At 28.4% G+C, this 57,671-nt stretch carries 52 protein-coding genes (2 of these 52 cut by a window edge); 38 read left to right on the top strand and 14 right to left on the bottom strand.

The window, feature by feature from the left end; genetic code table 11:
- Positions 1–329 carry the 3' portion of an NUDIX hydrolase gene (locus tag BUB83_RS02595; protein WP_073336720.1) on the top strand. It extends 277 nt beyond the left edge of the window, so the window shows 329 of its 606 coding nt (coding positions 278–606); the start codon falls outside the window, past its left edge; it ends in the stop codon at positions 327–329.
- A gap of 84 nt (positions 330–413) precedes the next feature.
- Complete coding sequence (locus BUB83_RS02590) at positions 414–1,646, top strand: serine hydrolase (protein WP_084133367.1); 1,233 nt, start codon at positions 414–416, stop codon at positions 1,644–1,646.
- A gap of 55 nt (positions 1,647–1,701) precedes the next feature.
- Here BUB83_RS02590 and BUB83_RS02585 read toward each other — a convergent pair whose 3' ends face one another.
- Positions 1,702–2,052, bottom strand: a complete 351-nt coding sequence (locus BUB83_RS02585) for a hypothetical protein (RefSeq protein ID WP_073336718.1) — start codon at positions 2,050–2,052, stop codon at positions 1,702–1,704.
- A gap of 151 nt (positions 2,053–2,203) precedes the next feature.
- On the opposite strand from BUB83_RS02585, the gene BUB83_RS02580 reads away from it, so the two are divergent.
- The gene (locus BUB83_RS02580) at positions 2,204–2,407 is read left to right on the top strand and encodes a hypothetical protein (RefSeq protein ID WP_073336716.1); all 204 of its coding nucleotides are present in this window, start codon (positions 2,204–2,206) and stop codon (positions 2,405–2,407) included.
- Between the two features lie 97 nt (positions 2,408–2,504).
- On the opposite strand, the gene BUB83_RS02575 is transcribed toward BUB83_RS02580, so the two are convergent.
- Entirely contained in the window at positions 2,505–3,983 is a 1,479-nt protein-coding gene (locus BUB83_RS02575; RefSeq protein ID WP_073336714.1) for a nicotinate phosphoribosyltransferase, read from the bottom strand.
- Positions 3,984–4,235: 252 nt separating this feature from the next.
- Here BUB83_RS02575 and BUB83_RS02570 point away from each other — a divergent pair, with 252 nt between their 5' ends.
- From BUB83_RS02570 to BUB83_RS02550, 5 genes are all read left to right on the top strand, one after another.
- Positions 4,236–6,434, top strand: a complete 2,199-nt coding sequence (locus tag BUB83_RS02570) for an ATP-dependent helicase (protein WP_073336712.1) — start codon at positions 4,236–4,238, stop codon at positions 6,432–6,434.
- A gap of 180 nt (positions 6,435–6,614) precedes the next feature.
- Positions 6,615–6,914 carry a hypothetical protein gene (locus BUB83_RS02565; protein ID WP_073336710.1) on the top strand — a complete coding sequence of 100 codons (300 nt, stop codon included), beginning with the start codon at positions 6,615–6,617 and terminating at the stop codon, positions 6,912–6,914.
- Between the two features lie 113 nt (positions 6,915–7,027).
- Entirely contained in the window at positions 7,028–8,206 is a 1,179-nt protein-coding gene (locus tag BUB83_RS02560; RefSeq protein ID WP_073336708.1) for a M20 metallopeptidase family protein, read from the top strand.
- A gap of 55 nt (positions 8,207–8,261) precedes the next feature.
- On the top strand, positions 8,262–9,224 hold the full coding sequence (locus BUB83_RS02555) for a pseudouridine synthase (RefSeq protein ID WP_073336706.1): 963 nt from the start codon (positions 8,262–8,264) through the stop codon (positions 9,222–9,224).
- Between the two features lie 12 nt (positions 9,225–9,236).
- Entirely contained in the window at positions 9,237–10,841 is a 1,605-nt protein-coding gene (locus BUB83_RS02550) for a putative polysaccharide biosynthesis protein (RefSeq protein ID WP_073336704.1), read from the top strand.
- 79 nt (positions 10,842–10,920) lie between these two features.
- Here the strand turns inward: BUB83_RS02550 and spoVB are convergent, their stop codons facing one another.
- From spoVB to BUB83_RS02535, 3 genes are all read right to left on the bottom strand, one after another.
- Positions 10,921–12,444 (bottom strand): stage V sporulation protein B, encoded by a 1,524-nt coding sequence (spoVB, locus tag BUB83_RS02545; RefSeq protein WP_073336702.1) that lies wholly within the window; start codon positions 12,442–12,444, stop codon positions 10,921–10,923.
- A 142-nt stretch (positions 12,445–12,586) separates the two neighbouring features.
- A complete protein-coding gene (locus BUB83_RS02540) occupies positions 12,587–13,828 on the bottom strand; it encodes a LysM peptidoglycan-binding domain-containing protein (protein WP_073336700.1) in 1,242 nt (413 codons plus the stop codon).
- 278 nt (positions 13,829–14,106) lie between these two features.
- On the bottom strand, positions 14,107–15,327 hold the full coding sequence (locus BUB83_RS02535) for a dicarboxylate/amino acid:cation symporter (protein ID WP_073336696.1): 1,221 nt from the start codon (positions 15,325–15,327) through the stop codon (positions 14,107–14,109).
- A gap of 315 nt (positions 15,328–15,642) precedes the next feature.
- Between BUB83_RS02535 and BUB83_RS02530 the strand changes: the two genes are divergently transcribed.
- The 14 genes from BUB83_RS02530 (at position 15,643) to def (ending at position 29,963) form a co-directional block, all read left to right on the top strand.
- Positions 15,643–16,971, top strand: a complete 1,329-nt coding sequence (locus tag BUB83_RS02530; RefSeq protein ID WP_073336687.1) for a PQQ-dependent sugar dehydrogenase family protein — start codon at positions 15,643–15,645, stop codon at positions 16,969–16,971.
- A gap of 30 nt (positions 16,972–17,001) precedes the next feature.
- Positions 17,002–17,709, top strand: a complete 708-nt coding sequence (locus BUB83_RS02525; RefSeq protein WP_073336685.1) for a zinc dependent phospholipase C family protein — start codon at positions 17,002–17,004, stop codon at positions 17,707–17,709.
- Between the two features lie 144 nt (positions 17,710–17,853).
- Positions 17,854–18,357 (top strand): hypothetical protein, encoded by a 504-nt coding sequence (locus BUB83_RS02520; protein WP_084133366.1) that lies wholly within the window; start codon positions 17,854–17,856, stop codon positions 18,355–18,357.
- A gap of 4 nt (positions 18,358–18,361) precedes the next feature.
- Positions 18,362–20,098, top strand: coding sequence for a B12-binding domain-containing radical SAM protein (locus tag BUB83_RS02515; RefSeq protein WP_073336683.1), 1,737 nt, complete (start codon positions 18,362–18,364; stop codon positions 20,096–20,098).
- Positions 20,099–20,392: 294 nt separating this feature from the next.
- A complete protein-coding gene (locus tag BUB83_RS02510; RefSeq protein WP_073336681.1) occupies positions 20,393–20,719 on the top strand; it encodes a hypothetical protein in 327 nt (108 codons plus the stop codon).
- Positions 20,706–22,667, top strand: a complete 1,962-nt coding sequence (locus tag BUB83_RS02505) for a V-type ATP synthase subunit I (protein WP_073336676.1) — start codon at positions 20,706–20,708, stop codon at positions 22,665–22,667. The genes BUB83_RS02510 and BUB83_RS02505 overlap by 14 nt, the downstream gene beginning before the upstream one ends.
- Positions 22,668–22,683: 16 nt before the next feature.
- Positions 22,684–23,175: a V-type ATP synthase subunit K gene (locus tag BUB83_RS02500; protein WP_073336675.1), complete on the top strand. Its 492-nt coding sequence runs from the start codon at positions 22,684–22,686 to the stop codon at positions 23,173–23,175.
- A gap of 49 nt (positions 23,176–23,224) precedes the next feature.
- The gene (locus BUB83_RS02495) at positions 23,225–23,821 is read left to right on the top strand and encodes a V-type ATP synthase subunit E (RefSeq protein WP_073336674.1); all 597 of its coding nucleotides are present in this window, start codon (positions 23,225–23,227) and stop codon (positions 23,819–23,821) included.
- Positions 23,822–23,834: 13 nt separating this feature from the next.
- Positions 23,835–24,836 (top strand): V-type ATP synthase subunit C, encoded by a 1,002-nt coding sequence (locus BUB83_RS02490; protein WP_073336672.1) that lies wholly within the window; start codon positions 23,835–23,837, stop codon positions 24,834–24,836.
- Positions 24,823–25,137, top strand: coding sequence for a V-type ATP synthase subunit F (locus BUB83_RS02485; protein WP_200801423.1), 315 nt, complete (start codon positions 24,823–24,825; stop codon positions 25,135–25,137). Before BUB83_RS02490 ends, BUB83_RS02485 begins: the two co-directional genes overlap by 14 nt.
- A gap of 18 nt (positions 25,138–25,155) precedes the next feature.
- Positions 25,156–26,931, top strand: a complete 1,776-nt coding sequence (locus BUB83_RS02480) for a V-type ATP synthase subunit A (protein WP_073336670.1) — start codon at positions 25,156–25,158, stop codon at positions 26,929–26,931.
- Positions 26,924–28,306: a V-type ATP synthase subunit B gene (locus BUB83_RS02475; RefSeq protein ID WP_073336666.1), complete on the top strand. Its 1,383-nt coding sequence runs from the start codon at positions 26,924–26,926 to the stop codon at positions 28,304–28,306. Before BUB83_RS02480 ends, BUB83_RS02475 begins: the two co-directional genes overlap by 8 nt.
- 2 nt (positions 28,307–28,308) lie before the next feature.
- The gene (locus BUB83_RS02470; protein WP_073336664.1) at positions 28,309–29,007 is read left to right on the top strand and encodes a V-type ATP synthase subunit D; all 699 of its coding nucleotides are present in this window, start codon (positions 28,309–28,311) and stop codon (positions 29,005–29,007) included.
- Positions 29,008–29,471: 464 nt separating this feature from the next.
- A complete protein-coding gene (gene def, locus BUB83_RS02465) occupies positions 29,472–29,963 on the top strand; it encodes a peptide deformylase (RefSeq protein WP_073336662.1) in 492 nt (163 codons plus the stop codon).
- A gap of 629 nt (positions 29,964–30,592) precedes the next feature.
- Here the strand turns inward: def and BUB83_RS02460 are convergent.
- A complete protein-coding gene (locus BUB83_RS02460) occupies positions 30,593–31,429 on the bottom strand; it encodes an SDR family oxidoreductase (RefSeq protein WP_073336659.1) in 837 nt (278 codons plus the stop codon).
- A 631-nt stretch (positions 31,430–32,060) separates the two neighbouring features.
- Between BUB83_RS02460 and hprK the strand changes: the two genes are divergently transcribed.
- From hprK to BUB83_RS02435, 5 genes are all read left to right on the top strand, one after another.
- Positions 32,061–32,978, top strand: coding sequence for an HPr(Ser) kinase/phosphatase (gene hprK / locus BUB83_RS02455; protein ID WP_073336658.1), 918 nt, complete (start codon positions 32,061–32,063; stop codon positions 32,976–32,978).
- Entirely contained in the window at positions 32,962–33,618 is a 657-nt protein-coding gene (locus BUB83_RS02450) for a 5-formyltetrahydrofolate cyclo-ligase (RefSeq protein WP_073336657.1), read from the top strand. The genes hprK and BUB83_RS02450 overlap by 17 nt, the downstream gene beginning before the upstream one ends.
- Positions 33,619–33,815: 197 nt before the next feature.
- Entirely contained in the window at positions 33,816–34,766 is a 951-nt protein-coding gene (locus tag BUB83_RS02445) for a magnesium transporter CorA family protein (RefSeq protein ID WP_073336655.1), read from the top strand.
- Between the two features lie 121 nt (positions 34,767–34,887).
- Positions 34,888–36,303, top strand: coding sequence for an aminopeptidase (locus BUB83_RS02440; RefSeq protein ID WP_143160458.1), 1,416 nt, complete (start codon positions 34,888–34,890; stop codon positions 36,301–36,303).
- Positions 36,304–36,712: 409 nt separating this feature from the next.
- Positions 36,713–37,702 (top strand): transposase, encoded by a 990-nt coding sequence (locus tag BUB83_RS02435; protein ID WP_073336654.1) that lies wholly within the window; start codon positions 36,713–36,715, stop codon positions 37,700–37,702.
- 616 nt (positions 37,703–38,318) lie between these two features.
- Here BUB83_RS02435 and BUB83_RS02430 read toward each other — a convergent pair.
- A complete protein-coding gene (locus BUB83_RS02430) occupies positions 38,319–39,257 on the bottom strand; it encodes a PHP domain-containing protein (RefSeq protein WP_073336653.1) in 939 nt (312 codons plus the stop codon).
- A gap of 261 nt (positions 39,258–39,518) precedes the next feature.
- Here BUB83_RS02430 and BUB83_RS02425 point away from each other — a divergent pair, with 261 nt between their 5' ends.
- Positions 39,519–41,885, top strand: a complete 2,367-nt coding sequence (locus BUB83_RS02425) for a Lon protease family protein (protein ID WP_242950619.1) — start codon at positions 39,519–39,521, stop codon at positions 41,883–41,885.
- Between the two features lie 132 nt (positions 41,886–42,017).
- Here the strand turns inward: BUB83_RS02425 and BUB83_RS02420 are convergent, their stop codons facing one another.
- The gene (locus BUB83_RS02420) at positions 42,018–42,800 is read right to left on the bottom strand and encodes a L,D-transpeptidase family protein (RefSeq protein WP_242950618.1); all 783 of its coding nucleotides are present in this window, start codon (positions 42,798–42,800) and stop codon (positions 42,018–42,020) included.
- A 180-nt stretch (positions 42,801–42,980) separates the two neighbouring features.
- On the opposite strand from BUB83_RS02420, the gene BUB83_RS02415 reads away from it, so the two are divergent.
- The 5 genes from BUB83_RS02415 (at position 42,981) to BUB83_RS02395 (ending at position 48,828) form a co-directional block, all read left to right on the top strand.
- Positions 42,981–43,688: a DUF4912 domain-containing protein gene (locus BUB83_RS02415; RefSeq protein WP_073336652.1), complete on the top strand. Its 708-nt coding sequence runs from the start codon at positions 42,981–42,983 to the stop codon at positions 43,686–43,688.
- Between the two features lie 91 nt (positions 43,689–43,779).
- Positions 43,780–45,381, top strand: coding sequence for a glycoside hydrolase family 57 protein (locus BUB83_RS02410; RefSeq protein ID WP_073336651.1), 1,602 nt, complete (start codon positions 43,780–43,782; stop codon positions 45,379–45,381).
- A gap of 124 nt (positions 45,382–45,505) precedes the next feature.
- Positions 45,506–46,750: a M16 family metallopeptidase gene (locus BUB83_RS02405; RefSeq protein WP_073336650.1), complete on the top strand. Its 1,245-nt coding sequence runs from the start codon at positions 45,506–45,508 to the stop codon at positions 46,748–46,750.
- 4 nt (positions 46,751–46,754) lie between these two features.
- Positions 46,755–47,639 carry a recombination regulator RecX gene (gene recX, locus BUB83_RS02400; RefSeq protein WP_073336649.1) on the top strand — a complete coding sequence of 295 codons (885 nt, stop codon included), beginning with the start codon at positions 46,755–46,757 and terminating at the stop codon, positions 47,637–47,639.
- Positions 47,632–48,828, top strand: a complete 1,197-nt coding sequence (locus tag BUB83_RS02395) for a transglutaminase-like domain-containing protein (protein ID WP_159434036.1) — start codon at positions 47,632–47,634, stop codon at positions 48,826–48,828. The genes recX and BUB83_RS02395 overlap by 8 nt, the downstream gene beginning before the upstream one ends.
- A gap of 11 nt (positions 48,829–48,839) precedes the next feature.
- Here BUB83_RS02395 and BUB83_RS02390 read toward each other — a convergent pair whose 3' ends face one another.
- From BUB83_RS02390 to BUB83_RS02365, 6 genes are all read right to left on the bottom strand, one after another.
- Positions 48,840–49,190, bottom strand: coding sequence for a tetratricopeptide repeat protein (locus BUB83_RS02390; RefSeq protein ID WP_073336647.1), 351 nt, complete (start codon positions 49,188–49,190; stop codon positions 48,840–48,842).
- Between the two features lie 118 nt (positions 49,191–49,308).
- Positions 49,309–50,106, bottom strand: a complete 798-nt coding sequence (locus BUB83_RS02385) for an ABC transporter permease (RefSeq protein ID WP_073336646.1) — start codon at positions 50,104–50,106, stop codon at positions 49,309–49,311.
- Positions 50,093–50,266 (bottom strand): hypothetical protein, encoded by a 174-nt coding sequence (locus BUB83_RS21815; protein ID WP_159434035.1) that lies wholly within the window; start codon positions 50,264–50,266, stop codon positions 50,093–50,095. Before BUB83_RS21815 ends, BUB83_RS02385 begins: the two co-directional genes overlap by 14 nt.
- Positions 50,267–50,328: 62 nt before the next feature.
- A complete protein-coding gene (locus BUB83_RS02375; RefSeq protein WP_073336643.1) occupies positions 50,329–51,930 on the bottom strand; it encodes a recombinase family protein in 1,602 nt (533 codons plus the stop codon).
- A gap of 236 nt (positions 51,931–52,166) precedes the next feature.
- Positions 52,167–52,613 (bottom strand): ImmA/IrrE family metallo-endopeptidase, encoded by a 447-nt coding sequence (locus BUB83_RS02370; protein ID WP_073336641.1) that lies wholly within the window; start codon positions 52,611–52,613, stop codon positions 52,167–52,169.
- A gap of 93 nt (positions 52,614–52,706) precedes the next feature.
- The gene (locus BUB83_RS02365) at positions 52,707–53,201 is read right to left on the bottom strand and encodes a helix-turn-helix domain-containing protein (protein ID WP_073336639.1); all 495 of its coding nucleotides are present in this window, start codon (positions 53,199–53,201) and stop codon (positions 52,707–52,709) included.
- 176 nt (positions 53,202–53,377) lie between these two features.
- On the opposite strand from BUB83_RS02365, the gene BUB83_RS02360 reads away from it, so the two are divergent.
- From BUB83_RS02360 to BUB83_RS02345, 5 genes are all read left to right on the top strand, one after another.
- On the top strand, positions 53,378–53,584 hold the full coding sequence (locus BUB83_RS02360; RefSeq protein WP_073336637.1) for a helix-turn-helix transcriptional regulator: 207 nt from the start codon (positions 53,378–53,380) through the stop codon (positions 53,582–53,584).
- A gap of 170 nt (positions 53,585–53,754) precedes the next feature.
- The gene (locus tag BUB83_RS02355; RefSeq protein WP_073336635.1) at positions 53,755–54,588 is read left to right on the top strand and encodes a BRO-N domain-containing protein; all 834 of its coding nucleotides are present in this window, start codon (positions 53,755–53,757) and stop codon (positions 54,586–54,588) included.
- A 77-nt stretch (positions 54,589–54,665) separates the two neighbouring features.
- Positions 54,666–54,836, top strand: coding sequence for a hypothetical protein (locus tag BUB83_RS21810; RefSeq protein ID WP_159434034.1), 171 nt, complete (start codon positions 54,666–54,668; stop codon positions 54,834–54,836).
- 131 nt (positions 54,837–54,967) lie between these two features.
- The gene (locus BUB83_RS02350; protein WP_073336633.1) at positions 54,968–56,698 is read left to right on the top strand and encodes an AAA family ATPase; all 1,731 of its coding nucleotides are present in this window, start codon (positions 54,968–54,970) and stop codon (positions 56,696–56,698) included.
- 9 nt (positions 56,699–56,707) lie between these two features.
- Positions 56,708–57,671 carry the 5' portion of a YqaJ viral recombinase family nuclease gene (locus BUB83_RS02345; RefSeq protein ID WP_073336631.1) on the top strand. It continues 86 nt past the right edge of the window, so only the first 964 of its 1,050 coding nucleotides appear in the window; its start codon is at positions 56,708–56,710; the stop codon falls past the right edge of the window.

Raw genomic sequence — 57,671 nt, 5'->3', positions numbered from 1 at the left:
ATTTTATAAGCCCATATAATAGTATAATTTATACTTTTGTAGCTGAATTAACAGAAAAAATAGACAAACCTAATAAAGATGAAGTAGATGAAGTATTTTATGTACCTTTAAAATTTTTATTAGAAAATTCGCCAGAAGAATATGAAATGGAATTGATACCTAAATTTGAAGAAGAATTTCCTTTTGAATTAATTAATGGAGGAAGGAAGTATAAGTTTAGGAAAAGAGTGCAAAATCAATATTTTTATAAATATAAGGGATATGTTATTTGGGGCTTTACAGCTTTAATTATTAAAAGATTTGTGGATTTAATTAATGAAAACAAATAGATAAATAAATATAATAAAATAGGTATAAAAGGGCATATTAACTATGTAAATAAATTATTACAAATGACTTAGGAAGGAATATTTATGAAAAAACATAGTTTGATTAAATTATGCTCTGTTTTTATTAGTTTGATTTTGATTTTTCAAATCACAGGCTCTAATAAAGTTTTAGCTAGAGATGCCAATGAAAAAGATTTATTGGAAAGATTGATAAATGAGCAAGGAGACAGTATTAAAAAAGTTTTTAAAGACACTGATAAATACCAGGTTCAGATTTTATACACTAGGGTAAGCAAAGATGAAAATGAGAAAAGTAATTTCACATCATTTTCTTATAATTTAGATGGTAAACAGTATTTTTATCCAGCTAGTGCAATTAAATTGTCAGCTTGTGTTTTAGCCCTTGAAAAGTTGAATAACTTGAATATTGATGGATTAAATAAGGATACTCCTCTTGTGATAAAAAAGGATAGAGGAAGCCAAAAATCTCAAAGCTGGGATAGTGGAACAAAAGATAGTAAACCTACCATAGCAAATTTTATAAAAAAAGTTTTAGTTGTTAGTGATAATAATAGTTTTGATAGATTGTATGAATTTTTAGGGCAAGAATACTATAATAAAACTATGTGGGAAAAAGGATATAAAAATTTTTTGGTTATGCATAGACTAGGAAATCCTATGTCATCAACTGAGAATAAATACACAAATTCTTTTGATTTTTATAAAGGAAATGAAGTTATTTATAGTCAACCTATGGTATATAATACAAGTTCTTATGAATTTAATAATATAAAAGATTTAACTAAAGGAGTGGGATATATAAGCAAAGGTAAATATATAGCTTCTCCAAAAGACTTTTCTAAGGCTAATTTTATGTCTATTCAATGTATGCAAGATTTATTGATGGCTATAGTATATCCTCAATATATTGAAGAAAACAAAAGATTTAATCTTACAGAAAAGGATTATGAATTTTTAAAAGAATATTTAAGTATGATTCCTAGGGAATGCGAAAATCCCAAGTATAATTATAATGATAGCTATGTTAAGTATTTTATGTTTGGAGACTCAAAAGAAAAAATTCCTGAAAATATAAAAATTTATAATAAAATTGGGTGTGCTTATGGATATTTAATTGATAATGCTTATATTGTAGATGAGAAAAACAATGTGGAATTTTTTTTGACAGCGGTGGTATATTGTAATGAAAATAATGTTTTCAATGATGGTAAGTATGAATATAACAAAATAGGTCTGCCATTTTTAGCTAAGTTAGGTAGGATTATTTATGGGTACGAACTTAATAGTAAAACATAAAGTTTGTTAAAATAAAGATTATAAAAAAAGAAGAAAAGCTGAAAACCTAGTAAGGTTATTTCTGCTTTACTTCTTTTTTTAGTTTACCAAGAAAAATAATTGACAGTGCAGCTAAAGCTACGTATGCAAAAACATAAATTATATTTATTAAACCTGCTTTATGAAAGAATTTTAAATAAACAAATACTGCTAAAGAAACAAATGCCCAAAACATGGATATATAAGCAGTTCTATTATTTCTACTTCTCCATGATATAGGGTCTTTCATAGAACCAATTATTTTATCTCTATGTGTATTCCCAGGATTTGTTCGTATAAATAAAATTTTAAAATAAAAAGAGAATATAATAGAAACAAAAAATAAACCTAGAAAGAAGTATGCTAATGATAGGCTAGTTACGTTCATAAAATCACCTCTGTAAATTTGTCAGTCAATATTAATATCTCCAAATTTAAAAAAAAAATCCTAAAAATTGAAAAAATTAAAAAAAAATATTCCCAAATACCATAAAATGTAATAAAATAGATATAAAGTCAAATGAGAGGGGGACATTAAAGTGAATGAATGTAGATTCTTAAGTACTTTTTCAGAGAAAGTATTATGTTTTGAAAGTTGTGCATTTTATAATTATGAGGGAATTAAAGGGGCATGCCCATTTAAAGAAGCATACTTTAATAGAGATAAGTATTATGAGTTACAAGATAGAGTTGAAGAAGACTATAGTTTATATTTTAATAAAGAAGAAGTTTATAACATTTAATTAGTACATTAGTAAAATCATAAAAATAGGGAAAGCTTTCATAGTTTTATGAAAGCTTTCCCTTAAAATTTATATTTTTAGTTATATTAGAAATGAATTAATTTTCATACATGGCTGAATATTTATTAAGTAAGGATTGTTTCAAATTCCATAAATCTTTCGATAAATCTATATAATAAGTATGAGGATTTTTAAGTCTCAGAACTTCTTCCCATAGTTTATCAACTTCTTCTTTTGAAAATTGTTGAATTTCAGAAACACTTGGGCTATCATAAACTACTTTACCTTTTTCAAATATAGGCACAAGAAGTTCTTTTGCATAGAAATTTGTTACTTTTTTCTTTTTCCAAGTATGTATTGGATTAAAGATTTCAAGTGGTTTTGATTCGTCAATAGTTTCAGTTCTTAGAGTTATTATGTCAGCAATGGCTTTATCTGTAGTTTTATCAAATAAACGATAAATCTTTTTAAAAGCTGGATTGGTGATTTTTTCCTCATTCTCGCTAATTTTTATTTTAGGAATAATTTCTCCATCTTTTTCAACAGCAACTAATTTGTATACGCCTCCAAAAACAGGTTCTGATTTTGCAGTAATAAGTCTTTCCCCAACTCCAAAAGCATTGATTTTAGCTCCATTAGATAAAACTTGGGAAATGATATGTTCATCTAAAGAATTTGAGATTACTATAGAACAATCTTCATAGCCAGCATCATCTAGCATTACTCTAACCTTTTTTGTTAGGTAAGTTATATCTCCACTATCTATTCTAACACCTTTTGGTCGAATGCCTCTTGGTTTTAAGAATTCATCAAATACTTTTATAGCATTTGGAATTCCAGATTTTAATACATTATAAGTATCAACTAACAATGTACAATTATTAGGATAAGATTCTGCCCAGGCTTTAAAAGAATCATATTCAGTATCAAATAGTTGAATCCAACTGTGAGCCATAGTTCCTACTGCAGGAACATCAAACATTTGCTCAGCGATTGTACAAGCGGTAGCTGAACATCCACCTATCATTGCAGCTCTAGCACCGTAAATAGCTCCATCATATCCTTGGGCCCTTCTAGAACCAAATTCCATTACAGGTCTTCCATTGGCAGCCTTACATATTCTATTAGCTTTAGTTGCTATCAATGTTTGATGATTAACAGTTAATAAAACCATTGTTTCAATAAATTGTGCTTGAATAACTGGACCTTTAACCATAACTAATGGCTCATTAGGAAATACAGGATTTCCTTCAGGTACAGCCCATACATCACATTCAAATTTGAAATCTTTTAAATATTGAATAAATTTACTTGAAAAAAGGTTCTTTCTTTCTAAATATTTTATATCATCTTCCGTAAATTTTAAGGAGGATAGATATTCTATTAATTGTTGAACACCTGCCATTACACAATAGCCGCCCCCGTCTGGTACTCTTCTAAAAAACATGTCGAAATAAGCAATTTTATCTCCAACATTACTGTCTAAATACCCATTTGCCATAGTTAACTCATAAAAGTCAACTAGCATAGTTAAGTTTCTTTCGTTTTTTAAGTTAAACGAATTAAAATTGTTCATAGCTACCCCTCTTATCATTTAAATTACGATGAATTTTAAATTCACGTTTTTCAATATTATTATTTTAATACCTGGAAGAGTATATTACAATAGATTTTTGAACTATAATAGGTATGATAGGAAACTGTTTCAAATTTATATGAAAAAAGTATAAATTTTATAGTGCAAAGTTACAAAATTTATGATAAAATTATTTCGTTGTCAAAAAATTGAAAAAAGATAAATTAAAGGAAAAAACAAAAAGGAGTACAAATGAATAATAATGATTTAACAAAAGAATATTGTGAATTAAGAGATAGAATAATTTCACAAAGATATAATTATCTAAATGATCATCAGAAAAAAGCTGTTTTTAGCAAGGAAAAAAATTTATGTGTGGTTGCATGCCCGGGTACAGGTAAGACAACTACTCTTATAGCTAAAATAGATTATCTTCTTATTTTTGGTAAAATCTATAATTCTAATGATGTACCTATTAATATAACTATAGAAGATATTGAATTTCTAAAGAAAATATATTTGAGAAACAATGTAGAAGAAAAAATAAAGCATAATAATTTCATTAGGCTTATGAGATTTAGTTGTGTTGATTCAAAGAATATCATAATAATAACTTTTACCAAAGCAGCTGCTAGCAATATGAAAGCAAGATTTACAGCACTCAATAAAGATATTTACCCGCCATTCTTTGGAACTTTTCATGCATTATTCTATAAAATACTGAGAAGATACTATGGTGAAATTAAAATAATTAACAGTGGAGAAGCTTTTAGATTAGTGAAGAATACATTATCAAAATATATGGAGGATGTAAATGACGACAAAGTTAATGAAGTTCTAAACACTATATCTAGAGTTAAAGTAACTGAAAAAGAAATGGATGAAATAAGTTTTAATATTAGTAAAGAAGTATTTTTAAATTGTTTTAATAATTATGAAGAATATAAGACTGTGGAGAATTTGTGGGATTTTGATGATTTGCAAATAAAAGCAAAAAAACTTTTTAAAGAAAAAAGCAATGTTTTAACTGGATACAAAAATCTTTTTAAACATATTCTTGTAGATGAATTTCAAGATTGTGATGATATTCAAATTGAAATTTTAAAACTCTTTATAGGAAAATCCAATAATTTATTCGCAGTTGGTGACGAAGACCAATGTATTTATAGTTTTAGGGGTTCTAAACCGGAATATATGGTGGATTTCAACTCTAGTTTTTATTTGGGAGAAAAATTGTATTTATCATTAAATTATAGATGTCCAGAGACTATCGTAGAAATATCTAAGAACCTCATTGGTAATAATAAGTTAAGAAATAATAAGGAAATAGAAGCTTTTAAGAAAGAGTATTCAAAAATAAAAGTGATCAATAGTTTTGATGAAAACAAACAGGGAAATATCATAGTTGATATAATTGCTAAATCAAAGGAAAAAGAAGAGGTTCAGTATAGTGATTTTGCTATACTTTATAGAACTAATATGGAAAGTAGAAGTATTATTGATTCTATGATAAGAAACAAAATTCCTTTTAAAATGTTAGATAAAGAGTATAATTTTTTTGAACATTTTATTTGTAAAGATATAATTGCTTATCTCAAGTTAAGTTTAAATCCATTTGATAAAATTAGTTTTATAAGAATAATTAATAAGCCTTTTAGGTATATTAGTAAAGAGATTGTTGAAAGTCTTAAAAATTCATATCTAGAGGAAGATTGTTTTGATTATATAACTAAATCTAAAAATCTTAAACTTTTTCAAGTAAATAATATAGAAAAATTACAGAAAAATATTTTTAGTTTGAAAAAAAAATCATTAGATAAAGCTATTAATTATGTTCAAAAGGAATTGGGATATAAAGATCATATTAAAGAATTTTGTGAGAAATATAAGATGGATATTCAAGATTACCTTGATATTATAGAAGAATTTAAAGCGGCTGCATCAGAATTTTCAACTATAGAAGATTTATTGGTTCATATTGAAGAAGTTAAGAATAAACTAAGTAAGGATAATGGTGATAATGAAAAAGACAAAGTTATTTTAAGTACAATTCACGGGGTTAAGGGTATGGAGTTTAAGAATGTTTTTGTTATCAATTGTAACGAAGATTATATTCCACACCGAAATGCTATTAATGAAAATCTTGAGGAAGAAAGAAGATTGTTTTATGTGGCTATTACTAGAAGTATAAATAATCTTTATCTCGCAGTAATTAATAGAAGTAAGGGAAAAAGTATAAAACCATCTATTTTTATAAAAGAATGTAAAATAGAAGTTGGTAAAATATCCGATTCATTTATTTTAGGAGAGGAAATAATCCATAGTTATTTTGGAGAAGGAGTTATTTCGAGAATAGATGAAAAAATTATTGAGATTATTTTTAATGATAAAAGCATAAAAGTGTTTGATAAAAGTACAATATATAATAATGGGCTAATTAATAGAAAATAATGTAAAATAGATGTCGAATAATGTCTAAAAAAGATGAATAGTATATACTATTGCAATTTATAAAAATATTATTAGCGGTTATTATAAAAATGTGATATACTAAAGGTAGGGGTATTGACAAATAGATATAGGAAATTTTAAAACATTAAAAAAATAACAAAGATTTTAGGAGGCATTATTATGATTTCGTTTAAAAAAATGTGGGATGATGTATGGGGTATGATTACAGAGGGTTCAATACAAAAATTAGATGTTGTAAAAGAATTTCAATATGGAATTATAATTCAAAATGAATCAGGAAAACAAGAATTCATAACAAAAGATGATTTTAGAGATTTTTGGTGCAAAATGCTATACTATAGTGAAGTAACTAAAGATCAAGCAATTGAAGAAGAAAAACAAGGATATGTTTATGAAGTAATAAAACAACTTCCATATATTGCGGAAGTTTCAAATAAACTTAGTGTAAGAGAATTATAAAAAGTTGATAAAAAAATACTGTTAATATATAATTTTATTAAGCTCATATCTTTAAGATATGAGCTTAATGTTTATTTAAAGCAATTTATTATAAAGATAAATGGGGGAAAAGTATGAATTTTTTAGAAAAAGCAAATAATATTAAAGATGAGTTAATAGATATAAGAAGAGATTTACATATGTATCCTGAACTAGATTTTCAATTATACAGAACTAGGGATAAAATTAAAGAGTTTTTAGAAAAAGAAGGTATAGAATATTATGAAACAGCTACCACTGGTATATGTGGAATTATAAGAGGTAATGGAGATAAAACAGTTGCTTTGAGAGGAGATATGGATGCACTGCCTATAAAAGAAACTAGAAAAACTTCTTACACTTCTACAACAGGGAATACAATGCATGCTTGTGGCCATGATGTACATACAACAATATTAATGGGTGCTGCAAAAATTTTGAATGAAATGAAGGATCAGTTAAAGGGAAATGTTAAATTATTATTTGAACCAGCAGAGGAAACTACTGGTGGAGCTCAAAAGATGATAGAGGATGGAGTGCTTAAAAATCCTGAAGTTCATGGTATTTTTGGTCTTCATGTGGAACCGGAAATAGAAGTTGGTAAAATAGGAATCAAAAGAGATGTAGTAAATGCGGCTTCTAATCCATTTTATATAAAAATAATTGGTAAAGGAGGACATGGTGCATACCCACATAGATCAATAGATCCTATTGTTATTGCATCAAATGTTGTAAGTTCTCTTCAAAACATAGTTTCAAGGGAAATCTCAGCAGTTTATCCTGCGGTAATATCTATTGGAAAAATTAATGGAGGAACAGCGCAAAATATTATACCAGAGTTTGTTGAAATAGAAGGTATGATGAGAACAATGACTTTAGAGCATAGACAATATGTTAAAGAAAGATTAGTTGAAATAACTGAGGGAATTTGCAGAGCTATGAGAGCTACTTGTGAAATTCATATAGATGAAAGTTATCCTTGCTTATATAATGATGATAAAGTGGTAGATATTCTTCAAAAATCTTCTGAAAATGTTATAGGAAAGGATAATATAATAGAACTTAGACATCCGGCCATGGGAGTAGAAAGTTTTGCTTATTTTTCTTTAGAAAAACCAGCGGCTTTTTATTTCCTAGGAACTAGAAATGAAGAAAAAGATATAGTATATCCTCTACACAATAGCAATTTTGATGTGGATGAAAAGTGTATTTCTGTAGGTGTAGCTATACAATGTAAATCAGCAGTAGATTTTTTGAATGATTATAGTATATAATGTAATGTACAACAAAATTTAGATTGATGAAATTAGATCAACAATGGAGGAAAATATGAAATTTGAAGTAGGAGCTAATGAAGCTGAACAGAGGATAGATAAATTTTTACGTAAGTGGTTAAAGGATGTACCTCTAGGAGCTATATTTAAAGCTATTAGAAAAGGCGATATAAGAGTTAATGGAAAAAAAATAAAACAAAACTATATACTTAATTTAGGAGATCAAATTGAAGCTAAGTATATTGTTAGTGAAAAGAAAAATACTGTAAGAGAATTTATAGAAGTAGATTTCTCAGCAATGAAAATATGTTATGAAGATGAGAATATATTAGTAGTAGAAAAATGGCCAGGAGTATTGGTTCATGCTAATAAAAAAGAAGGAGAAGCTACTTTAACAGATTATGTTTTATCTTATTTAGTTGAAACAGGAAAATTTGATCCTGAAGAAGAAACTACATATACACCGGCTTCTTGCAATAGATTAGATAGAAATACTTCGGGATTAGTTATTTTCGGAAAGAATTATCCTTCACAAAAAGCTATTAATGAAATGATAAGAGAAAGAAGTATCAAGAAAAATTATTATTCATTGGTTAAAGGAAGAATGAAAAGCAATTTATATAAAGCTTATTTGCTTAAGGATGAGGTTAATAACCTTTCTCAAATATCAAAGGATAATAGAGAAGGTTACAAGCCTATTGCAATGGATTTAGAGGTTATAGATTCCGTTGGATTATTTACTTTTGTTGATATAGAGTTAATTACAGGAAGAAGTCATCAATTAAGAGCTCATTTAGCTTCTTTAGGTAATCCTATAATTGGGGATAAAAAATATGGAAACAAAGAGTTAAATAATTACTTTGAGAATAAATTTGGCTTACAATTTCAGTTTCTTTATGCTTACAAATTAGAATTTAAAAATTGTCCAGAGCATTTAGCTTATTTAGAAAACAAAGTAATCACAGAAGCATTACCGCCTATATTTAAGAAGACAAAGAGGGATGCTCTTAGAATATAAAGGGGAATAATGATGAAAAAACAGTCTACTTCGAAAGGGTTTGCTATTCTTTCGGCAGCCACAATGATAGTTAAAGTACTATCCTTGCTATACATACCTTTTCTTAAAAACATTATAAGTCTAGGTGGGTATGGGGTATATGCAGCGGCTTATCAAATATTTGCGTGGATTTATGTGTTAGCAAATGCAGGTATACCTGTAGCAATATCTAAACTGGTTTCAGAGCAAATTGCACAAGGTAGGTATAGAGATGCTGTAAAAAGTTTTAAAATTGCAAGGTTAATGATGTTTGTTTTAGGTGTAGTTTTCAGTTTGATTTTGTTTTTCTTTGCAGGTTCACTTGCAGAGTTTACTGATTACCCAGAAGCAAGGTTATCCATTATGGCTTTAGCGCCAACTTTATTGTTCACTTCAATACTTTCCTCATATAGAGGATATTTTCAAGGTCGAGGAAATATGGGTCCCACAGCAATTTCACAAGTTATTGAGCAAGTAGCAAATACTATTTTCACTCTAGTTTTTGCTGCTACATTTATAAAATTTGGAGTAGATGCAGGAGCAGCGGGTGGTACATTAGGTACATCTATTGGAGCTTTTATTGCAGCAGTTTATATGATTGTAATGTATGAGAAAAATAAAATTATCAGAGTTCCTAAAGGGTATCAAGATAAAAGTTCTAATACAAATAAAGCTACTATCAAAAAGATACTTTATTATGGAATACCTTTAGTAGTATGTGTAGGACTTCAATACTCAGGCAATATAATTGATTTAAAAATTGTAAAATCAAGACTTTTAGATATAGGATTTACGACAACCTATGCTAATGAAAGATTTGCATTGCTAAATGTGTATAGAACATTACTAGGTGTTCCTATTGCATTGATTTCAGCATTTCAAGTATCTTTACTACCAGCTTTATCTGGTGCATCAGCATTGAAAGATAGAGAAGCAGTTCAGCATAAAATTAATTATGCTTTTAGATTTTGTTTTTTATTAGCTTTACCTTCAGCGGTTGGACTTGCTGTTTTAGGAAGACCAATCTTTATGTTGTTTACAGGAGCAGCGGAAGGCGCATTTTTATTATATTTTGGAGCAATAGTTTTAGTGCTTAATTCAGTAGTATTAATACAAACAACTATACTTCAAAGTATAGGTAAAATGTACTTATCAACTTTGTACATAGTATTGGGTATAGCAGGCAAAATAGTTGTAAACTATATATTGGTAGGTGTACCAGAACTTAATATTATAGGGGCTGTATTTGGTAATTACGTTATGTTTTTGATACCGCTTATTATGAACTATAGGCTTATCAAGAAAGAACTAAACATTAGAGTGAAGTTGATAGAGTATGCATGGAAACCATTTTTAGCATCATTATTTATGGGTTTCATTGTACTTGGAACTTTTACAGTTATTTATACTTTGGCCAAAGAATTAGTGCCTGAGAATTTAAATAATATAATTGCAAGTATATTTGCCATAGGTATGGGAGTAATTTCTTATGTATATGGATTGGTACTAACAAAAGGAATAACTAAAAAAGATATGGATGCTTTTCCAGAAAGATTCAAAAGGTTTATACCTAATGGAATTTTGAAAAGAATGGTATAGTGAAAGCGACTCAAGTATTTGAGTCGCTTTTTGTATAGAAGAAGGATGTGATAGAGAAAAAATGGGTACTAACTTAAATTTAAAAGTCACGGTTCACCATATTCTTTGTAAGTATTGTAGTCAAAGCGAAATACAAACCAAAACCAATAAAAATTAAAGAAATAATTTTTGTTTTGAAGTATAAATCAGGTATTATTATGCTAAAGATATTTGTGAATAGAAATATTATCATAGTTACTAACAAATAAATAAAAACCTCTTTAAAATTCATTTGAATATTACATTTCTTACGTATTTCTTTTAAATTCATTATATAAGCTGTTAAAGAAGTAACCATTAAGCTTATGCCATAACCCAGTATATTTACACTTGGGATTGAGGTTAATATGTATAGTAGAATTAATTCTTCAATGGACATGATTATTGAATTTTTTAATAAAACTCCTTGTTTACCTAGTCCATTTAATATACTAAAAGATGTAGCGGATAAATATGTGAAAGGAGCTGATAAAGCTGCGAAAACTATATAAGTTGCTAAATCTGTTCTTCCGTAGAAAAGATTTCCTAAATCTTTAGGCATACCTATACAAATGGCCATGGTAGACAAACCAAGTAACAAAGAAATTCTTAATACTCCATTTAATCTTTTTTCTAGAGTGTAGTAATCTTTATTAGCAATATTCTCCGAAATTTCAGGTATAAGAACTATGGCCATGGACATTACTACCACCAACGGAAAATAAATTATGGTTAAAGCCATTCCAGAAAATTTTCCTATTATAGCTAAAGCAGTTCCGTGATCAAAACCAGCCAGTACAAGTCGTCTAGGTAAAATCAAAGTAGAAACGGTGGAAATTCCGGTGGATAAAAAACCGTTAATACTTAAAGGGATAGACATTATTAAAATATTAAATAATAGTTGTGAATTACTTTCACTTGCATGAGTAGGAAATTTATTGATGTTATCTTTAATTTTTCTGTATTTATATGTAATGTAAAGAAGGATAAAACTTAATATTTCACCGCAAGCTAAAGCCATATAAACGGCTGTAACTGTGCTTTCAATGCCTTTCAAAGAGAAAAATTCTATTACAAATACAACAGCAGCAATTCTTAATGACTTCTCAAAAATATCTATTATTGCTGGAGTTTTTACATCGTAAGTTCCATAAAAATATCCTTTAATTATAGAAGATAAAGCAACAAATAATAAAGCCGGGCATATGTACCAAATACTTTGTAGACTTCTACTATCTTTTATAATCTTAAGAGAGATGTAATTTGAATTTAAAAATAGAAAAGCAATAATTATAAGTGACCAAAGGGAGTCAAAAAATAAGGTTACCTTAATTGTTCTATGAATATTTCGCATATCTTTTTTACTGTGAAACTCAGAGGTTTGTTTAGAAATAGAAGTCACCATTCCACCGCAAATCAAACAAGCGAAAAGATCATAAATTGGCATAATAAGAGAGAATAAACCCATACCCTCTGCACCAAGTTCTCTTGATAAAATTATTGAAAAAACAAATCTTAAAACTCCGGTAGTGGAGTTGGTTAAAGTTAGAACTATAGAGTTCTTAAGGAATTTATCTTTAATCATTTAAAAAACCTCTCAAATTTTATATATTTATGATTTGTTTAAAATAAAAAGTTATTTTAATAGCTTTTTAAACAAATCTAATATTAATAATTATGAGAGGTCTGGATATTTTATTACTTTTTATGTCAGTATATTAAGCTATTTATTGTCCATTAGCTATTAAAATATTATTTTGATGAGTAGTATTTATTGTGTTATTTACATGGCTTGTAGAATTATAAAAATACATATCTATGTGACCATCTAAACCGTTTGTAAATATATCTGTTGAGGAATGAGGCATGCCTGTAATACTTACTGCTAATTGATGATTTACACCATTTTGTGAGAAATAAAGTACCATTGGTTTCATGCTGCTCCAAGACCAAGAGGGAAACACTTTTTTTAATTTATCGGTATCCTGCTGAGTTAAAGTTACTATATCAGCATGATTTGAACCACCGTAATATTTTACGTTAAAAGTTATTCCAGAAGTTAAGTCTTTTAATGTAGCAGTTTGTCCAACAGTGAACAATCTTCTTCCGTTTTCCCAAGTGTAAAGATCACCATAATTGTCATTTGATCTTTTTCGTGTCATAGTTATTCCTACTGGAGCCACCGTTTCTTTAGAATTTACAGGAATAGTTATAATTTGCCCAGGCATTAAAATATCAGTGGCAAGTGAATTGCTGGATTTTATAGCATTCATGGTTGTACAATATTTTTGAGCTATGTTCCATAAATTATCTCCTGATGTAACTGTGTAATTTATAGTTTCAATTTTAGTGACAGGTTCTTCAATTATCGTTTCTTTTATTGGTGTATTTGAAGTAGAAGATGTTAATTTCAATACTTGTCCAATATATATTGATGAAGAGGTTAGATTATTTATTGTCATTAAATTTTCAGCGGTTGTATTAAAAGTTTGAGAAATTTTCCAAAGAGAATCCCCAGATTTTACTGTGTAAGTAGTGATTTTAGTTTCTACTGTATTGTTTGATGTACTAGATGTACTATTTGAAACATTAATTGATGATGAATTAAACGGAACATAAAGAACTTGTCCAATCTTTAGGGTTGTGGAGGTAGTATTGTTTAGTTGAAGTAATTTATCCACTGTTGTGTTAAACTTCTGAGAAATTTTCCAGTAAGAATCCCCTGAAACTACTTGATAATCTTCAATAGTAGAATCATTAACTTTTAAAATTTGTCCAATATAAATTGTATTTGAGGTTAGTTTATTTAAGTTCATTAATTCAGAAGAGGTCATATTATATGTTTGAGAAATTTTCCATATTGAATCACCACTAGTAACTTTATGATTAATAATACTTGCATTGGCAGTTACAGTGTTTCCAAATATAAGTAAGGTAGCGATAAAAGATGCAATTTTTTTATGATTCATGTAAATACCTCCTGTTTTTGTAAAGAATATAATGTAGGCTAATCAATATTTGTACTGGATACCTATAAAGAGTTTTTTAATTAAATATTTAATTTGATAAATGATTTAATTATAAAATCAGTACAAGCTACCTTTATATTATTACAAAAATCATTAAACATTTACATAGTAGATTGATGGAAATAAAGGAGTGACATGGTAAGGTAAAATTCTATATAAATGCAAATAAAAAAAACGCCATTCAGCGTTTTTTATTTGCATTGCTTTATAGATTTAAATTAAACTTCTCTTAATTGATCAACTATTACTGCACAAGAAGCATCTCCTGTTACATTAACAGCTGTTCTCATCATGTCAAAGATTCTATCAACTGCAAATAACAAAGGTAATCCTTGAAGTGGAATATTAGCAGCGATTAATACTGAAACCACTAGTAATGAAGGACCAGGAACCCCTGCTTGACCAATAGAACCAACAGTAGCTGTTATAATTATTGCAATATATTGAGCCATTCCTAATTCTATTCCAAATAATTGTGCAAAGAAACAAGCAGCAAGAGCATAGTATATTGCATTACCATCCATATTTATTGTTGCTCCTAATGGAAGTACGAAAGATGTAGTTTCTTTTGAAACTTCTAAAGATTCTTCGCAAACCTCCATGTTTACAGAAAGAGTTGCCATAGAAGAAGCTGTAGATAAAGCAACTAATTGAACAGGGTAAATCTTTTTTATAAAATCCATAGCTTTTGTTTTTGAAAATATTTGAACCATTAATGGATAGAAACCAAAAGTATGAAGTAAAAGTGCAAAAGTATAAACTATAAGTAACTTACCAACTAATTTTAATAAATCTAAGCCTAAAGTTCCTGTTGCATCTGCCATTAAAGCAAATACGCCGATAGGAGCTAAATACATAATTTTTAAAATAACAAAAATAAGAGCGTCTGTAACACCGTTAAAGAAAGTTAAAACAGTTTCTTTTTTATTTTTTTCTATAGTAGAAATACCAAAGCCAAAGAATAAACTAAAGAATAATATCTGTAAGATGTTTCCGTTAACTAATGATGCAATTGGATTTGTAGGAATAATTCCTTTAACAGTTTCCCAAAAACCAGGTATTCCACCTTTATCCGCATATTCAAGTGAGAATAAAGCTTGAACTTTTGATAACTCAAGACCAGTACCAGGTTTGAAAAGTTGTCCAAATAATAAACCTAAACATACAGCAAAAGCGGTTGTTCCTAAGTAATAAGCGAAAGTAGCAATTCCTATTTTACCAGCAGATTTTGAATTACCAATTGAAGCAGCACCAGTGATAATTGATACAGCCACCAATGGAATTACTACCATTTTAATTAATTGCATAAAAATATCCCCAAGTGGAGCAAACATTGATGCCTTTTCACCCATTATAACTCCTACGATTATACCTAAAACCATAGAAATTATAATCCAAAGGCCAAGATCCTTGATGAAACTTTTTCCAGTCTTTTTCATTTTAATCCCCCATTAAATTATTTTATCGACATGCATCGACATATACTATTATATAATAAAATAGCAAAAAAACAATAAAAAATTAAATAAGTAATAACATTTGCATAGAATGTTTAATATTTCAATATAAAAAAACACTAAAAAATCACAAAACAGTTCTTGGTTTTTTAAAAAACCAATTCATTTTATATAAAAATAGTATTATAATGGTAATGATAAGTTTGTTAAACTTAGGTGAATTTAAAATAATAAGTATTCATAAATTTCCTATTATAAAATATAAATTTAGTAGGAGACTAATGGGTAGGTGAATTTATGAAGGATTATATCAAAATAGTATTTAAATTTGGAATTGTTGTTTTGCTTAGTATTTTTAGTACTTTTATTTTAAATAAATATTTGTGGAAAGAATATTCAATAGATTTATTTGAAGAAAATATGAGTTATAATTTAAAGTATAAAGGAATCATTGATTCAACAGATTTTACTTTTGATGAAAATAATAATTGTTATATTTCATATAATAATAGAGTACAAGTGGTTGAAGAAAATGGTAAAAGTTATGATATTTTAAAAAATGAAAATTTAAATATATACTCAATGGAATATTATTGTGGAAGTTTATTTTTTGTATCAAACAACTATTTATATAAATTTGAGATTGATAATAAAGAATTAACAGAAATAATGAAAGATCTACCTAATTACGGAGATTATAATAAAAGTATTATTAAACAAAGTGAAGGTTTTTTATACATAACTATTGGAGCGGCAACAAATTCTGGGGTTGTAGGAAAAGATAATTTGTGGACGAGAGAGTATCCTTTTAACCATGATTTAACCCCCTATAAAATAAATTTAAGAGGAATAAATCATGGAGAATCAAAAACGGGTGCTTTTGTAAATGAGAATTCTAAGAGCGTTGAAGGACAGATAGTTCCAGCACATTTTCCAGGAAATGCTTCAGTAATTATTTATAATCTAGAAACGGGAGACAGAACAACATTTGCTTGGGGAATAAGAAATATTAAAGGACTAGATTTTAATAGTAGATCTCAATTATTAGCCTCAGTTGGTGGAATGGAGAATAGAGGGGAAAGGCCTATTAAAGGAGATTCTGATTATATTTATGAAATAAAATCTAAAAATTGGTACGGTTGGCCAGATTTCAGTGGAGGAGACCCTATTAGTTCTCCAAGATTTACTGACGGAGAAGGAAAAATGGTTTTTCCTGTTTTGGATAATCATCCTAATGAAAATCCACCGGCACCTATCTATCAAAGTGATAATATAAATGAAATAAATTGTTTAGCAATAGATAAATGGGGAACTTTGGGAGAAATAGATGGAATTTATTTTTATGATAATTGTAAAAAAAGCATATATCTTTTAAATTTTGATTTAGTTTTAAAAAAGATTGTTGAAATTAATAACAATGATAAAATTCAATCCATAAAGTTTTATAAAAATGGTTTATATGTAATGGATAGTAAGAATGGGATTTTATATAGTATTCATATTGTTGAAAAGGGGACTATTAATAGAATGAATTATAAAATGATTTTTTCTTTTATAGTTACTTTAGTTTTTATATTAATATTTTATCTTGCATGGACTTCAAGAAAATATAGAAAGCTTAAATAAAAAAACAAAACTAAGAATGGAGAAATGAACATGAAGAAAAAAATAGAGCATACCTTTGGTAAAACTATAAAAAGTGTTATGTTTGCTGTTAACCCTATTAAAAAATTGATTTTAAAAACACATTGTATTACCCACAAATATATTAATGATAAATCGGTTATTATATTGAAGAATGAAGGATACCAAAAGGAGTATGAATTTTTTAAAAGTCATCTTAAGTGTATAAATGAAGGAGTTACTTGGGCAGATCAAGATTTTAAAAGCTCAAATCATTTTTATCATTATGAAAAACAAAGGGGCTTATATGGATTTTCTAATGCTTTGGATGAGTGTCTTAAATATTATGATAAAGCTTTAGCATATATTGAAGCGGGAGATATGAATAAAGGAGTATTTTTTTTCGGGGCATCATGCCACTTGATTCAAGATGCTACAGTACCGCAACATGTTAGTAATCATTTGTTGAATAAGCATAGAAATTTTGAATTGTGGATAATAAGTAAAATTCTTAGTAATTATCCATATGGAGTTGAAAAAGGTATAAAAGATTATGAAAGTGTAGATATGTATGTAAAGAAAAATGCGGTTTTTGCTAACAAAATTGATATGAAATATGATTATATAAAAAATATAGAAATGCGATATAAGAAAATTTCTGAAGAAATTTTAAGGGAAGCACAAATTACAACAGCAGGCTTTATGTTGGATTTCTACAGAGTTATAAATAAAGAAAAGTAATATCTAAACGATGATTCTACCATTAAATGGAGGAATTATCGTTTTTTTGTAGAAATATTCTATAGGGAAGATATTTAAGTGGTTTGATTTTTAAAGTGATATAAAAAATTAAAGACGAATTTTGTGAAATTGAGGAGGAAAACAGTGAAAGGTGATATAATAGTTAATATGGAAAATATCAGATTTAATGGAGATGTTTTAGACATTGGATATGATAACTGGGGAATTATATATAATATTTGCAGAACTAGCAAGGAAACCATGGATGTAAAATACATAAAAGAAAGTAAATCTGCTCATAATGAAGGAAAAGATAATTACAATACTTGTGCTTCATTTTTAACTTTTGGAAGAATGCTTTCTAAAAAGGAGAAAAGTAAATTTATTCAAAGAATCTATGAGTATTTAGATAAAGATGGGTTTCTTTATATTTGGGATATTGATAAAAAGCGTGGAGAAACTATAGATGTAAGTATAAAAGTAATTCTTCCATATAGAAAAATTAAAAGTCTTCAGCATAAAGATTTTAATCTTTTAAAACAAAATAATTTAAATGAAATTAAAGAGTTGCTTAATAGTAAATTTGAAATACTTTACGAAAAAGATTCGAATGGTATGTTTTATATTAAAGCACAAAAGAAAGGGTAATTAAATGAAAGATTTAAAAGTTTTATTAGTAGGGATAAATGCAAAATTTATTCATTCTAATATCGCAATAAGGTATTTAGAAAAGTATACAAAGGATTTAAATTATCAATGTATTATTAAAGAATTTTCAATCAATGATAGAGAAGAAAGAATCTTAGAGGATTTATTAAAAGAAAAACCAGATATGATAGGCTTTTCTTGTTATATTTGGAATATTGATATGGTTAAACATTTAGCAAAACTAGTATGGTTAATTTCACCACAAACAGAAGTGTTTTTTGGAGGGCCAGAAGTTAGTTTTGATGGATTGAGGTTTTTAAGAGATAATAATGGAGATATAATTATTGAAGGAGAAGGGGAAGAAACTTATAAAGAACTTATAGAATATAAAATAGCAAATATTAATAATAAAAATAGAGATAATATATTAGATGGATTAAAGAAAATAAAAGGACTTTATTATAAAGTGGGAAATGAAGTGCTTTATTCAGGAAAGCGTTCTTTGATGGATATAAATAAAGTTAAATTTCCTTATACTGAGGATGATGAAGCTATGGATAATAAGATATTATATTATGAAGCTTCAAGAGGCTGTCCTTTTGGATGTAAATACTGTTTATCTGCCACTGATTTAAATGTTAGATTTAGAGATATAGAAACGGTTAAAAAAGAATTGGATTTTTTTTCAAGTAAAGGAGTAAAGTTAGTTAAGTTTGTAGATAGAACTTTTAATTGTAACGTAAAATTTGCAATGGAAATTTGGAGATTTTTAATAGAGTTAAATACAAATACCATGTTTCATTTTGAAATTTCAGCAGATTTATTAACCCCTGGAGAGGTTGAGTTATTATCAAGGGCACCTGAAGGAAGATTCCAATTTGAAGTAGGAGTTCAAACCACCAATGTAGAAATCTTAGAGAATATAAATAGAAAAGTTAATACAGAAAATATTAGTGAAAAAGTTAAACAGGTTAAAAACTTAAAAAATATAAAGCAACACTTGGATTTAATTGCAGGCTTGCCTGGGGAAGATTATAATTCTTGTAGAAATTCTTTTAATGATATTTATCAAATGGAACCAGAAGAAATACAATTAGGGTTTTTAAAGATTATTGATGGAACACCTATGAAAGCGGAAGTGGAAAAATGGGGCATGAAATATTCTCCGGTTCCCCCTTATGAAATATTAAAGACTAATACAATGGATTATTGGGAACTAATAAAATTAAAAAGAGTAGAGCATGTAGTAGATAAATACTATAATTCAAAAAAGTTTGAAAATATATTAAAATATTTTGTTGGTTCCTTTACCACACCATTTGATTTTTATAGTAGTTTAGGAGAATTTTTTGAAGAAAAAGGGTATTTGAGTAGAAATATTTCTAATGCAGATTATTACAAGATTTTTATAGAGTTTAATGAAGAAAAGTTAGGAAAAGATAGTAAAGTATTAAAGGAAATAATAAAGTTTGATTATTTGTTATATAATAAGAAAAGATGGTTGCCAGGATTTTTGGATAGATTATTAACAAATGAAGAGCTGAAAATAGTCAAAAATATTGTGTTAAAAGAATATTTAAATCTAGATAAGAATAAACTTCATATAGAAAAATATTCTATTAATCTAGAAAAATTTATTCAAGAAACATTGATAGTAAAGAAAAACTGTTATTATCTTTATGAAAGTGAAGGAATAAATGAAACTAAGGAAATTACAGAATGCGTACAAAACAATTTATAAAACACATTAAAGTTCGTTAAAAAAATAATAATGCTAGTAATTATTAGTATTTTGTAGTATAAAAGGAGTAATAGCGTTTTACAACCAAATATTAATATATAAGACATATTGATAAATTAATAGTAAAAGTAGTATAATAAAAAAAATAAGCTGTTATTAATACTACATAAAGCATTAGAGTTTAAATCATATCAAGTTAGTTATTATAGCTTAGTAAGTTTCATAGTATAACTTAGTGGGTTATATTTATCTATGAATAGAATATTCAGAATTATTTGTAAAGGTGGTGAGAACTTGGCAATAGAAGCATTAAATGAAATAAAAGCAGCAGAGGAAAAGGCCAATGAAATTGTAAAAAAAGCTTTAGCTGAAAAAACTCAAATAGTTAAAACAGCAGAAGTAAAGGCTTTGGAAGAGTATAAAACTCTTTTAGCTGAGAAAAGAACTATTGCAAATGGAATTATTACATCAGCTGTAGAAAAAGCAAAAGAAAACTCAAAACCTATCCTGGAAGAAGGAGAATCTGAAAAGAATACCATATTGAATGTTCCAAAGGAAAAAATTCAAGGAGCAGTTAAGTTAGTAATGGAGAGGATCGTGAATATCAATGGCAATAGTTAAAATGAACAAGTTTAATCTGTATGCTTTTGAATCACAAAAGGAAGAGCTTCTTCAAAATCTACAAAAATTTGAAGGAATACAATTTAAAAACCTTCATGAAAGTTTAAAGGAAGAAGATACTAGCTTTTTGAGTATTGCATCCAACAATGATGAGATTCATCAAATTGAGAACCAATTATCAAAAGTAAAGTTTTCTATTGATTTTTTAGACAAATATATTAAGAAAGAAAAAGGTCTAAAAGCTTTAAAAGAAGGAAAAAAGACCTTCACATTTGAAGAAGTAGAAGATTTTATGAAAAAATCTCAATGGGAATCAATTTATGAAGATTTGAAAAGTATGGATGAAAAGCTTAATCTTCTACATAACCAGGAAACAAAGCTTCAGGGTGAAGTAGAAGCATTGAAATCATGGGTAGAGTTTGATTCACCTTTTGATGATTTAAAAGATCTTTCATTAACATCAGCTTTTGTTGGAACTATGCCAACAAGTTTAATGGAATCATTTCAAAAAGAATTTTCACAAAAAAATGATTCTACTTATTTAGAAGTAATAAGTCAGGATAAAAATGATACTTATTTGTTTGTGGTAATCTTAAAAGAACTAGAAGATACTGCAAATGAAATTTTTAAGGAGCATGCTTTTAGTAAAGCTAGCTTTCAATATGATAAAAAACCTTTGGATGTAATTAAAAAGCACAAAGAAGAGATTTTGAAAATAGAAGAAGAAATAGAAAAAATTTCACAACAAGCTTCAGCTAAAAATAAGGAATATGAGCAATTAATAATAGCTTATGATCATATTGAAAGTTCATTAAATAGAGCTAAGATTTGTGATAATTTTGGTAAAAGTGAAAACATTATTCTTATCGAAGGTTGGAATAGTGTAGAAGAAAACGCTCAGCTTGAAGAAATAGTGGAAGATACTTTGAACTCAGAATATTTTTTGGAATTTATTGAAGCTAGTGAAGAAGATGTTGTGCCTATTAAATTAAAGAATAATGCTTTTGTTGAACCCTTTGAAAGTATAACAGAAATGTATTCTTTGCCTAATTATGGAGAAATAGACCCAACACCTATTTTATCAGTATTTTATCTTATATTCTTTGGCATGATGCTGTCAGATGCAGGCTATGGTATTATCATGGTATTAGGAACTTTTATTGCATTAAAAATCCTTCCACTTGAAAAAGCACAAAGAAGTTTTGCTAAGTTGATTTTCTACCTTGGAATTTCAACAACTGTTTGGGGTATTATCTATGGAGGATGGTTTGGAGATGCGCCAAGTTCACTTTTTGGAATAGATAATGTGCCATATTTATTGAATCCCGGCACAGAAATAAATAAAATACTTATTATTTCATTTGCTTTTGGTATAGTTCATATATTTGTTGGACTCGGAATAAAAGCTTATATTTTAATAAGACAAAACAAAATTAAGGATGCATTATATGATGTAGCTACATGGGCTATAACTGTTATAGGTGCACTTCTTATGGGTTTAGTTCCATCAAGTTCTATAGGAATGATATTATTAATATTTGGTTTAATTTCATTATTTCTAACTCAAGGAAGAGATGCAAAGAGTATTGGTGGAAAAATAGGTGGAGGTATTTTTGGAGTATACAATATAACAGGATATTTTGGAGATGTGGTTTCTTACTCTAGACTTATGGCTTTGGGGTTAGCTACTGGATTTATAGCATCGGCCTTTAATATGATTATTAAATTGATACCAGCACCATTTGTTTACATTTTAGGTCCAATTTTATTTGTTGCTTTACATGCATTTAATTTAGCAATAAATGCTTTGGGTTCATATGTACACACTGCAAGACTTCAATACCTAGAATTTTTCAACAAATTTTATGAGGGCGGAGGGAAAAAGTTTACCCCTTTCAAATCATCAAATAAATTTATAAATATCAAAAACAATAAAATTCAAAATTAAGTAGGAGGAAAGAATAATGGGTACTTTCATGGAATTTTTATTAAACAACAATGGTGGATTAATTTTATCTTTACTAGGAGCAGCTTTAGCGGCAGGTTTAAGTGGTATAGGGTCAGCAAAAGGTATTAGCCTTGTAGGGCAAGCAGCAGCAGGAGTTGTAACAGAAGATCCAGAAAAATTTGGTCAATCTATTATACTTGACGTTTTACCAGGTACTCAAGGTTTATATGGATTCGTTATTGCGTTAATTATTTTAATAAAAGTTGGTGTTTTAGGCGGAACTAACCCAACATTAGAGCAAGGATTCTTTATATTTATGGGTTCTCTTCCAATAGCTTTAGCAGGATGGAGTTCAGCTATTTCACAAGGTAAAACTGCAGCAGCAGCTATGTCAATTCTTGCAAAAAGACCTGAGCATGTAATGAAGGGTGTTATATACGCAGTTATGGTTGAAACATATGCATTACTTAACTTCGTTGTATCATTGTTCATAATCTTGAATGTATAATTTAAAATATCTAGTTTAAAATGTCTAATTTGATTTGGAGTGATATTTTGTGTCTAATTTAAATACTTTAACATCTAAGATCATAGAGGACGCTAATAAAAAAGCAGAACAGCTTTTAGCAGAGGCTAGATCTAATGAAAAAAATATAATTGATAAAAGCATAGCTCAAGCTGAAAAAGAAGGCGATTTTCTTATAGAAAAAGCTAAAGTTGAGTCAAAAACAAGAAGTGAAAGAGTTTTATCAAATGCACAGCTTACAGTAAGAAATATGAAACTTGAGGCAAAGCAACAAGTATTAAACAATACTTTTGCACTTGCAGTTGAAGAACTTTCTAAAATTTCTGCAGAAGATCATGCAAAATTTATTAAAGAAAGCATTTTATCTTTACCTATAGATGGTGATGAAGAAATTATAGTAGGAATGAATAATAGTGCTGTAACTCCTAATCTTATGCTGGAAATAAACACTGAATTAAAAAAGGCAGGTAAATTGGGAACATTAAAGCTAAGTTTGGAAAAAAGAGAAATGAAGGGTGGATTCGTTTTAGCTAAAGCTGGAATTGAAATCAATAATACTTTTGAAGCCTTAGTTAACTCTTTTAGAGATGAGCTTGAAGCTGAAGTTGCACGTGCTTTATTCAACTAAGGGAGGCTAGCTAATGAGTAATGTAGCTTATGCTCAAGCAGTAAGTAGGCTTAGAGCAATTGAAACAAAACTCCTTGATAGAGCAAAGCTTGATAGAATGATAGATAGTAGTACCACGGTTGAATCTTTTAAAATTTTAGGAGAAACAGAGTACGGGGCTCATATGCCAAAAGCTAAAAAGCCAGAGGATTACGAAATAGTTCTTTCAGAAGAACTTAAAAGTTTGTATTCACTTATGTATAATGTTTCACCTGAGAAAAAGATAATTGATTTAATGAGTGTTAGGTATGACTATCATAACATCAAAGTTCTAATAAAGGGTAATGCACTGGGTAAAGATTTGTCTTATTTGTTTATACCAGTGGGTACTATTGACACCAATGTGTTAAAAAACATAATTGAGCTAAAGGACTATTATGATCTTAATCCAATTATGAGAGAAGCTGTTGAGAAAGTAGAGGAATCTTATGAAAAAGAAAAAGATCCTCAAAAAATAGATATTATTTTGGATTCTTATATGTATAAGAATATGCTTTCTATTGCAACAGAACTTAATATTGATTATCTACTTAAATTTGTAAAAATAAATGTAGATTTATCAAATTTAAAAACTTTATTAAGAATAAAGAAACAAAAAAAAGATAGAGAATTCCTTCAACAAGCTTTACTTGAAGGAGGAACTATAGATATAGATACTTTAGTTCAATTGTTGAATGAATCCAATGAAAATATTATTTCTAAACTAGATTATACCAATTATAGTGAAGTTTTAAAATTTGGTATAGATGAATTTAGTAAAACGGGCAGATTGAATAAATTTGAAATGTTGTCTGATAATTTCATCATGAATTTCATTAAAGATGCTAAATATGTTAGTTTTGGAGCAGAACCTCTTTTGGCATACATTTATGCTAAGGAAAATGAAATAAAAATAGTTAGAATTATAATGGTTGGGAAATTAAACAACATAGCTGCAGATGTCATAAGAGAAAGGCTGCGTGATATTTATGTATAAGATTGGTGTAGTAGGAGATAAAGATTCTGTATTAGCTTTTAAAGCTATTGGAATTGATGTTTATCCTGTAATTGAAGCTGAGGAAGCTAAAAAAACTATAGACAAAATGGCCATGAACAATTACGCAGTTATTTTTGTTACTGAGCAGATTGCTAAAAATATTGATGAAACTATTGAGAGATATAACAGGCAAACAGTACCCGCTATTATATTAATTCCAAGCAATCAAGGATCACTTAATATTGGAATGCAAAGAATTAATGATAATGTGGAAAAAGCCGTTGGAGTTAATATTTTATAAGGAAGGTAGGTAAGTAACTTGAAAACTGGTAGAATAATTAAAGTATCCGGACCTCTAGTTGTTGCTGAGGAAATGGATGATGCTAATATATATGACGTTGTAAAAGTTGGTAATCAAGGTCTTATCGGTGAAATAATTGAAATGAGGGGCGATAAAGCTTCTATACAGGTTTATGAAGAAACTTCTGGTTTAGGACCAGGGGACCCTGTAATTTCATCCGGAGAACCTTTAAGTGTTGAATTGGGACCAGGTCTTTTAGAAGCTATATTTGATGGTATCCAAAGACCACTTGATAAATTAGCAGAAAAAGCTGGTAGCTTTTTAACAAAAGGGGTTGAAGTTTTACCTTTAAGTAGAGAAAGAAAATGGGTTTTTGAACCTAAGCTAGCTGTAGGAGATGAGGTTAAGCCTGGATATGTTATTGGTACAGTACAAGAAACTTCTGTTGTACTTCATAAAATAATGGTACCATATGGTATTGAAGGTAAGATTAAAAGCATTAAAGATGGAGAGTTTACAATAGAAGAAGTTGTTTGCCAAGTTGAAACAGCAAACGGTCTTAAAGAATTAACTATGATGCAAAAATGGCCTGTTAGAAAAGGTAGACCATATGCTCAAAAATTAAATCCTATTTCACCACTTGTTACAGGACAAAGAATTGTAGATACATTCTTCCCAGTAGCTAAAGGTGGAGCAGCATGTGTTCCAGGTCCTTTCGGTTCTGGTAAAACAGTTGTTCAACATCAATTGGCAAAATGGGGAGATGCTGAAATAGTTGTTTACATAGGTTGTGGAGAGCGTGGAAATGAAATGACAGACGTTCTTAATGAGTTCCCAGAATTAAAAGACCCTAAAACAGGATCTACATTAATGAAGAGAACTGTACTTATTGCAAACACATCTAATATGCCGGTTGCAGCTCGTGAAGCTTCAATTTATACAGGAATTACAATAGCAGAATATTTCAGAGACATGGGTTATTCAGTTGCTCTTATGGCTGACTCCACATCACGTTGGGCAGAGGCTTTAAGAGAAATGTCTGGTAGACTTGAAGAAATGCCTGGTGACGAAGGTTACCCAGCTTATCTTGGTTCAAGACTTGCTGAGTTCTATGAAAGAGCTGGTAAAGTTATTTGTTTAGGTGAAGATAATAGAGAAGGAGCGCTTACAGCTATTGGTGCAGTTTCCCCTCCAGGTGGAGATTTATCAGAGCCTGTAACTCAAGGAACTTTAAGAATAGTTAAAGTTTTCTGGGGACTAGATGCTCAACTTGCTTATAAAAGACACTTCCCTGCTATTAACTGGTTAAGTTCTTATTCTCTTTACTTGGAAAAAGTAGGAAGATGGATGAATGAAAATGTTGCAGAAGATTGGGTTTTCCTTAGAACAAAAGCAATGAGTTTACTTCAAGAAGAAGCAAGTTTAGATGAAATAGTTAGACTTGTTGGTATAGATGCTCTTTCTGAAAAAGATAGACTAAAACTTGAAGTAGCAAAATCTATTAGAGAAGATTATTTGATGCAAAATGCTTTCCATGAAATAGATACTTATGCTTCTTTAGCTAAACAATATAAGATGTTAAAATTAATATTAGCTTTTGGAGATGAAGCAGAAAAAGCTCTTAAAGCTGGTGTATATCTAAAAGAAATTATAGATATGGGAGACATAAGAGACAGAATAGCGAGATCTAAGTATATTGCAGAAGAAGATATTGATAATATTGATAAAATAGCAGTAGATTTAGTAGAAGCAATGGATAAGCTCATAGCGGAAGGCGGTGTAGCTAATGCTTAAAGAGTACAAAACAGTAAGTGAGGTTGTTGGACCTTTAATGGTTGTTGATAAAGTTAGCGGTGTAACTTTCGATGAACTTGTTGAAATTGAAATGCAAACTGGTGAAATTAGAAGTGGTAAGGTTCTTGAAATATCACAAGATAAAGCAGTAGTACAGATATTTGAAGGATCTACAGGTATAAATTTAAAAGGAACAAAAGCAAAATTCTTAGGAAGACCTCTTGAAATTGGGGTTTCTGAAGATATGCTTGGAAGAGTCTTTGACGGACTTGGAAGACCTAAAGATGGTGGCCCAAAAATTATAGCTGATAAAAAGCTTGATATTAATGGGGAACCTATTAACCCATATGCTAGAAACTACCCATCTGAATTTATTCAAACTGGGGTTTCGGCTATTGATGGTTTGAATACATTAGTTAGAGGACAAAAACTTCCTGTTTTCTCAGGAGCGGGTCTTCCACATGCTGAACTTGCAGCTCAAATCGCAAGACAAGCAAAAGTTAAAAATTCTGATTCTAAATTCGTTGTTGTATTTGCAGCGGTTGGTATAACTTTCGAAGAAGCTCAATACTTCGTAGAAGACTTTACTAAAACAGGAGCTATTGATAGAACTGTTTTATTTATGAATCTTGCAAATGACCCTGCAGTTGAGCGTATAGCTACTCCTAGAATGGCTTTAACAACAGCAGAATATTTAGCTTATGAATTAGGTATGCACGTTCTAGTTATAATGACTGATATTACAAACTATTGCGAAGCTCTTCGTGAAGTTTCAGCAGCAAGAAAAGAAGTTCCAGGTAGAAGAGGATATCCAGGTTACCTATATACTGACCTTTCTACTTTATATGAAAGAGCAGGAAGAATAAAAGGTAAAGAGGGTTCTATCACTCAAATACCGATACTAACAATGCCAGAAGATGATAAAACACATCCAATTCCTGACCTTACAGGATATATTACAGAGGGACAGATTATACTTTCAAGAGAACTTTACAAGAAAGGTATAATGCCTCCAATAAATGTTTTACCATCACTTTCAAGACTTAAAGATAAAGGTATTGGTAGAGATAAAACAAGAGAAGATCATGCAGATACAATGAACCAATTATTTGCAGCCTATGCTCAAGGTAAGCAAGCAAAAGAATTAGCAGTTATCTTAGGTGAATCTGCTTTATCTGATGCAGATAAAGCTTATGCTAAATTTGCTGAAGCTTTTGAAAATAAATACGTAGCTCAAGGTTTTGAAACAAACAGAGCAATTGAAGAAACTTTAACTCTTGGATGGGAATTATTATCTATACTTCCTAGAACAGAGCTTAAAAGAATTAGAGATGAATATTTAGAAAAATACTTAGATAAAAAAGAAGGTGAATAACCATGGCAAGACTTAATGTCAATCCTACAAGAATGGAGCTCACCGGACTAAAGAAAAGATTAACAACTGCAACAAGAGGTCATAAGCTTTTGAAAGATAAACAAGATGAACTTATGAGAAGATTCATAGATCTTGTTAAATACAATCATAAACTTAGAGCGAAAGTTGAAGAAATGTTAGGTGACTCATTTAAGGATTTTGTCATGGCAAGGGCATTAATGTCTTCTGAACTTTTGGAAGAAGCAATTGCTTACCCGAAAGAACAAATCTCAGTAGAGGTTTCAACTAAAAACATCATGAGCGTTAACGTTCCTAAGATGGAATTTAAAAGAAAGCTAGAAAATGATGAAGGAAGTATTTACCCATATGGTTTCGCCAACACTTCAGCAGAACTTGACGGAGCTATAGAAAAATTATACACCATTCTTCCAACTCTATTAGAACTAGCCGAAGTTGAAAAGTCTTGTCAATTAATGGCTGACGAAATTGAGAAAACAAGAAGAAGAGTTAATGCATTAGAGTATATGACAATCCCTCAATTGCAGGAGACAATAAAATATATTCAAATGAAACTTGATGAAAATGAAAGAGGCGCCCTTACTAGACTTATGAAAGTCAAGAGTATGATGGAAGCCGCAGAAGCAAAAGCTGAGGCAGAAGCCAAGACTAAAGCGGATACAAAAACAGAAGCATTAGTTTAAAATGTTTAAAATAAATGTTTAAAATAAATCTTTAAAATATTTAAAACAAATAAAAAAGCATTTAAAACAAATAAAAAAGCATTTAAATCAAATAAAAAAGCATTTAAAACAAATAAAAAAGCACTACAGTTGAATTGTATCAACTGTAGTGCTTTTTGATGATTTTAAAATTTAAAAAAATGGGGACGGTTCTCAAACTTCCATAGTTTTTGAAGATAGTTATTTTTAAATTAACTGATGTATAGTAATAGGAAAATAGATTAAAAAATTGAGAACCGTCCCCAAATTTACAATTCTAGAAATGTAGTATATAATAAATAGGGTCATATATTCGTAAAACTGCAAATTCAACTTACGAATATGAATATAATGAATATCGGTAAGTAATCAAGAATCAAGAGTAAATTATGAAATATAAATTATAATGTATAAAATTAAAGTGTACACATTTAGGAGGAGATTTTTTGGCAGTAAAAGAAATTTTGAAAGATGGTAATCCAATTTTAAGAAGAAAAAGTAGAAGAATTGCAAATATTACAGAGGAAGATAGAATTGTGATTCAAGATTTAAAGGATACATTATATGCAGGGGATGGAGTAGGGTTAGCTGCACCTCAAATAGGATATTTAAAAAGAATATTCATAGTGGATTTAAGAGATGGCAGTGAACCTATTATTATGATAAATCCTAAAATAGTTAAAAAAATTGGAACAAGTGAAGATATTGAAGGCTGTTTGAGTTACCCGGGATATGAAGGAATTGTAGTTAGACCTAGAAAAATTATGGTTTCTGGTTCAAATGAAAATGGAAAATTAGTTAAATTAGAAGTTACAGGATTTTTAGCAAGAGCAATTTGCCATGAAACGGATCATTTAGATGGAATAATGTACATGGATAATGCGAAAAATATCTATAAAATACAGCTTGAAGAAGACGTTGATTCAAAAAATAGTTAGTAATAAAGCTAATTGAAAAATTCAAAAAAAGAACTAAGAATTCTTAGTTCTTTTTTTATATTGAATTTTAAATGTTGATACCTTTATAACCCCAAAATGGTCCAATTAAAGGTAGTTTGAACTTAAGATTTATTGAAGCATCATCTTCAATCTTTAAAGCACCATGTACGTAAATTTTAACACCTTCATATTCATAAATTTTGGACAAGTGTCCTTTGTCAGAAGAGTTTTTGTAAGTCTCAAACCTAAGACTTTTTGTTGTAATAGGTGCTCAGCCACCGGTACATTGAGATATTAGATTTACTACAAGATATAAATCTAAACTTTTAAGATAGTTTAAAGCTTTTTCATCAAGTTTAATCAAAATATCACCTCCATACCCATATAGGGTATATAATCATTTTAATTTATATTTTGAAGTTTGTCAATGTATAGGTATCCCAGTTCAACTATTAATTTATACGTGTCCAAAACTCCTAGAAGCATGGAGATTTATAAAACTAGTTGATACGTCTAGTTTTTAGTATAAGTATAAATTAAGTTTCACAATGGGATACCTATAGTATGATAGTAATTATTTTAAGCAGGAGGGATAGTAATAATTTTTGTTACATATCTATATTAACATATTAACAATTTTTATTTAGAATATTGATAGCTTGTACAGTACGTTTTTCCCAGTTTTCAGGAATAAAATTGAAGCAATTTTGAATTAGAACAGTATTGAGAGCAGAGTAAGTTTGCCTTGGTGCTGAATTAGGTACATAATTTGAAGGTATTTCAATAATATCTTTATTAATATTTAATTCATTCATGATAAATTTAACCCATAAACATTTTTTTATAGGGTAAGGATTACAACAATTATAGGTGCCATAAAAATCTGAATGGATGGCTTTATCTATGGTAATACATAAATCTAAAGCATAAGTAGGATTGCCTATTTCATTGGAGCACATGAACACATTTCTATATTTATTTTTGATGATATTATCTATCAAATCATTATCATTTCCAAAAATCCATCCAGGCCTAATTATGAAATATTTATTTGTGAGGGTTTTTATTAATCTTTCCCCAGCTAATTTGCTTTTGCCATACGTATTAATAGGATTACATTTATCAGTTTCAAAATAAGGTTGCCCATTTTTATTGCCATAAACATGATTAGTAGAAATATAAACAATGGGGATAGAAAGATTGTTGCATACATAAGCTATATTCATGGCGGAAATGGAATTATAATTCATTGCTTTTGATTCGTGTATTTCGCATTGATCAATATTGTTGAATTCAAAATTATTTATAACAACATCTGGGTTAATTGATTTTATATAATCAGATAAAATTGGTCTATCAAATAGAATATTAGTTTTATTTTCAAAAACAAAAACTGTATTTTCATTATTAAAATAGTTTTGTATGTATGCGCCTAACAAATCATTGGATATGATAAGGATTTTCATCAGAATACCTCCCTAAATAATTTCTTATGATGGTGCTGTTTACTACTTATAATAAGTGTATTATTATATTCTACTAATAATATTAAGCAAAAATTACAATATTTAATAATTAAAATATAAATAATATTAAAGTAGTTATAAAAGAGTAAATTTAATATAATATATTGTGTATAAATAATTTGTTGGTTTTTGATTTAGCGTATCTAGAAAACTATTGAATTTTTAATGAAATGATTGTAAACATATATTAGAGTAAAGTTATATTTTAGAGGTACTTATAAAGAAATAGTTATAGAAAATTTTTACTTTCTACCTAAAATCCAAAAAATAGCTAAAATTATATGAAATAACCTATAATTTTTAGGCTGTTTTTTTAGTTATGTATACTATATTTGCATTATTATAGTTTTTTGATTAAATAGTATAGAAGAATCCATTTATCTAGGGTAAAATAATAAAAGATGTAGTGATTTTAAAATATATTCTTTGATAAAATTTTCTTAACATAGTTTTAGGAATAAAATTATGGGATAAATCACAAAGAAAAAAGTTTACAAAGTAAATTTTTTAGTGCATTATACTAATCACATTAGTTAATATATAAAATTTTTAGATTTGGGAGTGAATACAGGTGATTGTTTATGTTGAGAAATTAATAAAAGATTTAGATTTAGAAGTGGTTGTAAAAGGAAGAGATAAAGCGGAAATAACAGTTATAGATGTTAATAGGCCAGGGCTACAATTAGCTGGATTTTATAATTATTACGCTAATGAAAGAGTTCAAATTATAGGAAGTTCAGAGTGGAGCTTTTTAGATACTATGCAAATTCCTATTAGAAAGAAAAGATTAAAAAAATATTTTAACTTTGAAACACCTTGTGTTATAGTTTCAAGAGATTTACCACCTCATGATGAAGTGATAGAAAGTGCTATTGAAAACAATACGTGGCTACTTAGAACGAAAATGGTTACTACAAAATTTATAAGTAAAATAATGAATTATTTGGAGAAAGAATTGGCACCAGAGACTAGAATGCATGGAGTTTTAGTGGATGTTTATGGTATTGGTATATTAATTGTAGGAGAAAGTGGAATTGGCAAAAGCGAAACTGCCCTTGAGCTTGTAAAAAGAGGACATAGAATGGTAGCGGATGATGCAGTTGATATTAAAGAAGTGGATGGAAAACTTCATGGGGCTTCACCATATATAACAAAAGGTATGATGGAAGTCAGAGGTATGGGGATTATTGATGTTCCTGCACTTTATGGACTTAGCTCTGTATCGGATGAGAAAGAAATTGATTTTATGATTTATTTGGAGCAGTGGAAAGAATATGAAAACTATGATAGATTAGGAATAGATAATGAGTACATGGAGATTCTTAATGTAGATACTAAAAAAATTAGAATACCTATAAGACCAGGGAGAAATGTGGCAGTAATAATTGAGGCCGCAGCAGCTAATTACAGATATAACTTGAACTCAAATGAATCCCCAGTTGAAACAATAGATAGAAGAATGAGAGAAATCAATGAAATGGAAAGCTAAAAATATTATCAGACAGGAAATTATTGAAAAAAGAAATTTGTTTTTTGAACAAAATCCAGAAGAAAAAAATGCAAGAGATGAATTTATTTTTAATGAAATTATTAATAATAAACAGTTTATAAATGCTAATACTATTTTTACATACGTTAGTTTTGGAAGTGAAATAGATACACAGCGGCTTATAAACTATGCTCTATCTATAGGTAAGAATATTTGTGTTCCTAAGGTTTTTAATAAACAAAAGGTAATGAAGGCTTACAAGATTTCATCTTTAAAGGAATTGAATAAAAGTAATTATGGAATATTGGAGCCATTTGGCGATAATATGAAAGAAGTTTTGAAAGAAAATATTGATTTAGCTATATTCCCAGGAATCGCCTTTGATAATAAGGGAGGAAGAATTGGTTATGGTGGAGGATATTATGATAAATTTTTTTCGGATATGGATTATTTAAATTTTGTGGAAGTAGAAAAAAAAGACTATGATTTTTTTAATAAAGAACAATCAAATAAAGTTGTAAATGATGTAGTGAGTAAGTTTAGTGGTGAAAAGATTGGACTGGCATACCAATTTCAATTAATAGATGATGTTCCAATGGAAAAGTATGATGTAAAAGTTGATTATTTGATAATCGGATAATCGTATAAAATGTAAATCATATAGATTTTAATTAGAATTTATAATTATAAATAAATGTCACTGAAACTAGCTAAGTAAGGCTAGTTTTTTTGTGGGTTATATTTTTGTTTTGCATAATCATTTTAAGTTGAGAAATAATATTAATATAATAATAGAAATAGATATTGTTTTAAAATGTTTTTACAAAGGGCGGATTTATGAGAGTATTTGATATAAATTATGATTTTATTGATGTGGAGAATGATTTTAAGTTAAATGAATCGCAGTACTGGATTGTGGCAAATGTGGAAAATACCACTGATATTAAAAATTTAGTGAATAAATTTTCTCTAGATGAAGAGAGTATGCTAGAATGTTTGAGCGAAGGAATAAATCCTTGTAAGATTATATTTTATGATGGATATATGTTTCTAACTTTAAGTGTTCTAGAATTGATAGATGAAAAAATCCATTGTAAAGAGTTAAATATTTATCTCAGTAAGGACTACATAATAACCATATATAAAAGTCAAATAGAAATAATTGAAGAGTTACTTAGGGATATAAAAACACTAAAAAATTGCTTTATATTAAAGGAAAATCCAAAACCTGCACATATCTTATACTACCTCATTGATAGAATAATTATAAATAATTATGAAACAATAGCTAATCTAGAAACATTAGCAGATAAAATTGAAATATCTATTTTAAAGAAACCTATGAGAGAACACGCTGATAATCTTATAAATTTAAGGAGGCAAGTATATAAAATAAGAAAAAACTTGTCACCATTGAGGTATGTGGGGGATAGTTTGCTTTCTAATGATAATAATATTATTGACAAAGAAAATCTTAAATATTTTAAAAGTATAAATGATAAGATAAGTAAGTTGATGATTGAGTTAGAAAATTTAATAAGCAATTTAGCTTTGGTGAGAGAAGCCTTTGAATCAGAAATATCAAATAAAACCAATGATTTAATGAAGATTTTTACCATAATAACTTCTATTTTTCTACCTTTAAATTTATTTACATCTATGCAAGGTATGAATTTTGAAAATATGCCTTTAGCAAATAATGAATGGGGATATTACTATACTTTGGGGATAATGTTAGTGGTTTCATTAATATTATTATTGATATTTAAAAAGAAAAAATGGTTGTAAATTCTTTGATAAAAGTTACTATTCAAGAAGAAATTTTAATAACACACTGTAAATTGTTAAAATTTTGTGGCATAATAATTATAGTATTAAAAGAATCGTTAATTTTCAAGGGGGAAAATATATGTCAGAAATAACTGAAAACAAAAATTTAGAAAAAAAATATGAATTAGCATGGGAGAAGTATGGCGAAGAAGATATAAAGTTATTAAATCAATTAAATGATAAATACATTCAATTCATGTCAAAATGTAAAACAGAAAGAGAATGTGTTGATGAGTTTATATTTTTAGCAGAAAAAGAAGGCTATAAAGATTTAAATATGATCATAGAAAATAAAGGTGAATTAAAAGCTGGAGATAAAGTTTACATTAATAATAAGGGTAAAAGTATGGCTTTATTTTTAATTGGTAACCAACCTATTGAAAAAGGCTTAAGCATCTTAGGAGCTCATTTAGATTCACCAAGATTGGATTTAAAACAAAATCCATTGTATGAAGATACAGATTTAGCTATGTTTGATACACATTATTATGGAGGAGTTAAGAAATACCAATGGGTTACTATTCCACTTGCAATACATGGTGTGTTAATAAAAAAAGATGGTACAACAGTTAATCTAGTTATAGGGGAAGATGATAATGATCCTGTGGTAGGTATTTCAGATTTATTAATTCATTTAGCTGGAGACCAAATGCAAAAAAAATTAGCAGATGGTATTACAGGTGAAGATTTAAATGTACTTATAGGAAGTATTCCAATAAAGGATAAAGACCAAAAGGAAAAAGTTAAAGCTAATATAATGAAGTTATTAAATGAAAAATATGATATTGATGAAGAAGATTTTGTATCAGCTGAATTAGAAGTTGTACCTGCTGGTAAAGCAAGACATTTTGGATTAGATAGAAGTATGGTTATGGCTTATGGACATGATGACAGAGTTTGTTCTTACACTTCTTTCGAGGCAATGATGAAAATTAATTCTTCAGAGAAAACATTAGTAACTTTATTAGTTGATAAAGAAGAAATAGGTAGTGTGGGTTCAACTGGTATGCAAGCTATGTTCTTCGAAAATGGCGTTGCAGAAATAATGGAACTATTGGGCGAATATAGTGGCATAAAACTAAGAAGAGCTTTAGCAAACAGTAAAATGCTATCTTCAGATGTAAGTGCAGCTTATGACCCAAATTATCCAGGTGTAATGGAAAAAAGAAATGCTGCTTACTTTGGAAAAGGTATAGTATTCAATAAATATACTGGTGCAAGAGGCAAGTCTGGTTGTAATGATGCTAACCCAGAATACATTGCAGAAATAAGAAGTATGATGGAAAAACATAATGTAACATGGCAAACATCAGAGCTTGGAAAAGTAGACCAAGGCGGTGGTGGAACTATTGCCTATATCCTTGCCAAATACGGCATGGAAGTAATAGACTGCGGAGTAGCAGTACAAAATATGCACGCACCTTGGGAAGTAGTATCAAAAGCCGATGTATACGAAACTATGAGAGGTTACTATGCATTTTTGCTAGAAGCTTAGGGACGGGTCACAAATTCTGTTAAATAAAAAAAATCTATATATTTTGTTACTACTATTAGTATTATTAGGATTCATAAGTAATATTATTAGAAAAATTATTGAAGAAACAAAAAACAAATAAAAATCCACACCTAATTTTAAAATTGGGTGTGGATTTTTGTTTAAAAAGTATAGGGACGGTTCATAAAAATCAACTTAATATGGTAATATGGGATACTGTTCAGTATTTCTATAAAAAATTTTAGTAATTTAGTATAAAAAATCTTAGGAAGTGGAAATGGATAAAAACAAGCATAGTAAAACTAGCTTAAATTTTGATAAATAATTATAAAAAATTGATTAAAAAAACTTTCTGTTGGCTAGAATCTAAAATAGTTAAATTCAATAGAATGTTAGGAGTGTGTTAATTATGTGTAGAATGAAAAGAAAGAAGGATGGATTAGCTTATTATCATATTATTGTTAGGGGTAGTAGTGAAATTACTTTGTTTAGATCTAAGGAAGATAAGGCACAGTTCCTTAAATACTTAAAAAAATATAAAGAATTATTTGATGTTTATATACTCTCATTTTGTATTATGGATACACATGCTCATTTATTAATATACTCTAATGGAGCTGATATTAGTAAGGTTATGCACGGTATTAATTTAAGCTATGCAATGTATTATAATAGAACTTATAATAGGCATGGACATGTTTTTTCAGATAGATTTAAAAGTAAGATAATATACGGCCAAGGGGCAATAAAAAGAGTTTCAGCATACATACATAATAATCCTAAAGATATAAAAGGGTTTAGAGATCACGTAGAAAGTTATGAATATTCTAGTATGAAAGAATACTGTGGTGGTAATAGTAAGATTGAAAATAGTTTTATTAATATATATATTATTCTAAATTATTTTGGTAAAGACCCTATTAAGTCAAGAATTGAGCATTTAGCTTATGTGAAAGCGAGATTAGGTTTGAAAATAGATGATATTGATATTAACGATATTAACGATATAAAAAATATTAATGAAGATAAATCACATGGTGAGAATTTACAATGGGAAAAAGATGTGTGGGAGTATATAAGTGGAACGAAAATAATTAAAAGGGTTGTGCACCCAGATAAAATCATAGAATTTTTATGTGAGAAATTCCATATATTCAAAGATGATTTTTTGATAAAATACAGTAGAAAAGTTTCAGAATATAGGGCAATAGCTGTTTTTTTGATGAGAAGATATTGCGATATGAATTTCAAGGACATAAGTTATGTAATAGGCAACTTAACATTAGCTTCACTATCTAGTTTGTGTAGTAAAGGACAAATAATTATTAGTAAAAATGAAGAATATAAAGATGTTATCAAAGAATTTTTAAATTCAAATATTGCAGCAGAAATAAGTTGACATTGATAGTGAAGAAGAAGACCAATGATATATTTTCATATATGTAAACTTACATTATTATTTATTTACATATATAGTAATAAAAATTCTTTATTTAAGATTGTAATCTAGGGTCGATAGATTACAATCTTACAGGGGTATGGAGGTATAAAATTTAACTTTTTATATGCGAAATTCTCCCACCTCTTAGGTGGTGAGATGAATAGCATATTATTGTAAATAGTTCGACACTATTTACAATAATTGCATTTGTAAAATTATTATTGATTTGTTATAATAATTTTAGTTTTTCAAATTACCGTAGGAACTACGGAAAGGGATTTTCTTAAAAAACCCATAGCCTTGGAAACTGATAAGTCGTAAAATAATTACCTACTTGTAGGTTGACTAGGATTAGAGGAAGCTTTCACTTCTAAAGTGGTGAGTGGTTCACAATAGAAAAAAGGATGTAAGAGAGAAAAAGATTTGAAATTGTATGGATGTACAAACTATATAAAAAATTGTAGGAATATGAATCCAAGTAAAGATTAAAAGCAAATGTAGACAAGCTAATGTCCACATTTGCTTTTAGTTTATAAAGATATAGAGAAAAAACAGTAAGTCTCGTAGGAAAAAGTTAAGTATCTGTACTATTTATGCTTATGAACCGTCCCCAAAATTCTTTTAAATCTACACCTACTAAAGGACAACTACCAATATAACCATGCTTTTGGTCATTTTTGTTTAGCCCATGGTAGTCAGATCCTGCGGTGAGAACTTTGTTATATTCTTTAGCAAGTTTTCTAAATTTAAGCTCTTCCCACTTGTAAATAGGAGATTCAGTGAAGTGACTGAAAAATTGTGAACCGTCCCCATTGTTTTCGCTTGTATCTAAAATTTGTGAACCGTCCCATTTGTTTAGTGGGTAAATACCCTCTAGGGCGTCAAAGTCTAGTTTCAGGAGTTCTTCTATGGGGGTGTTTTTTATTAGTGTTGGGTGAGCTAGACTTACAAAGGCTCCATATTCTTTTAAAATTGATATGCCTTGGGATACTGAAATTTTTTCTGTTGGGACATAAGCAGGACTTTCGTTGTTTATTATGTTCTCAAAAATATATTGCCAACTATAAGGATAGCCAGCAGCTATTATGGCTTTTGCTAGGTGAGGTCTTGCGATAAGACCTTGGGTGTCTTTAATTATTTTTTCATAGCTAATATGGATATCAAAAAATTCTTTTAATTTATCAATTATTTGTTTTGCACGATTTAAGCGTTTTTCTTGTAATGTAGATAAGAATTGTTGGAATTTTTCATTTTTATAATCACTATTACGAAAATAGCCTAGAATGTGAATGCTTTCGTTATTTAATGTAGTTGATAACTCGATTCCGGGAATAACTTTTATACCTAGTTTTTCTCCTTCGATTAAAGCCTCATTTAATCCATTGGTATTATCGTGGTCGGTTATTGCTAATATATCAATGCCTTCTATTTGCGCTAATCTGACGACTTCTTTTGGGGATAGTTTTCCATCAGATGCCCAAGTGTGAAGGTGGAAATCTCCTTTTTTATACATATTAAATCACCTCTTAATCAGATTGATTATGATTATTATTTTATATTATATCATAGATTAAACCTTATTTTATTTTGTTTTACTTATGCAAAATCTTAATAGAATAAAATTTTATTAGAAAATTGACAATAATTATGTTAATTTGATAATAATTATTTTATAATATAAATAGATAACAAATTTCAACAAAATAATCAATAAAATAATCAACAAAACAAATGGGGGGTTACCAAAACTCTTTTAAATTGCGGAGGTGGATTAATGACAACTTTTAAAGAATTATCTAAAGAAGACTTAATGATTAAGGTACCTAATATGCCAAATTTTCAAACTACGGAGGATATTCAACCTTATATAAATATAATAGGGCAGAAAAAAGCAGTTGAATCTATAGATTTAGGATTAGAAATGGATAATAAATATTACAATATTTATATTTCTGGACATAGTAGTACAGGTAAGACAAGCTACATAGTGAGAAAAATAGAAGAGTATGCTAAAAACTTAGAAGAACCAAAAGATTGGTGCTATGTTAATAATTTCAAAGATGAAAAAAGACCTATAACATTAGAGCTTCCAACGGAAACAGGAAATAAATTCAAATTAGCTATGGATGGTTTTGTAAAAAAACTTCAAAATCAAGCACCAGCAGTATTTAGTGATAAAAGTTATGAAAAAGAAAAAAATACTATTATTAATAAATATCAAAAACAAATAATAAATACAACAAATGATTTAAATTTAAAAGCAAAAGAATTGAATTTTTTAGTAAAACAAGGGCAACAACAAGAGTTTATCTTCATTCCCTTGGATGGAGAGAAAGAAATGGAAGCAGCAGTATATGAAGCTTTATCTGCTGAAGAAAAAGATAGTATAAATGAAAGATTAAATGATTTAAAATTGATATCATTTGAAATAAATAAAGAGATTATAGAAATAAATAAAAAATTAAATGAAGAAATGGATAGTTTAGATGAAAAATTAACAGAGAATATAATTGGTGATGATTTAGCAAAGATATTAAAAGATTTTGGTGAATCAAAACAATTAGAAAAATATCTTTATGATATGAAAATTCATATTATTGAAAATATTGGATATTTTGTAGATAGTGAACAGGAAGAAAATTCTGCAGAAGCAAAATTAGTTGAAGAATTTTTTAAAAAATTCTATGTTAATATTGTAGTAAGTAATTTAAAAGGTAGTGGGGCACCCGTTATTTATGAAGATTTTCCAGATTACAATAATATATTTGGAAAAATAGAATTTGATAATATAAAAGGAAATTTGGTTACAAATTTTAGTAAGATAAGAGCAGGAAGTATACATAAAGCCAATGGTGGTTTTTTAATAATGAATGCACAAAAGTTATTTAGTAATGCTCAATGTTGGGAGCCTTTGAAACAAGCTATAATGAAAGAAAAGATAAACATAGAATTTGTTTCAAATAATGTGGTTATGGTTCCAATTTCTTCTTTGAAACCAGAAGGAATTCCTTTAAAAATTAAAGTTATTTTAGTGGGTAGCAATTATGTATATTCTGCACTTCAAGCTAATGATCCAGAATTTAGTAAGCTATTTAAAATTAAAGCAGAATTTGATTATCAGATAGAAAATGACCAAGAAAATATTATGCATATTCTAGGTTTTTATAGTGAGTATATAAGAAAAAATAAAATTTGTCCTATATCAAGAGATGGTATGGAGGAAATTTTAAGATATTCATCAAAACAGGTTAATCATCAAAAATATTTTACAGCTCAAATGAGCACAATGCTTCAAATAATTGATATGAGTTGTGTTTATACAAGGAAAACAGGGAAAAAGATTATTGAACGAGAAGATATTAAAAAAGCTATAACCAAATACCATCAAATGCATGATTTATATAGACAAAAAACTTTAGACATGTACAGAAATAAGATATATATAGTAGATCTGTCAGGTTTTCAAGTTGGACAGATTAATGGTTTATCAGTTATGGATTATGGTGATGCTGTGGTTGGGAAACAACATAGAATTACAGTTGCTACTTATGCAGGAAGGGCTGGTATCGTTAATATTGAAAGAGAAACAGATATGAGTGGGAATATCCACAGCAAAGGAGTAATGATTCTTTCTGGTTTTATAGGTGAATTAGTTGGACAAGAATTGCCAATATCATTTAATGCCAGTATAGTTTTTGAACAACTATATTCGGGTATCGAAGGAGATAGTGCTTCGGCAGCTGAATTATTAGCTTTAATTTCAAGTTTAAGCAGAATACCAATAAACCAAAGTATGGCTATTACAGGTTCAGTTAATCAAAAAGGTGAAATTCAACCCATAGGTGGAGTTAATGCTAAAATAGAAGGATATTTTGATATTTGTAGTATTGATGGATTAAATGGTTCTCATGGGGTGGTAATTCCTAATTCTAATATTAATGATTTAGTGTTAGATGATAAAGTTGTAGATGCAGTTGAAAAAGGATTATTCCATATATATGCGGTGGAAACTATTGAGCAGTGTATGGAAATCATGTTTAAGCCTCATTTCAAGCTAGATTCTAAAGGAACAATGCAAACAGTTAAGGAAAAAATGATATTAAAACTAGAAAAATATAATAAAATATTGAGTAGAAAGTAGAAAGTAGAAAGTAGAAAGTAGAAGATTTATAAAACTCTTTTCTACTTTCTACTTATTACATAAACTACTAATTACATGAATTACATTTTAAGAATAAAAGCTATAAGATTCAAAATATTTACTTATAGAAAATTATTCTATCAAATCTACCCCAAGTTTAGAGTAAAAATTCCACCCTAAAGTATCGGTGATTGTCATGTTATTATCTTTTTGGAATTTATGTACTACATTTTTAAAATAGTCACCATAGATTCCATCAGCATTAGCTTTATAGTAACCTTTGCTTTTTAGTATTTCCTGAAGCTCAAATATATCAGACCCCCTCATACCAGGTTTTAAAGTTCTAAAATAAGAACCAAAGTTGCCATAAGGACCTCCCCATATAATAACCTTTGTGCCATGTTTAGTTATTTTATAGAGTTCTGCCACGTCATTATTGTACATTCTAATACATCCGTGAGAAGAGTTCCAACCAACAGAATTAGGAAAAATAGTACCGTGGATTCCATATTTACCCCATGGAACGTTAAATCCCATCCATCTACCACCAAAACCTTCTCCCCAAGTATCTTTACTAATAATAGTCCATGTACCTAAAGGTGAGGGAGTTGATGGTTTACCACCGGAAATAGGATATTTAGCTATAACATTATTTTCTTGAAAAACATACATAATACATTCGCAAATATCGCATATAATTATAGTAGGTTTATCAGGATTGTAGTCGGCGGTAATTTCAACGTTAAGATTTAATTTATTAATATTGTTACTAATAAAACTATCAACTTCAGTAGAATGAAAATTTGTATTACTACTTAAAGCTAAGCTATCAATAATTAAAAAATTATTGATTATTACTACCATAAACAAAAAAGAGGAAATTAATAATTTATAAGCTTTTTTATTCCACATCATAAAATCAACTCCTGTGATTATTTTTTCCACAATTATTTTTTTTATTAAAATATTAAATGATAATAGAGGAATAAATTCCATGTTAATTTCAAAAAAATTCCATAATAAAGGAGGAATTACAGTGACATAAATTACATTATAAGGTATAATTATTTATTATATAAAAGTTGAGGTGAGGGAATGGAATTAATAGAAAAAGCTTCTATAACTCTACTAGTTCAAGGAGCAAAAAAAGTATTTTGTTATTTCGAAATTCCGCAAAAGATAAAAAATAATTTTGATGAGGTTTACGGAGAAGAATTTTGGAAGAAATCAAAACCAATATTGAAAGTATTTCAAGTTGAAAATGAAAATATAGAAGAAATCAAAAAGATTTATCTAGATAAAATAGCAGATAATTGGTATATAGAGCTAGAAAATGATAATATTAAAATTTTCCTTGAATTAGGAAGAGAACACTTAAATGGTATGTACGTATCACTAGCAAAATCTAATGAAGTAGTTACTCCACCAGAGGCTCAGTCCACTGTGAAATCTGTCACTTATCTAGATTTATCTAATGAAGATAGTATTCATTCAGTTGAAGATAATGAAATAAGTTTAGCTTTAGATTCCACTGATAGTAATGATTTAGCTAGATTAGAAAATGAAGACTTAGAAAGTGAACAGAAAATTTTTACTGATTCAAAATCTTCAGTACAATCAATGGAAAATCAAGAATTGAATAACTTTAATAATTCTAATAAACCTTTAGATCAGTTAATGGACAAACAGAACAAAACTAAATCACAGAAATTAATTGATAAGGATGAAATTGGTAACACAGAGTTCTTTGATGAATACTTTGAAAGTATGAAAAAATCTTTAAAATTATCATCTTCAAAGTAACTTAATTAATTTAAAATAGCATGAAATTGCTTAAAATCGCTTAAATTAATATGTGATTTTCAGTAATTGATTTCAGAAAGGGGCATTTAAATTGACTAAGGGATATGTATCAATTGTTTTGCATAGTCATTTGCCATTTACTCGTCATCCAGATGATGAGGATGCATTAGAAGAAAGATGGCTATTTGAAGCAATTAATGAATGTTATTTACCACTAATAATAGCATATGATGAGCTAATACAAGAAAAAATAAATTTCAAAATCACAATGTCAATAACTCCTACATTGATGACTATGCTCCAAGATGAGTATTTAAATAAAAGATATCTTGAATATTTAACTAAATCAATAGAATTATCAGATAAAGAATTAATTAGAACTGAAAATAGTGCTGAATTATTTAGAGTAGCCAACTTTTATAACAAAAGGTTTAAAAATCTTTTAGAAACCTATGAAAAGTACGATTTTAGAATAATGAATGCTTTTAAAAAATTTGATAAAGTAGGTTGTCTTGAAATAATTACTTGTTCAGCTACACATGGATTATTACCACTACTATTAGTAAATAAAGAAACAGTTAAAGCACAAATTGCTACAGCAGTAGAAAGTTATAGTGAATGTTTGGGGCACGCACCAAAAGGGATTTGGCTTCCTGAGTGTGCTTATACATACGAGCTAGATTCTCTTTTAAAAGAATATGGATTAGAGTATTTTATCGGTGAAAACACAGCAGTTCTAAATGCTTCTCCTAAACCAAATTATGGAACCTATGCTCCTATATCATCAAAAAATGGAGTGGCGGTTTTTGGAAGGGACATAGAAGCATCTCATCAAGTTTGGAGTAATTACATGGGGTATCCAGGTGATGTAAATTACAGAGAGTTTTATAGAGATATAGGACATGAATTAGACATGACATATGTGGCACCTTATATTAATCAAAATGGTATAAGAGTAGACACAGGAATTAAATATTATAAAATAACTGGAGCTACAGAAAACAAAGATATATATAATCGTAATAAAGCAATGGAAATGGTTAAGCAACATGCTGAACACTTTATAAAAAGTAGAGAATTTCAAATAAATAGAGTTAGTGATCATATGACTGTAAAACCAATAATAACTTGTCCTTACGATACAGAGTTATTTGGACATTGGTGGTTTGAAGGCACTGATTTCATAAAAGAATTTATAAAGTCTTTAAATAAAGAATTAACTAATTTTGAAATGATAACTCCATCTGAATATCTAGAAAAGCACCCAATAGTACAATGCTGTACACCAGCTGCTTCCACTTGGGGGGAAAATGGTGATTTTTCAGTTTGGCTTAATCATACAAATGATTGGATTTACAGGGAAATTCATAAATGTGCAAGAAAAATGATATCTCTTGCTGATATGTATAATGAACCTGACCCTCTTATAGAAAGAGCTTTAAATCAAGCAGCTAGAGAATTAATGTTAGCAGAAGCCTCAGATTGGTCTTTTATAATTAAGAATGATACAACGGTAAATTATGCTATAAAAAGAGTTAAGAGCCACGTGGAAATATTTAATACTCTTTATATTGAAATATTAAATAATGAAGTGGATTCGGATAAACTGCTTAAAATTGAAGAAATTGATAATATATTTCCTAATATAAATTACCAAATATATAAAAGTAACTCTAATTTAATTAAAGAATAAAATACAAATAAAAATAAAGAATAAAAATAAAAAAAAGAAATTCTAAATCTTTGAATTTCTTTTTTTTATGTTTTTGTTGTGTTAAAATGAGAGGGTAAAAATTATTTAGTATTAAGGAGAATTTATGAGCAAGACTTTAGATATAAGAGAAACAAAGTTAAAAAATGGTTTGATTCTTGTAACAATCAAGAGGGATACAGAATTATTTTCATTGAATTTAGGAATAAAAGCAGGTTCATTGATTGAAGGTAAAAACGAAAAAGGAATCACACATTTTATTGAGCATATGTTATTTAAAGGTACTACAAAAAGAAACAATGAAGAATTAAACAAAGAACTAGAATTTATTGGAGGAGAATACAATGCTTATACTGAATTTAACAGCACAGTATACACAATAAGTGCATTAAATACGGAGCTAGAAAATTCCCTTGAAATACTTTCAGATATGATTATGAATTCTAAATTTGAGCAAGAAGAAATTGATAAAGAAAGATCAGTTGTTTTATCTGAAATTGATTCTAAAAATGATGATTTAGAATATTTGTGCATAAAAAAAACCTTTGAAATGGCTTTTAAGAAAAGTAATTTAAAGTATGATATATTAGGACTTGAAAAAGATATAAAGGATTTTACAAAAGAGCAGATAGTGGATTATTATAAAAAGTACTATATCCCGTCTAATGCTTATATTGTTATAGTATCTAGTTTTGAACACGATTATGTTTTAGAAAAAGTTGAAGAAAACTTTGACAAGTGGATAGATAGCGAATTTAAGGCTGTACCAATAATAGCAGAAAAAAATAAGCCAGGATTAAAATTTACTTACAAAAGTGAATGTGAACAAAGTAATATAGCTTATTTATTTACATTCCATGAGCTGAACTTACAGGAAGAATTGGCATTAAGAATTTTATGTTATAAATTAGGAGAAAGCCAAAATTCTATTTTGTTTAGAAAATTAAGAGAAGATAAAGGCTTAGTTTATGACATATATTCAGAAATTGATAATAGTGAGAATATAAAACTGTTATACTTTTTTACTTCTGTAAAAGAAGAAAATATGGAAGAAGCTATGAAACTAATAGAAGAAAGTTTTGATGAAATAAAAAGTAATAGAATAACATTTACTGATGAGGATATTGTATTGATGAAAAAAATCTTTAAAACTTCATTAACATCAACATTAGAAGATACTGTAGAAATAGGGGATTATATATCTTCTTTAATTCTTGATGGAAGAAAGCTTAATGAGTACGAAAATTATGAAAGAGATTTGGATAGTATCAATATTAAAGATATAAATGCTATTGGAAAGAGAGTTTTAGAAAATCCTACTGTACATGTAGTTACATCTATAAAGGAATGATTCTGTGAAAAATAAAATTACAAAAATGGAATATGGTAAAAGAAATAAAAAAAGGGTAAATGTTTATATAAATAGTGAATTCTCTTTTGCAGTTGATGAAGAATTAGTTTATCAATATAAATTAGAAAAAGATAAAGTTATAGATTTAGAATCTTTACAACAAATAATAGAAGAAGATAATTATATAAAAGCAAAAGCTACAGCATTGAAGACATTGGAAAGATCACATAAAACTGAAAAAGAAATAAAAGATAAGCTAGAGAAAAATGAATATCCAGATAATAGTATTGAAAGGGTATTGGAATTTCTTAAAAGTTATGAATTTATTAATGACGAAAAGTTTACAAAAATGTTTGTGGAAGACAAAATTAAGAAGTATGGTAAAAATAAGATAAAATTTGATTTAATAAAAAAAGGTATTAATGAAAAATTTATTGAAGAAAATTTAAATAATATGAATGATGACAATGAAAAAGATACAGCAAAAAAAATAGCTGAAAAAAAACTTAAAACTTTAGAAGGCAAGTATGGGGAACGTGTTGTGTATAGTAAAGTATCTAATTATCTTTCTTCTAAAGGATTTTCTTTTGATATTATTAAAGAAGTAATGAATTCATTAGTGAAAATGGATATTAATGAGGATGAATTTAATTATGAAAAAAGTGAAGAAACAAAAGAAAATATGGAAGAGTTAAGGGTAGCAAAAGAAGAAGAGGAAATAAATAAATTAATGGAAATAGGAAAGAAAAAATATAGAATATTATTAAAAAGTGAGAAGAATCAAGAAAAAATTTATACGAAGCTGTCTCAATATTTATTAAGAAGAGGGTATAAATGGGAAATTATTAAGAAAGTGATGAATCAAATAATTGGTGATGATTATGAATAGTTTAGATTTACAATCTTTAAAAAATCCTGTGGACATAATTTTGTGTATTATAATATTATTTCCATTAATAAGAGGGTTTGCAACTAGCTATTCATCCAAGGATTTGAAACATCAGATTGAGGATTTTTGTGGAAATGTTGCTTTTATAGCAGCTATAATAATTGGATCTAGTATTACTAAAAAAATATTTATTAATAAAGAGCAGGGAGTATACGAATTAATATATAGCAAAATACCCCAGGCAGTAATAACTTTTGTGGATAAAAGACCTATAACAATTTATATATTAATTATGCCAATAATCATTTTTATTTTTTATGCATTAATTGATTTTATAATAAAATTGATAAACTCTGTAACGATTTATCTCATATTAGATGCAATACAAAACTTTCTTAAAAAAAGAAGGCAGTCAGTAAGGCGATTTGCTGGGGCAATTTTTCAGATTCCAACGGCAGTTAGTATTCTAATAATTGTCGTAGTAGCATTAAATTTAGGATTATATTTAAACTTTTCAGAAAAATATACTCCTTATGTAGAAAATTCTATAGTTTATAATTATGTTAATAATACAGTTGTTTATCCTTTAGCACAAAGCGATTTGGCTAAGAGAATCCCAAATATTATAAACAATTCTTTTAAAATTAGTACAGAAACTAGTAGTGAAACTTCAAATACTTCAAGTGATGTAACTAAAGATAATAAAGTAATTATTTATTATAATGGAGTTACTTTGGAAGATGGGATAAAATCTAATGAAGAAATAGATAGTTTTGCATTGGAACTTACAAAAAATGAAGAAAATTTAGCAGATAAAGCAGAAAATTTATATGGCTGGGTTGGTTCTAGCATAGAATATGATTACGATAAAGCTAAAAAAATTCTAAGTAATGATTTCAATGTTAGTTCAGGCACAATAAACACCTATTATACAAGAGAAGGCATATGTTTTGATTATGCATGTTTGTTTGCTTCTATGTGCATAGCTAACGACATAAAAGTTAGATTAATTACTGGAGAAGGAAAAAGCGGAGGGCAATGGGTTAGCCACGCATGGAATGAAATTTATGATCCTTTAACTGATAAATGGATAAATGTAGACCCAACATTTTATATGGGTGGAGACTACTTTGATTCCCCAGTATTTAATTTAGACCATAGAAAAGCAAGTGTTGCAGGAGAGTGGTAACACTTGCTTTTCTATTTTTTGTATTTTTTCAAAATAAGGTTAATAGCATTTTTACAATCATCATCAGAATTATCTATAGCCCATGAAGTATTGAAGTAAACAAGAGCTTTTTTATGATTATTTAGCTTCGTATAACAATAGCCTATATTATAAAAATATTTACTGTTATAACTATTAGATATGGCTTTCTTAAAAAATTCTATAGAATCAAAATATCTTTCTAATTTCAAAAAGCAAACTCCAATATTATAAAGAATGGTTGAATTATTTTCATTTGTAAGCAAAGCTTCTTTATATTTTTCTAAAGCTTCAATGTAATTTCTTTTATGATATAAAATATTGCCTTTTTCAAAACTTTCCATATAAATCACCACCATAAAAATATCTGTTAAAAAAGATATATTTAAATATATCTATTTAAATAATAGACATATTATGGCGATTATATACTTGATTTATATTAATTTTAAAAAAATAAAATTATCTGAATTTCACAATTATTTTTCTTTCTAACAAAGAAATTCCTTCATACATAATAAAAGCTAAAATTGACAATATAATTATGCTCATCATTACCATATCTAATTGAGATATTTGTCCTCCATATATAATAAGAAAACCTAGTCCATCTTTAGCAACCAAGAATTCACCCATTATTACACCTACCCATGACAATCCTACATTAATTTTTAAAGTGGAAATAATAGTAGGTATAGTGGCGGGGATAATTAAATTTAAAAGAATCTGTCTTTTATTTGCACCAAAAGTTTTTAGTAAAGTTATTTTATCTTCATCCACTTCATTAAATCCATTGAGAATATTAATTATAGTTATAACTATGGAAATTAATAAAGTAATTAAAATAATTGCTTTAAGACCGTTACCAACCCAAAAAATTATAATTGGAGATAAAGCTATTTTTGGAAGGGCATTAAGTACCACCAAATAAGGATCTAGAACTTTTGATGCAAAATCAGACCACCAAAGAAGAATTGCTATAACAGCACCTAAAATAGTACCTAAGGTAAAACCAATAATAGTTTCATATAAAGTAACTCCAATATGTTTAAAAAGAGTACCTTCATTATAAATTAAAATTAAACTTTTTATCATTCTTGAAGGAGTAGAGGTGAGAAAAGGATCAATCCACTTCAAATCGCCAGCTATCTCCCATAAAAAAAAGAAGGAGAATAAAATTATTAACCGTGTAAAAGTTATCTTTCTTTTTCTATTTTTTACTTTCTGCAGAAATAATTTATGCTCATTACTCATGTTCATCAACTTTATCTAACTCCCCCCATATAATATTAAAATAGTTTTTAAATTGAATGGATTGCCTTTTTTTTAGTGGAGTAGAGAATTCATCTTCAAAATTAATATCTAAAATTTCTTTAATAAAAGCGGGGCGTTTTGATAAAATAATAATTTTATTAGACATGGAAACAGCTTCATCTATATACAACGTATAGTCACTTAATACATATTTAATCCATAAATTACTTAAAATAGCTTAATATCTAAGTTTTCACCATCCCACGTGATTTTATCTATTATGGAGGTTAATAGTTCCTTTTGTTTTTCAAAAGGCATATTATTACAGTTTAATGCGAACTCTTTAATTAATTGATCTTTTAGCTCCAAATTCATCTGTTCCATTTTATTTGATTGTTTGATTTCTTCCTTAGATTCATATTGCAATTTTAATTGTTTTAATTCATTGTCTAGAGTTTCAATTTGTTTTATAATGTATGTTGCTGCAGTGGAACTAGCATTTTGAGAAAGTTGAATTGTTAAATTTTGAATTCCTTTCTCTTTTTCTTTTATTCTTTTTTCTAAAGATAGTATATCCATACTAGCATTACTAGACTCTTTTTTTAGTTTTTCTTTACTTTCATTAAACCCTTTTGATATTATACTTTTATTTAAAGCAAGTTTTTTCATTTCGTCAAAGACTATTTTTTCGGCTTGATATCCATTTAAATTTTTCATATCGCAAAGAGTGCCTTTAGATCTTTCTTTAAGTCTACATTTATAGTAATGATGTTGCAATTCTCCTTCCTTGTATTTTCCAGTAATACGCATTTTACTACCACATTTACTACAAACTAATATAGTAGTTAATAATGCCACCTTACTTGTACCAGTACGAGGTGTTTTAGATGAATTATATTTTAGAATATCCTGAATTCTAATCCAATCTTTTGAAGGGATTATTCCTTCATGTTTAGCTATAGAAACAATCCATTCTGATGTATTATTAAGTTTCACTCTGTTGTTAGCATGTTTATGCTTATTAAAAACCATCACAGAATGGTTGCCGTCAAATTCATCTTTAGTAGAAGCTACATCCATATTATGCTTTATGCAGTACTCATAAAACAATTCATCTGCAATAACATAAGCAGGGTTTGTTAATATAACTTTTAAGGTACTCATATCATATTTTTTATCAGAGCGAGTACTGATTCCATTTATTAAAAAATCTGATTCTAACCTGGATAAACTTTTTAGTTCAAGATATTTATTATAAATTGTTTCAACAAGCTTTAACTCTTCTGGTACAGGAACTAATTTATACAGTTTTCTTTCTAATAAATTTGCATCCAGATATTTAATTTGTTCTGATATAAAACCGAGAGGGGTTCTGCCTCCGAGCCATCTTCCAGTACGTGCTAATTGGTGCATATTATCTCTTACTCTTTCAGCTATAGTTTCTCTTTCTAGTTGAGCAAAGACCGAAGATATATATACCATGGCTCTACCCATTGGAGTGCTAGTATCAAACTGTTCTCTTATAGATACAAAATCAATATCATATCCTTGTAATGATTCAAGTGTGGTTGAAAAATCAGCTACATTTCTACTAATACGGTCCAGTCTATAACATACAAGGAAATTGAATTTATTATCCTTAGCATCTTTAAGCATTTTTTTAAAACGTGGTCTTTGGGTATTACCCCCAGAGAACCCTTCATCTTCATAGACTTCATATACATCTATATTATTTTTGATACAGTATTCTTTACATAAATCGATTTGATTTTCTATTGATTCTCCTTTACCAGTAAATTTACTTTTTCTTGAGTATATTGCTGCTTTCATCTCTTTCACCTCTATTTTTTTTAATGATTAAATTGTATTAAAACAATGTTAAAATGTGTATGCCCACACCAAAGTGAGGGCATAGCATATAATTTGATTTTTAGGGTTTAATTTGCATAAATTCTCAAGGTAAGGTGTTAAAAGGTGCTCTGATAGTCGTTTCATATTTTCGCTTACATTCGACATAATACAACAAATTGATAAAATGTTAATATTTTCTGATTGTGATATAAAATTTACTCAAATTCAGTTTTGAACTTGAGTTTCACATGTTTTTCATTAACTTCATGAGTTGCTGCTATTTCTGCTAAAGTCATTCCTACACAATCATATTTTTTTAAATAATTCAGTAATAAGTGTGCAGCAAAAGTATCAGCTTCAGTCTCATATCTATCTTTTACGAATTTAGTGCATCGTTCAATATAGAACTTGTTGAGCTTGGGATGTAGAATTGCGTGTCCTAACTCATGGCAACAAGAGATTTTTTTACCATATTCATTTAATGAAGAATTCAGTACAATACATTTATTGCGGTCAATGAAGGTATAGTATCCATTTATATTGCCTAGTTCCTGTTCCATAATGACTATATCTAGATATTTAACTAACTCAAAAGGATCAGCAGTTTTATATTTGCTTATAAGTTCTTTCACTTGTTTTTCTATTGCTTGATTAGTGTACAACAAAACACCCCCGTGATTAGTAACGACTATCTGCCACTATTCTATTTGTAAAATTTTCTTGGGGGAAACTTCCCTATTTGAGAAATCCTTATATTACTTATTTTTTTTATATTTTTTAGGAGTATATTTCTCCTTGTTTTTAACTTTAACTACTTCAATAAGATTTTTAAGAGAGTTTTTAAAAAGAATCATATCCATTTCATCAAGAGGTTCTCCATCAAATGTAATAGCAGAATCAGGATCAGGTGATAGTTCTTGATTTTCTATTTCATCTATAATTGATTGAAATGTTTTTTCTATGTCTTTTTTATCTTTTTTAGTTAAGCCATTATTCGTTGTTACTTTACTAGCACCAGCAGATAAAGTATCTATTTTAGTATTACTCTTATCACTATTACATAAGAGGTAATCAATGGTAACATCAAAAAAATTTGCTATTTTAAAAAGCATGTCTTTATCAGGAAATCTTTTGTTGTTTTCCCAATTAGAAACAGTACCTTTATGAACATTTATAATTGCAGCAAGTTCTTTTTGCTGTAAATTCTTTTCAATTCTTAGTTCTTTAAGTCGTGTACCAAAATTACTCATATACTCACCTACCTATTTAATATTATAAACAATATGACGATTAAATAAAATGAAAACGTCAATATGAATATTTTTTGTGCGAATAAGTAAAATAATTATTGACAAACGTCATAATGACGTATACAATAAGGGTAATAAATCTACAAAGTGACGTCTAAAAAGGAGGTAATTCAAAAATGACAAACAGAAAATTGAAATCTTTACGTGCTATGCATGACGAAAAACAAATAGATAATGCAAAATTTTTAGCTATTGATATCTCAACTTATAATAGAAAAGAAAATGGAGAAAGAGCTTTTACTTTAAATGAAGCGTATAAGCTAGCACAAAAATATAATGTATCCATTGAAGAGATTTTTTTTGATCGAAAAGACGTCATTTAGACAACTAACATAACTAGTTTATCCATAACCAAAGATTTTAAATCATAGACATACCAACTCCAATTATAAATTTAAACAAGTCCAAAACTTATTAATGCCTAAGATTTTGAACATGTTTAAATTAAGTTTACGTATGATATGTCTCGAGTAAAGGAGAGGAGGAAAAGGAAATGAATAAGGATTTGAAGATTTTTAATAATGAGGAGTTTGGTTCTGTTAGATGGGTTAAATACAATAACAAAGATTATGCAGTTGCTAATGATATAGCTAGTTCACTCGGATATTCAAGTCCCAAAGATGCTGTTTCCAGGCATTGTAAAGGGGGCGTTGAAACGTCGCTACCTTCAAATGGTGGAATGCAAATTATGAAAATCATACCTGAAGGTGATATTTATAGACTAGTAATAAAATCAAAATTACCAGATGCTGAAAAATTTGAAAGTTGGATATTCGATGAAGTACTACCATCTATAAGAAAAACAGGTGGCTATGTGAATAATGAGGAGTTGTTTATCGAAACTTATTTACCTTATACGGATGAAAACACAAAACTTGTATTTAAAAATACTCTTTCTATGGTAAGAAAGCAAAATGAAATTATTGGAATTCAGAATAGCACTATAAATAAACAAGGTAAAGAAATTGAGCATAAAGAGGGGATAATCATTGGGCTTGTTGATGAAATATCATTAGCAGAAAAACGACAGGTATTAAACAGAGTTGTTAGATATAAAGGAGCTAACTTCCAACTAAGATGGAGAGAGTTATATAAACAGTTTTCAATGAAATATCATATTAATCTTGAAGATAGGGTAACTAAATATAATAAAAATCATAAGCCCAAGTTGAAAAGCAAAATTGATTATATAGATAAGGTTATGAATAAAATACCAGAGCTCTATGAGATAGCTTGCAAACTTTATGAAAGTGATGTTAAAGAACTTGCGAAAAATTTATATAACCTAAATGAAACATCATATAAGGAAGTAGCTTGTACTAAGTAAGCGGAGGGCTTTAAAGAGTAACTAAATAGACAGTCACTTCATACATATATAACAAGTAGTATTTTGGGGGTTTTGAAATGGCAAGAAGACAACAGGAGATTGGGGTGAGAATAGTAAATCCTGAGAGATTAGAACATGCAAGTGAAACATTTACTAAGCTTATGACCAAATATTGGATTGAAGAAGAGTTAAAAAAGGAAAAAAGTGAAGAAATAAAAATTCATAAATCACAACAGATAACAGGCTGAAAGCCTTTTATAAAAAACCTTTTTTCTGTCAAATACAAATACTTTCTCAATATATGTATATGAAAAAAAATTGAGAATAGTACCAAGAAAAAAGAAAAGTTAGTTTACTAAAAATCAGGAGGAAATAGAGTATGAGTATGATTAAAAAATTGAGCATTGAAAATTACTTAGGAATAGAAGAAATAGGATTGGATTGTAGCAAAATCAATATTTTTAAAGGACCTAAAGGGAGTGGGAAAAGTAGCATACTTGAAGCTATTGAAAAAGCTTTCACTAATAAAAATAGACGTACTGAGGTTATAAGACATGGGGAGGAGGAAGCAACTTTGTATGTTAAGTTGGATGATGGCTTGGAAGTGGATAGAAAAATTAGGTCAGAAAAAGCTGATTATTTAAAGGTTAGAAAAGATGATGAAGCAGTTCCTTCTACTGAAAAATTTCTGAGAAATCTTATAAATGGTGATATATTCAGACCTTTGGATTGGGTGAATATGAATATAAAACAGCAAACTAAAAGTATTCTTGGTATGTTGAAAATAGATTGGACTAATGAAAATATCATTAATTGGTTTGGTGAACTTCCAAGCAATATAGACTATAGTAACCATATTTTAGTGATACTTAAAGCTATAGAGGACCAATATTACAAAGATAGGGAAGAAGTGAACAGGCAAATAAAAGAACTTAAAACTCAAATAAAGGTTATCTTGGATGAACTACCAGCTGAGTATGATGGAGAGCTATGGAGAGATAAAAAAGTTCAAGAATATTATAACAAGGTCTCAGAAGCTCAAAAGATTAATCATTGGATAGAAGAAGCTAAAGCTCTTCAAGAAAATTTTGATAATAAAATTGCAGCAATAAAGGCTAATGTTGAAAGTGATAAAAATAGGATTAAGCTAAACATCAATGAGCAAAGGTCAGATATAAAGGATATTATAGAACTTTCAAAAGCCAGGATAGAAAAAAGTAAAAATGCTTTAGAAAATGCTGATAAGAATTTAGATTTTCAATTAAAGGAGGCAATAAATAATTTTCTTCAAGAAGAACATAAGTTAAGGGAAGATTTAACACAAACACTAAAGAATCTTGAAGAAGAATATCTTTCAAAAGTTGAAAAGGCTAAAGTTTCTCATGATGAAAAATTGAAAGGCCTGAATGACACATTACTAGAGAATAAGGAGAGGTTGAAAAAATCAAGTGAACTTATTAAGGAAGGTGAGAAAGACAATATAGCATTACAAGAAAAGAAAATTGCCACTAAAGAGCAAGAATTGATTTCCTTAGTAGCTACCGAAGAACAGGAGATTAAAGCAGTAAATGAAAAAATATTAACTGAAAAAGAAAAAGAAGAAATTAGAGTTGGTAAAGCCATAGAATACATAAAAAATAACAATGCTATTGATATAGAACCACTTCAAGATGAAGCTGATAAAGTGGCAGAAATGCAAAGCTACTTAAGACAATGGGATATGTTGCTTGATATTCGAGATAACAAATTAGCAAGTAAAGAGAGATATGCAGCAATTCAAACAAAGAGAATAGATAAAGCTAGAATTTTACCAGGGGAATTACTGCAAACAGCTAAGATGCCTATTGATGGAATTAGTGTAGATAGCAATGGTTTTATAAGAATAAACAATACATTGATAGATGGACTTTCTGATGGAGAAAAGTTAGAACTTGCTATGAGGATTGCAAAAGCTCAAGCAGGGGAATTGAAAGTAATTTGTTTAGATAAATTTGAAAGTTTAAATCCAGCAGTTCAAGCTAAATTATTAAAGGAAATGACTAATGATGAATATCAATACTTTGTAACAAGCACAATGGCGGATGAATTTGAAATAGAAAAAATAGGATAGGAGAAAAAGATGGTTAAATTTATAGAAGATAAGGAACTTTTTAAAAGTGCAAGAGTGGTTTTTGACTGCAGAAAGGATGATGAAGCTAGATCTGAATGGTTGAAAAGTAGATGCAATAGTGTTGGGGGTTCTGAAATTGCTAAGATTGCAGGCTATAGTAAATATGGTTCAGCTTTTACAGTTTTTAATGAGAAATTAGGACTTTCAGAAAAGTTTAAAGGTAATATTCATACCGTTTTTGGTAATAGAATGGAGCCAATGATAAGAGAATGGATTCAAGAAGATTTTGAAAAAGCTACAAAGATTAAATTAAATAGCTTTGAGTATCCCTACATGATGGTTCATAAGAAGGATGAATTCTTTTCAGCAAATATTGATGGTTTAGGAAAACTATCAGAGGATTACAAGTATTATGAAAACCTAGATACAGGAGAGGTAAGAGTTATCCCTAAAGATGAACTTTTAGGTTTAGAAATCAAAACAGCAAGTGAGTTTTTAAAGAAAATGTGGGCAGGGGATGAAATTCCAGATGAATATTATTGCCAATGTCAGTGGTATATGGGGATTACAGGACTTAATTATTTTTTAATAGTTTATTTATTAGGCAAAGAAGTTAAGTGGAAAGTGGTTCCAAGAAATGAAGAGGATATAAAAGCATTGTTTGAAATAGGTAAAACTTTTTGGAATGAAAATATACTTAAAAAAATTCCTCCTGCACCAATTGGACTTCAATGTGAAACTAAAGAAATTCTGTATAGTCAATCTCTTGATAATGATGTAGAAGCTAATATTAGTGATAGCAAATTAGAAAGGTTTAAAGAAATAGATAATGAAATTAAGGCTTTGGAGAAGGATAAAGAGCGAATAAAACAATTAATATATTTAGACCTAGGAAATAGTAAAAAGGGTTCTGATGGGCTATTTAAGGTGACTAGGTATGAAATTAAGAAAGATAAAATAGATAATAAACTTT

Source organism: Clostridium grantii DSM 8605 (assembly GCF_900129965.1).
Taxonomy (GTDB): Bacteria; Bacillota; Clostridia; order Clostridiales; family Clostridiaceae; genus Clostridium_AF; species Clostridium_AF grantii.
Note: the sequence above shows the minus strand (reverse complement) of the source record. Positions and strands in the feature narration are given on the sequence as shown.

What these genes read in the sequence shown, in the direction of transcription:
- BUB83_RS02590 (WP_084133367.1), top strand. Translation starts at nt 414, where the DNA reads ATGAAAAAACATAGTTTGATTAAATTATGCTCTGTTTTTATTAGTTTG.
- BUB83_RS02585 (WP_073336718.1), bottom strand. Translation starts at nt 2,052, where the DNA reads ATGAACGTAACTAGCCTATCATTAGCATACTTCTTTCTAGGTTTATTT.
- BUB83_RS02575 (WP_073336714.1), bottom strand. Translation starts at nt 3,983, where the DNA reads ATGAACAATTTTAATTCGTTTAACTTAAAAAACGAAAGAAACTTAACT.
- BUB83_RS02570 (WP_073336712.1), top strand. Translation starts at nt 4,236, where the DNA reads ATGAATAATAATGATTTAACAAAAGAATATTGTGAATTAAGAGATAGA.
- BUB83_RS02565 (WP_073336710.1), top strand. Translation starts at nt 6,615, where the DNA reads ATGATTTCGTTTAAAAAAATGTGGGATGATGTATGGGGTATGATTACA.
- BUB83_RS02560 (WP_073336708.1), top strand. Translation starts at nt 7,028, where the DNA reads ATGAATTTTTTAGAAAAAGCAAATAATATTAAAGATGAGTTAATAGAT.
- BUB83_RS02555 (WP_073336706.1), top strand. Translation starts at nt 8,262, where the DNA reads ATGAAATTTGAAGTAGGAGCTAATGAAGCTGAACAGAGGATAGATAAA.
- BUB83_RS02550 (WP_073336704.1), top strand. Translation starts at nt 9,237, where the DNA reads ATGAAAAAACAGTCTACTTCGAAAGGGTTTGCTATTCTTTCGGCAGCC.
- spoVB (WP_073336702.1), bottom strand. Translation starts at nt 12,444, where the DNA reads ATGATTAAAGATAAATTCCTTAAGAACTCTATAGTTCTAACTTTAACC.
- BUB83_RS02540 (WP_073336700.1), bottom strand. Translation starts at nt 13,828, where the DNA reads ATGAATCATAAAAAAATTGCATCTTTTATCGCTACCTTACTTATATTT.
- BUB83_RS02535 (WP_073336696.1), bottom strand. Translation starts at nt 15,327, where the DNA reads ATGAAAAAGACTGGAAAAAGTTTCATCAAGGATCTTGGCCTTTGGATT.
- BUB83_RS02530 (WP_073336687.1), top strand. Translation starts at nt 15,643, where the DNA reads ATGAAGGATTATATCAAAATAGTATTTAAATTTGGAATTGTTGTTTTG.
- BUB83_RS02525 (WP_073336685.1), top strand. Translation starts at nt 17,002, where the DNA reads ATGAAGAAAAAAATAGAGCATACCTTTGGTAAAACTATAAAAAGTGTT.
- BUB83_RS02515 (WP_073336683.1), top strand. Translation starts at nt 18,362, where the DNA reads ATGAAAGATTTAAAAGTTTTATTAGTAGGGATAAATGCAAAATTTATT.
- BUB83_RS02505 (WP_073336676.1), top strand. Translation starts at nt 20,706, where the DNA reads ATGGCAATAGTTAAAATGAACAAGTTTAATCTGTATGCTTTTGAATCA.
- BUB83_RS02500 (WP_073336675.1), top strand. Translation starts at nt 22,684, where the DNA reads ATGGGTACTTTCATGGAATTTTTATTAAACAACAATGGTGGATTAATT.
- BUB83_RS02490 (WP_073336672.1), top strand. Translation starts at nt 23,835, where the DNA reads ATGAGTAATGTAGCTTATGCTCAAGCAGTAAGTAGGCTTAGAGCAATT.
- BUB83_RS02475 (WP_073336666.1), top strand. Translation starts at nt 26,924, where the DNA reads ATGCTTAAAGAGTACAAAACAGTAAGTGAGGTTGTTGGACCTTTAATG.
- BUB83_RS02470 (WP_073336664.1), top strand. Translation starts at nt 28,309, where the DNA reads ATGGCAAGACTTAATGTCAATCCTACAAGAATGGAGCTCACCGGACTA.
- BUB83_RS02460 (WP_073336659.1), bottom strand. Translation starts at nt 31,429, where the DNA reads ATGAAAATCCTTATCATATCCAATGATTTGTTAGGCGCATACATACAA.
- BUB83_RS02450 (WP_073336657.1), top strand. Translation starts at nt 32,962, where the DNA reads ATGAAATGGAAAGCTAAAAATATTATCAGACAGGAAATTATTGAAAAA.
- BUB83_RS02445 (WP_073336655.1), top strand. Translation starts at nt 33,816, where the DNA reads ATGAGAGTATTTGATATAAATTATGATTTTATTGATGTGGAGAATGAT.
- BUB83_RS02440 (WP_143160458.1), top strand. Translation starts at nt 34,888, where the DNA reads ATGTCAGAAATAACTGAAAACAAAAATTTAGAAAAAAAATATGAATTA.
- BUB83_RS02435 (WP_073336654.1), top strand. Translation starts at nt 36,713, where the DNA reads ATGTGTAGAATGAAAAGAAAGAAGGATGGATTAGCTTATTATCATATT.
- BUB83_RS02430 (WP_073336653.1), bottom strand. Translation starts at nt 39,257, where the DNA reads ATGTATAAAAAAGGAGATTTCCACCTTCACACTTGGGCATCTGATGGA.
- BUB83_RS02425 (WP_242950619.1), top strand. Translation starts at nt 39,519, where the DNA reads ATGACAACTTTTAAAGAATTATCTAAAGAAGACTTAATGATTAAGGTA.
- BUB83_RS02420 (WP_242950618.1), bottom strand. Translation starts at nt 42,800, where the DNA reads ATGATGTGGAATAAAAAAGCTTATAAATTATTAATTTCCTCTTTTTTG.
- BUB83_RS02415 (WP_073336652.1), top strand. Translation starts at nt 42,981, where the DNA reads ATGGAATTAATAGAAAAAGCTTCTATAACTCTACTAGTTCAAGGAGCA.
- BUB83_RS02405 (WP_073336650.1), top strand. Translation starts at nt 45,506, where the DNA reads ATGAGCAAGACTTTAGATATAAGAGAAACAAAGTTAAAAAATGGTTTG.
- BUB83_RS02395 (WP_159434036.1), top strand. Translation starts at nt 47,632, where the DNA reads ATGAATAGTTTAGATTTACAATCTTTAAAAAATCCTGTGGACATAATT.
- BUB83_RS02390 (WP_073336647.1), bottom strand. Translation starts at nt 49,190, where the DNA reads ATGGAAAGTTTTGAAAAAGGCAATATTTTATATCATAAAAGAAATTAC.
- BUB83_RS02385 (WP_073336646.1), bottom strand. Translation starts at nt 50,106, where the DNA reads ATGAACATGAGTAATGAGCATAAATTATTTCTGCAGAAAGTAAAAAAT.
- BUB83_RS21815 (WP_159434035.1), bottom strand. Translation starts at nt 50,266, where the DNA reads ATGTCTAATAAAATTATTATTTTATCAAAACGCCCCGCTTTTATTAAA.
- BUB83_RS02375 (WP_073336643.1), bottom strand. Translation starts at nt 51,930, where the DNA reads ATGAAAGCAGCAATATACTCAAGAAAAAGTAAATTTACTGGTAAAGGA.
- BUB83_RS02365 (WP_073336639.1), bottom strand. Translation starts at nt 53,201, where the DNA reads ATGAGTAATTTTGGTACACGACTTAAAGAACTAAGAATTGAAAAGAAT.
- BUB83_RS02360 (WP_073336637.1), top strand. Translation starts at nt 53,378, where the DNA reads ATGACAAACAGAAAATTGAAATCTTTACGTGCTATGCATGACGAAAAA.
- BUB83_RS02355 (WP_073336635.1), top strand. Translation starts at nt 53,755, where the DNA reads ATGAATAAGGATTTGAAGATTTTTAATAATGAGGAGTTTGGTTCTGTT.
- BUB83_RS21810 (WP_159434034.1), top strand. Translation starts at nt 54,666, where the DNA reads ATGGCAAGAAGACAACAGGAGATTGGGGTGAGAATAGTAAATCCTGAG.
- BUB83_RS02350 (WP_073336633.1), top strand. Translation starts at nt 54,968, where the DNA reads ATGAGTATGATTAAAAAATTGAGCATTGAAAATTACTTAGGAATAGAA.